The 57,671-nt window shown below is 59.2% G+C and carries 54 protein-coding genes, 1 pseudogene and 1 riboswitch (1 of these 56 running past the window's edge); of the genes and pseudogenes, 38 read left to right on the top strand and 17 right to left on the bottom strand.

Translation table 11 applies throughout. The features are described from left to right. Positions 1 to 192, top strand: partial view of a D-glycero-beta-D-manno-heptose 1,7-bisphosphate 7-phosphatase gene (gene gmhB / locus ACZCED_RS08710; RefSeq protein ID WP_464860632.1) — the end only. 378 nt of this gene lie to the left of the window's left edge; the window shows 192 of its 570 coding nt (coding positions 379–570); the start codon falls outside the window, past its left edge; its stop codon occupies positions 190 to 192. Next, the gene (gene recD2, locus ACZCED_RS08705) at positions 159 to 2,405 is read left to right on the top strand and encodes an SF1B family DNA helicase RecD2 (protein ID WP_464860631.1); all 2,247 of its coding nucleotides are present in this window, start codon (positions 159 to 161) and stop codon (positions 2,403 to 2,405) included. The genes gmhB and recD2 overlap by 34 nt, the downstream gene beginning before the upstream one ends. 93 nt (positions 2,406 to 2,498) lie before the next feature. Here recD2 and ACZCED_RS08700 read toward each other — a convergent pair whose 3' ends face one another. Continuing rightward, positions 2,499 to 2,918, bottom strand: coding sequence for a DUF1178 family protein (locus tag ACZCED_RS08700; RefSeq protein ID WP_462969218.1), 420 nt, complete (start codon positions 2,916 to 2,918; stop codon positions 2,499 to 2,501). 158 nt (positions 2,919 to 3,076) lie between these two features. Here ACZCED_RS08700 and ACZCED_RS08695 point away from each other — a divergent pair, with 158 nt between their 5' ends. From ACZCED_RS08695 to ACZCED_RS08565, 27 genes are all read left to right on the top strand, one after another. Beyond that, on the top strand, positions 3,077 to 3,742 hold the full coding sequence (locus tag ACZCED_RS08695; protein WP_464860630.1) for a TIGR04211 family SH3 domain-containing protein: 666 nt from the start codon (positions 3,077 to 3,079) through the stop codon (positions 3,740 to 3,742). Positions 3,743 to 3,745: 3 nt separating this feature from the next. Next, positions 3,746 to 5,386 carry an L-aspartate oxidase gene (gene nadB, locus ACZCED_RS08690; protein ID WP_462969220.1) on the top strand — a complete coding sequence of 547 codons (1,641 nt, stop codon included), beginning with the start codon at positions 3,746 to 3,748 and terminating at the stop codon, positions 5,384 to 5,386. A gap of 320 nt (positions 5,387 to 5,706) precedes the next feature. Continuing rightward, on the top strand, positions 5,707 to 5,976 hold the full coding sequence (locus tag ACZCED_RS08685) for a hypothetical protein (protein WP_464860629.1): 270 nt from the start codon (positions 5,707 to 5,709) through the stop codon (positions 5,974 to 5,976). A 33-nt stretch (positions 5,977 to 6,009) separates the two neighbouring features. Next, the gene (locus tag ACZCED_RS08680) at positions 6,010 to 6,387 is read left to right on the top strand and encodes a hypothetical protein (RefSeq protein WP_462969222.1); all 378 of its coding nucleotides are present in this window, start codon (positions 6,010 to 6,012) and stop codon (positions 6,385 to 6,387) included. Positions 6,388 to 6,460: 73 nt separating this feature from the next. Then, complete coding sequence (locus tag ACZCED_RS08675; protein WP_462969223.1) at positions 6,461 to 6,835, top strand: hypothetical protein; 375 nt, start codon at positions 6,461 to 6,463, stop codon at positions 6,833 to 6,835. 131 nt (positions 6,836 to 6,966) lie between these two features. Continuing rightward, positions 6,967 to 7,440, top strand: coding sequence for a hypothetical protein (locus tag ACZCED_RS08670; protein ID WP_462969224.1), 474 nt, complete (start codon positions 6,967 to 6,969; stop codon positions 7,438 to 7,440). A 104-nt stretch (positions 7,441 to 7,544) separates the two neighbouring features. Continuing rightward, a complete protein-coding gene (locus tag ACZCED_RS08665) occupies positions 7,545 to 8,195 on the top strand; it encodes a lysoplasmalogenase (protein WP_462969225.1) in 651 nt (216 codons plus the stop codon). Positions 8,196 to 8,269: 74 nt separating this feature from the next. Beyond that, on the top strand, positions 8,270 to 10,405 hold the full coding sequence (locus tag ACZCED_RS08660; RefSeq protein WP_462969226.1) for a M3 family metallopeptidase: 2,136 nt from the start codon (positions 8,270 to 8,272) through the stop codon (positions 10,403 to 10,405). 133 nt (positions 10,406 to 10,538) lie between these two features. Continuing rightward, complete coding sequence (locus ACZCED_RS08655; protein WP_462969227.1) at positions 10,539 to 11,189, top strand: class I SAM-dependent DNA methyltransferase; 651 nt, start codon at positions 10,539 to 10,541, stop codon at positions 11,187 to 11,189. 177 nt (positions 11,190 to 11,366) lie between these two features. Next, positions 11,367 to 12,176 (top strand): 4Fe-4S binding protein, encoded by an 810-nt coding sequence (locus ACZCED_RS08650; RefSeq protein ID WP_462969228.1) that lies wholly within the window; start codon positions 11,367 to 11,369, stop codon positions 12,174 to 12,176. A 73-nt stretch (positions 12,177 to 12,249) separates the two neighbouring features. Next, positions 12,250 to 12,528 (top strand): hypothetical protein, encoded by a 279-nt coding sequence (locus ACZCED_RS08645; protein ID WP_462969229.1) that lies wholly within the window; start codon positions 12,250 to 12,252, stop codon positions 12,526 to 12,528. Then, positions 12,525 to 12,992 carry a DUF4442 domain-containing protein gene (locus tag ACZCED_RS08640; protein ID WP_462969230.1) on the top strand — a complete coding sequence of 156 codons (468 nt, stop codon included), beginning with the start codon at positions 12,525 to 12,527 and terminating at the stop codon, positions 12,990 to 12,992. Before ACZCED_RS08645 ends, ACZCED_RS08640 begins: the two co-directional genes overlap by 4 nt. 96 nt (positions 12,993 to 13,088) lie before the next feature. Then, positions 13,089 to 13,835, top strand: a complete 747-nt coding sequence (locus ACZCED_RS08635; protein ID WP_462969231.1) for an aspartate/glutamate racemase family protein — start codon at positions 13,089 to 13,091, stop codon at positions 13,833 to 13,835. Between the two features lie 59 nt (positions 13,836 to 13,894). Beyond that, the gene (locus ACZCED_RS08630) at positions 13,895 to 15,844 is read left to right on the top strand and encodes an alpha/beta hydrolase (RefSeq protein ID WP_462969232.1); all 1,950 of its coding nucleotides are present in this window, start codon (positions 13,895 to 13,897) and stop codon (positions 15,842 to 15,844) included. Positions 15,845 to 15,946: 102 nt separating this feature from the next. Beyond that, positions 15,947 to 16,423: a hypothetical protein gene (locus ACZCED_RS08625; RefSeq protein WP_462969233.1), complete on the top strand. Its 477-nt coding sequence runs from the start codon at positions 15,947 to 15,949 to the stop codon at positions 16,421 to 16,423. 36 nt (positions 16,424 to 16,459) lie between these two features. Beyond that, positions 16,460 to 16,690, top strand: coding sequence for a hypothetical protein (locus ACZCED_RS08620; RefSeq protein WP_464860628.1), 231 nt, complete (start codon positions 16,460 to 16,462; stop codon positions 16,688 to 16,690). A 13-nt stretch (positions 16,691 to 16,703) separates the two neighbouring features. Next, positions 16,704 to 17,168, top strand: a complete 465-nt coding sequence (locus tag ACZCED_RS08615) for a MaoC/PaaZ C-terminal domain-containing protein (RefSeq protein WP_462969235.1) — start codon at positions 16,704 to 16,706, stop codon at positions 17,166 to 17,168. 279 nt (positions 17,169 to 17,447) lie between these two features. Further along, positions 17,448 to 18,299, top strand: a complete 852-nt coding sequence (locus ACZCED_RS08610; protein WP_462969236.1) for a thymidylate synthase — start codon at positions 17,448 to 17,450, stop codon at positions 18,297 to 18,299. 41 nt (positions 18,300 to 18,340) lie between these two features. Beyond that, the gene (locus ACZCED_RS08605) at positions 18,341 to 19,228 is read left to right on the top strand and encodes a haloalkane dehalogenase (RefSeq protein WP_462969237.1); all 888 of its coding nucleotides are present in this window, start codon (positions 18,341 to 18,343) and stop codon (positions 19,226 to 19,228) included. A gap of 37 nt (positions 19,229 to 19,265) precedes the next feature. Then, complete coding sequence (locus tag ACZCED_RS08600) at positions 19,266 to 19,745, top strand: hypothetical protein (protein ID WP_462969238.1); 480 nt, start codon at positions 19,266 to 19,268, stop codon at positions 19,743 to 19,745. 241 nt (positions 19,746 to 19,986) lie between these two features. Further along, entirely contained in the window at positions 19,987 to 20,646 is a 660-nt protein-coding gene (trmB, locus tag ACZCED_RS08595) for a tRNA (guanosine(46)-N7)-methyltransferase TrmB (protein WP_464860627.1), read from the top strand. 80 nt (positions 20,647 to 20,726) lie between these two features. Next, positions 20,727 to 21,599, top strand: a complete 873-nt coding sequence (locus ACZCED_RS08590; protein ID WP_464860626.1) for an arginase family protein — start codon at positions 20,727 to 20,729, stop codon at positions 21,597 to 21,599. Between the two features lie 97 nt (positions 21,600 to 21,696). Beyond that, complete coding sequence (locus ACZCED_RS08585) at positions 21,697 to 22,248, top strand: cysteine hydrolase family protein (RefSeq protein ID WP_462969241.1); 552 nt, start codon at positions 21,697 to 21,699, stop codon at positions 22,246 to 22,248. Positions 22,249 to 22,281: 33 nt separating this feature from the next. Then, a complete protein-coding gene (locus ACZCED_RS08580) occupies positions 22,282 to 22,680 on the top strand; it encodes a hypothetical protein (RefSeq protein ID WP_462969242.1) in 399 nt (132 codons plus the stop codon). Between the two features lie 76 nt (positions 22,681 to 22,756). Then, a complete protein-coding gene (locus ACZCED_RS08575) occupies positions 22,757 to 23,800 on the top strand; it encodes a ketopantoate reductase family protein (protein WP_462969243.1) in 1,044 nt (347 codons plus the stop codon). A 37-nt stretch (positions 23,801 to 23,837) separates the two neighbouring features. Further along, on the top strand, positions 23,838 to 24,446 hold the full coding sequence (locus ACZCED_RS08570) for a flavodoxin family protein (protein ID WP_464860625.1): 609 nt from the start codon (positions 23,838 to 23,840) through the stop codon (positions 24,444 to 24,446). A gap of 565 nt (positions 24,447 to 25,011) precedes the next feature. Further along, complete coding sequence (locus ACZCED_RS08565; protein WP_462969245.1) at positions 25,012 to 25,428, top strand: hypothetical protein; 417 nt, start codon at positions 25,012 to 25,014, stop codon at positions 25,426 to 25,428. An 11-nt stretch (positions 25,429 to 25,439) separates the two neighbouring features. Here the strand turns inward: ACZCED_RS08565 and ACZCED_RS08560 are convergent, their stop codons facing one another. From ACZCED_RS08560 to ACZCED_RS08485, 16 genes are all read right to left on the bottom strand, one after another. Further along, complete coding sequence (locus ACZCED_RS08560; RefSeq protein ID WP_462969246.1) at positions 25,440 to 26,177, bottom strand: dienelactone hydrolase family protein; 738 nt, start codon at positions 26,175 to 26,177, stop codon at positions 25,440 to 25,442. Between the two features lie 114 nt (positions 26,178 to 26,291). Next, entirely contained in the window at positions 26,292 to 27,851 is a 1,560-nt protein-coding gene (locus tag ACZCED_RS08555; RefSeq protein ID WP_464860624.1) for a glycerol-3-phosphate dehydrogenase/oxidase, read from the bottom strand. A 73-nt stretch (positions 27,852 to 27,924) separates the two neighbouring features. Continuing rightward, positions 27,925 to 29,583, bottom strand: a complete 1,659-nt coding sequence (locus tag ACZCED_RS08550) for an adenosylcobalamin-dependent ribonucleoside-diphosphate reductase (RefSeq protein ID WP_462969248.1) — start codon at positions 29,581 to 29,583, stop codon at positions 27,925 to 27,927. A 119-nt stretch (positions 29,584 to 29,702) separates the two neighbouring features. Beyond that, positions 29,703 to 30,698 (bottom strand): calcium/sodium antiporter, encoded by a 996-nt coding sequence (locus ACZCED_RS08545; RefSeq protein ID WP_464860623.1) that lies wholly within the window; start codon positions 30,696 to 30,698, stop codon positions 29,703 to 29,705. A gap of 142 nt (positions 30,699 to 30,840) precedes the next feature. Continuing rightward, positions 30,841 to 34,095 (bottom strand): efflux RND transporter permease subunit, encoded by a 3,255-nt coding sequence (locus tag ACZCED_RS08540; RefSeq protein ID WP_464860622.1) that lies wholly within the window; start codon positions 34,093 to 34,095, stop codon positions 30,841 to 30,843. Next, positions 34,092 to 35,258, bottom strand: coding sequence for an efflux RND transporter periplasmic adaptor subunit (locus ACZCED_RS08535; protein WP_464860621.1), 1,167 nt, complete (start codon positions 35,256 to 35,258; stop codon positions 34,092 to 34,094). The genes ACZCED_RS08540 and ACZCED_RS08535 overlap by 4 nt, the downstream gene beginning before the upstream one ends. A gap of 180 nt (positions 35,259 to 35,438) precedes the next feature. After that, entirely contained in the window at positions 35,439 to 36,869 is a 1,431-nt protein-coding gene (locus ACZCED_RS08530; protein ID WP_464860656.1) for a diadenylate cyclase, read from the bottom strand. Positions 36,870 to 36,963: 94 nt separating this feature from the next. Then, entirely contained in the window at positions 36,964 to 37,650 is a 687-nt protein-coding gene (locus tag ACZCED_RS08525; RefSeq protein WP_462969252.1) for a DUF2179 domain-containing protein, read from the bottom strand. A gap of 377 nt (positions 37,651 to 38,027) precedes the next feature. Continuing rightward, the gene (locus tag ACZCED_RS08520; protein ID WP_464860620.1) at positions 38,028 to 39,065 is read right to left on the bottom strand and encodes a glycoside hydrolase family 3 N-terminal domain-containing protein; all 1,038 of its coding nucleotides are present in this window, start codon (positions 39,063 to 39,065) and stop codon (positions 38,028 to 38,030) included. Between the two features lie 101 nt (positions 39,066 to 39,166). Beyond that, entirely contained in the window at positions 39,167 to 40,225 is a 1,059-nt protein-coding gene (locus ACZCED_RS08515) for a nucleoside recognition protein (RefSeq protein ID WP_462969254.1), read from the bottom strand. Next, on the bottom strand, positions 40,212 to 40,946 hold the full coding sequence (cobI, locus tag ACZCED_RS08510) for a precorrin-2 C(20)-methyltransferase (protein ID WP_462969255.1): 735 nt from the start codon (positions 40,944 to 40,946) through the stop codon (positions 40,212 to 40,214). The genes ACZCED_RS08515 and cobI overlap by 14 nt, the downstream gene beginning before the upstream one ends. 95 nt (positions 40,947 to 41,041) lie before the next feature. After that, positions 41,042 to 41,659: a precorrin-8X methylmutase gene (locus tag ACZCED_RS08505; protein ID WP_462969256.1), complete on the bottom strand. Its 618-nt coding sequence runs from the start codon at positions 41,657 to 41,659 to the stop codon at positions 41,042 to 41,044. Further along, a complete protein-coding gene (locus tag ACZCED_RS08500) occupies positions 41,646 to 43,040 on the bottom strand; it encodes a cobyrinate a,c-diamide synthase (RefSeq protein ID WP_464860655.1) in 1,395 nt (464 codons plus the stop codon). The genes ACZCED_RS08505 and ACZCED_RS08500 overlap by 14 nt, the downstream gene beginning before the upstream one ends. Positions 43,041 to 43,088: 48 nt before the next feature. Then, positions 43,089 to 43,952, bottom strand: coding sequence for an ABC transporter substrate-binding protein (locus ACZCED_RS08495; protein WP_462969257.1), 864 nt, complete (start codon positions 43,950 to 43,952; stop codon positions 43,089 to 43,091). Between the two features lie 89 nt (positions 43,953 to 44,041). Next, the gene (locus ACZCED_RS08490; RefSeq protein WP_462969258.1) at positions 44,042 to 44,818 is read right to left on the bottom strand and encodes an ABC transporter ATP-binding protein; all 777 of its coding nucleotides are present in this window, start codon (positions 44,816 to 44,818) and stop codon (positions 44,042 to 44,044) included. Between the two features lie 2 nt (positions 44,819 to 44,820). Next, entirely contained in the window at positions 44,821 to 45,885 is a 1,065-nt protein-coding gene (locus tag ACZCED_RS08485) for a FecCD family ABC transporter permease (protein ID WP_462969259.1), read from the bottom strand. Positions 45,886 to 46,104: 219 nt separating this feature from the next. Then, a riboswitch (cobalamin riboswitch) is annotated at positions 46,105 to 46,308 on the bottom strand. 331 nt (positions 46,309 to 46,639) lie between these two features. On the opposite strand from ACZCED_RS08485, the gene ACZCED_RS08480 reads away from it, so the two are divergent. The 9 genes and pseudogenes from ACZCED_RS08480 to ACZCED_RS08440 all read left to right on the top strand — a co-directional run. Continuing rightward, positions 46,640 to 47,977, top strand: coding sequence for an HDOD domain-containing protein (locus ACZCED_RS08480; RefSeq protein ID WP_462969260.1), 1,338 nt, complete (start codon positions 46,640 to 46,642; stop codon positions 47,975 to 47,977). Positions 47,978 to 48,144: 167 nt separating this feature from the next. Continuing rightward, on the top strand, positions 48,145 to 49,587 hold the full coding sequence (selA, locus tag ACZCED_RS08475; RefSeq protein ID WP_464860619.1) for an L-seryl-tRNA(Sec) selenium transferase: 1,443 nt from the start codon (positions 48,145 to 48,147) through the stop codon (positions 49,585 to 49,587). 4 nt (positions 49,588 to 49,591) lie between these two features. Further along, a complete protein-coding gene (locus ACZCED_RS08470; RefSeq protein WP_464860618.1) occupies positions 49,592 to 50,947 on the top strand; it encodes a tetratricopeptide repeat protein in 1,356 nt (451 codons plus the stop codon). A 231-nt stretch (positions 50,948 to 51,178) separates the two neighbouring features. Next, positions 51,179 to 51,412 (top strand): FmdB family zinc ribbon protein, encoded by a 234-nt coding sequence (locus ACZCED_RS08465; RefSeq protein ID WP_462969263.1) that lies wholly within the window; start codon positions 51,179 to 51,181, stop codon positions 51,410 to 51,412. Further along, entirely contained in the window at positions 51,412 to 52,347 is a 936-nt protein-coding gene (gene hemC / locus ACZCED_RS08460) for a hydroxymethylbilane synthase (RefSeq protein WP_462969264.1), read from the top strand. The genes ACZCED_RS08465 and hemC overlap by 1 nt, the downstream gene beginning before the upstream one ends. Then, positions 52,337 to 53,866: a uroporphyrinogen-III C-methyltransferase gene (gene cobA, locus ACZCED_RS08455; RefSeq protein WP_462969265.1), complete on the top strand. Its 1,530-nt coding sequence runs from the start codon at positions 52,337 to 52,339 to the stop codon at positions 53,864 to 53,866. Before hemC ends, cobA begins: the two co-directional genes overlap by 11 nt. A gap of 50 nt (positions 53,867 to 53,916) precedes the next feature. Then, positions 53,917 to 54,936, top strand: coding sequence for a GTP 3',8-cyclase MoaA (gene moaA, locus ACZCED_RS08450; RefSeq protein WP_464860617.1), 1,020 nt, complete (start codon positions 53,917 to 53,919; stop codon positions 54,934 to 54,936). 220 nt (positions 54,937 to 55,156) lie between these two features. Then, positions 55,157 to 57,256, top strand: coding sequence for a hypothetical protein (locus tag ACZCED_RS08445; protein ID WP_464860616.1), 2,100 nt, complete (start codon positions 55,157 to 55,159; stop codon positions 57,254 to 57,256). 12 nt (positions 57,257 to 57,268) lie between these two features. After that, positions 57,269 to 57,671: pseudogene (locus ACZCED_RS08440) on the top strand (hypothetical protein); the annotation flags it as partial.

Here is a 57,671-nt window from a genome sequence, read left to right as displayed (position 1 = left end):
GTGGGCGACAGCGCCAAGGATATCCTGGCGGGCCGGGCCGCGGGCTGCGGCCGGACCGTACTGGTGCAGACCGGCAACGGCAAGGCCGCCCTCCGGTCCCTCGACGAGAACGGCCAGCGCCCCGACCACGTGGCCGCCGACCTGGACCGGGCGGTACGATGGATCCTGGACCCGCCCGGCGCACGCCCATGACCCCCTCAAATGAAATCACCCTTGCCGGCCATATCGAGCGGGTCACCTACTACAACCGGGAAAATCACTTCACCATCGCCCGGCTGCGCACCGATGAAAACCGCCGGGCCATCACCATCAAGGGCACCATGCCCGATCCTCGCGTCGGGGAGTCGATAGAGGTAAAAGGACGCTGGCAGACCCATGCCCGCTATGGCCAGCAGCTCACGTTCACAACCTTTACGGTGCTTCTGCCGGCCACGGTGGACGGCATTCGCAGCTACCTGGAATCGGGTTTCATCAAGGGCGTGGGCCCCCGGCTGATCGACCGGATCATCGGCCATTTCCGGGCCGATACCCTGGCGGTGATCGAATCCGATCCCGACCGGCTCACCGAGGTGGCCGGCATCGGCAAAAAGACCGCCAGGCGTATCGCCGCGGCCTGGCAGTCCCACCATGCCGCCCGGCAGCTGGTGCGCTTTCTGGAGGAAGCCGGCGTGGACACCGCCCACGCCGGCCGTCTGCTGCGCGAGTATGGCTCGGATGTCATCGACATCCTGTGCAACGACCCTTACCGCGTGGCCGAGGACATCCCCCGCATCGGTTTTCGCATTGCCGACGCCATCGTCCGGCACGCCGACACCCCCGTGGATGAAATGGACCGGGCCCGGGCCTGCATGTTTCACCTGTTCGAACAGGCCGTGGACCAGGGGCATGCCTATATCGCCCGCGACCAACTTTTCGACCAGTGCCGGGACACCTTCGATGTGGAGCCGGAAACCGGCACGGCCGCCCTGGACCACCTGGTTCAGGCAGGCGAGCTGGTGGTGGCGGATGAAACCCCTGGTGCGGCGTCGCCCCTGGTCTTTCCCAGGCTGCTCCACCAGGCCGAAACCGTGATCGCCCGCCGCATCGAGGCCATGCAGTCCATCCCGCTGGCCGACACACCGCCGGACAGCCGATTGATCACCGAGGAGGTGCTCAAGCGGCTGTCCATTACGCTCTCCGCGCAGCAGGAGGAGATCCTCTCGCAACTGCTCTCGCACAAGGTATCGGTGATCACCGGCGGTCCCGGCACCGGGAAAACCACGCTGGTCCGCTCGATCACCGCCGTAATGGAGCGGCTGGGACAGCGGGTGATGCTGGCCGCGCCCACGGGCCGGGCCGCCCGGCGCCTTTCCGAAGTGACCGGCCGGCCGGCGGCCACCCTGCACAAGGCCCTGGGGTACAACCTTGCCGACGGCCGTTTCGAACGCAGCGAAGACGATCCCCTGGCAGCCGACGTGGTGATCGTGGACGAAACCTCCATGGTGGACACCCTGCTCATGGCCGATCTGATCCGGGCCGTACCGGTGACCGCCACCCTGATCCTGGTGGGGGACGTATTCCAACTGCCCTCGGTGGGACCGGGCAACGTGCTGTCCGACCTGATCCGCTCCCGGAAAATCATGACCTTCGAACTGACCGAGATTTTCCGCCAGGACGAGCAGAGCGCCATCGTCGTCAATGCCCACCGGGTCCGCAACGGCCAGCCGCCGATCATCGCCGCCCCCGACGACCCCGATGAACGGTCCGAGTTCTATTTCATGCAGCAGGCCGACCCCGAACGGGTGGTCGAAACGGTGGTCAACCTCTGCCGGCGGGAGATCCCCCGCCACCTGCGTCTGGATCCTGTCCGCGACATCCAGGTGCTCACCCCCATGCACCGCGGCCCGGTGGGGACGCTCAACCTGAACCGGGTGCTCCAGGACGCGCTGAACCCTTCCGGCGATCAGGTGGAAGTGGTGGGCCGCCGTTTCAAGGTGGGCGACAAGGTGATGCACCTGCGAAACAACTATCGCAAGGAGGTCTTCAACGGGGATATCGGCATTCTGGACAGCATCGACATGGAGGCTGAGCGCGCCGAGGTGGACTACGACGGCCGCAAGGTGCCCTACGATTTCGTCGAGCTGGACGAACTGAGCCTGGCCTACGCGATCTCCGTTCACAAGTCCCAGGGATCGGAATACCCGGCGGTGGTGATCCCCTTGCTGACCCAGCACTACGTCATGCTCCAGCGCAACCTGCTCTACACCGCGCTGAGCCGCGGCAAACAGCTGGTGGTCATGGTGGGCACCACCAAGGCCCTTGACGTGGCACTGAAAAACGACCGTCCCCGGCAGCGCCGCTCCATGCTGGCCCGGCGCCTGAACCCTGAGCTGGCTGTAGACGGAGGTCTGAAAACGGAGGTCTGAGGGCGGGAAAGACAACCGTGCTTGAATGGCGGATGATAGCGTGTCGAACCCCTCGCTACTGTGGGGAGCGGGCCGGGGTGAGGGGAAACGGGATCAGGATACGTCCGGGTCCGAGGGGAGGGGAAACTTGAAAAAGCGGACGCCCTCGGCTTTGAGGGTCTCTTCCTCCTTGGGCGTGCTGACGCCCCGGATGCTGCGGGGTTCGCTCACGCCATAATGCATCTTCAAGGCCTCTTCGGCGAAATCGGCGCCCACGTTGTCGAAATTGTTCTGCACGTAGTCGACGATTTTCTTGCCCAGGGCCGCCATGTCCGCCGTTTCGCCCGGCTTGAGGGACAGCGCGCCGGACGATCCCTTGATGGCAAACGTGGAGGGCAATTTGAACACGCCGGTGTCCTCGCAGACCGGGCAGGCGATCATCCCCTGCTTTTTCTGCCGGTCGAACGTCTGGCTGTCCTCGAACCAGCCTTCGAACTGGTGGCCGTTGCCGCATTGTAGGTCGTAAGCGATCATGAAGCCTTCACCTGCCTGTTTCTGTTGCACTTTTTGAATTACCACAGGGCTTGCGGTTTGAAAAGAAATTATTGACAGATGCCTGTTTTTCAACTCAGAATAGGTCCGTTTTTTCCCGAGGCTGAAACAACCCCAATTAAATGGAGTGTGATTTGGTTATGAAAAGCCTGAAAGTAGGGTTCTGGATGGTTCTAATTGGCCTGTTGATCCTTCCGGCCGCAAGTGTCGCGGAAACCGTTTACGTGTCCGAAGACTTCGAGATCACCATGCGCACCGGCCCCGGTTCGGACCGCAAAATCATTTCACTGGTCCAGAGCGGCAAAGCGCTCGAGATCCTGGAAAAAGGTGAAGAGTGGTCCATGGTGCGCGACCACAACGGCAAGGAAGGCTGGGTGCTCAACCGCTACCTCACGCCCAACCAGCCCTGCGCCATGGTCCTGGGCCGTGTGAGACAGGACTTTGACGTGCTGACCGCCAAGTACAAGGACCTGAAAGATAATTTCGACGAACTCAACGCGCAGAAAAAAGCCACCGATGCCGACCTTTCCCAGAATCAGAAGGATCGCGACGAACTCAGCGCCGCCTACGAGACCCTCAAGAAGGAAGCCGCCGATTTCCTGAAGCTCAAACAGCAGCACAAGCAGGTGAGTTCCGATCTGGAGGCGGAGAAAACCCTGTCGGCCAAACTGGATGAGGAAAACATGCAGCTGAAGCGCAGCCGCATCATCCAGTGGGTGCTCACCGGCGGCGGAATCATGCTGGTCGGCTTTTTTATCGGCCTCTTCAGTTCGAGCCGGCGCAAGTCCCGCTCCTCCCTGTATTGATGCATGGATATACAGACTGATTTTCTCATCATCGGCAGCGGCATCGCCGGGTTGATGGTCGCCCTCAAGGTGGCCGACAGCGGGACCGTGGCCATCGTCACCAAAAAGCAGGCGGTGGACAGCAACACCAACCTCGCCCAGGGGGGCATCGCCTCCGTCTTCGACCAGCGGGATTCATTCGACCTTCACATCCAGGACACCCTGGATGCCGGCGACGGCCTGTGCAACCCGGACGTGGTCCGCCAGGTCGTGGTCGGCGGCCCCGCGCGCATCCGGGAACTGATGGAAATCGGCGTCCCCTTCAACACCGAAGGCGACGGTCCCGGGGAAAACGGCGGCGCGCCGTTCGATCTGGGCCGGGAGGGCGGGCACTCGCGCAACCGCATCGTCCACGCCCACGACATGACCGGTCGTGAAGTCGAGCAGGTGCTTCTGGAGCGGGCCCGCGGCAACCGCAATATCCGCTTCTACGAAAACCACATGGCCATCGACCTGATCACGTTCTCCACACGCATCAAACGCGGCCTGGTCACCACCACCCACGAGGATTACTGCTGCGGCGCTTATGTACTGGACCGCGAATCGCACCGGGTCCTGACCGTCGGCGCCGGCATCACCCTGCTGGCCACCGGCGGTGCCGGCAAGGTGTATCTGTACACCAGCAACCCGGACATCGCCACCGGCGACGGCATTGCTATGGGCTACCGGGCGGGCGCCACCGTGGCCAACCTGGAATTCGTCCAGTTCCATCCCACCTGCCTGTACCACCCGGCCGCCAAGAATTTTCTCATCTCGGAAGCGGTGCGCGGCGAAGGGGGGCGGCTCATGGATGCCGCCGGCAACTCCTTCATGCAGCGCTACGACCCCCAGAAAGACCTGGCCTGCCGCGACGTGGTGGCCCGCGCCATCGACACGGAGCTCAAGCGCACCGGCCATGACAGCGTATTTCTGGATATCTCCCACCGACCCGCGGCCTTCGTCAGGGGCCGCTTTCCCAACCTGGTCGAGAAATGCCTGGCTTTCGGCATCGACATGACCAAAGAGCCGATCCCCGTCGTGCCGGCCGCCCACTACATGTGCGGCGGCGTGGTCACGGACATGTTCGGCCGCACGGACATCAACCGCCTCTATGCCGTGGGCGAAACCGCCTGCACCGGGCTTCACGGCGCCAACCGGTTGGCCAGCAACTCCCTGCTGGAGGCCCTGATCTACGCCGACGCCGCTGCGCGCCAGGCCGTCACGGACCTTGCCGCCAACCACAAGGTGGCCTTTCCGGTCATCCCGGACTGGGACGACGTGGGCACCACCGACAGCGACGAGCAGATCATGGTCGCCCACAACTGGGACGAAATCCGCCGCCTGATGTGGAACTATGTGGGCATCGTGCGCTCGGACAAGCGCCTGGCCCGCGCCCAGCGCCGCATCGACACCATCCAGAATGAGATCAGCGAGTACTACTGGAATTTCAAGGTCTCACCCGATCTCATCGAACTTCGCAACATCGCCACCGTGGCCGAGCTGATCATCAAATGCGCCGCCCACCGCAAGGAGAGCCGCGGCCTGCACTACAACATCGGCTACCCCGACAGGGACGACCGCCGTTGGAAAAAGGACACGGTGATCCGCCGGCAGATCGTCGGATAAGACCGCCAGACTCCATGTATAGAAAAATCCCATATTATTTCTATATGTTGCTTTTTTTTCCGATGTAAACCCAGAATGCTGATTTCATGGCGGTGCGACCTGACGATGCCTTTACGCGCCGTTGGTTGGGGGCACAAATAGGCCGCCCATCATACGCATAACCGGGTGCTGGTCTGACGAACCTGTCAGACTATCGCTGGAGGCACCCTTTTTCCCACAACCGCCAGTCCGCTTCACCAAGCCGGACTTCTGGTAAAAAAGGTGGGAGGATGCGCGAAACCCGCCATGCAAGGGACGCTCGATCGGGGATATAATCGGATATGACACCAATCAACCTGAGTTCGATACGCAAGAACCTGGCATTGCGGGTCATGCTCGCCGTTCTGCCGGCCCTGGTGATTCTTTTTTATACGGGTGTAGAGCAGCGACGGCAATCCATTGAAAACGCCAGGCGTGATCTGTTGCTGTTGACCCACGCCATGGCCGAAATCCAGCAAGACAATACCCGTGCCACCCGGCAAACCCACTCCACCCTGTCCCTGCTGCCTGAAATTCAGGGATTGTTTCCCGGCCCCTTAGTTTTGCGTTAAGTGCTTGAATAAAAATTTACTTTAGGAATTAAAATGGCGACAATCAAAAAATCGAAAAAAGATGAATCTCAGACAATATTGACTGTTAGTGGTGTACTTACTCGCGAAGAGATTATTCACGCTTTTGAAGATTTCGTCCAGCATGATGTCACTCCTTTCTTATTATGGGATTTTACAGATGCAGATCTTTCCAATATTAGTAAAGAGGATATGGAACAAATAATCACAGTTACAAAAACATACGCTCATCTGCGAAAAAATGGCAAGACAGCTTTGTTAGTACCCACAGACTTATCATTTGGGATATCTCGGATGTACGAAGCTTTTATAGAAATCAGAGAACATCCTTTAACTATCAACGCATTCAGATCCCGTGAAAAAGCGCTTGCTTGGCTTGTAAAGAGTGTATAGGGAGCACTTAACATTTTTACACACGACGCGAAAAGCCGGGCGCGTGAAAATGACGTTAAACAGGAGTACATCCATGGAATACAAGGTGACGTTTATCGATGGTTACTTTGATGTTAAATTGATCGGTAAGTCCAGCGTAGAAGACAGCGCCGCATATTTTGACTTTCTAATAGCACATAAGCGGTGGAGCCCAGGATCATTAGTGCTTTCCGATGAAACGGAGATAGAAATCGGACATTTAACCGTAAATGATCTCGAGCAGATTTCGAAAGTTTGTGGAGAAAGGCGCACAGCAATTGGAGCTGCACGATTTGCAGCGGTTGTACCAAAAGACCTTCTTTATGGGATGAATAGGATGTTTCAGGTTTACGTCGAACCATCTTGGGATGCGAAAATTAATGCTTTTAGAACACGCGACGAAGCACTGACATGGTTATTGTCTATCTAACATCACCATTCACAATGGACTCGCAGGGGCGGGCCGCCTTGGTTTTGGCCAATTTGGGTGTTCACTTTTCTTTTGCGAAGTCTGCAAACCCTGCTCGCCTGTGATGGTGGGCGTTCGTCCGGATAGCGCAGATGATAGATCAAATAGAGCAATGGATCGACCAGACAAACGCTGCATTTGAAGAACAACGAACTTGCTGTGCGTGTTTTACGCAAACATTTGATGGCTTTTATCCTCCTTCCTTTCTCCAACATGCATTTTATGTGGTTGTCGATCGAATTCCAAAGCCGGATTTCCCCGAACTCAGGCAGATGGGAATGGGTAGCCTAATTGATATGGATCTCTCTGGAATCACATATAAAAACATTTACTATCTCCGCCCAGAGGCAAGTAGCATCGTTAGATTGCATTTCCACGAGCTTGTTCACGTTGCACAGTGGAAGGTCTTGGGTGCCAAAAACTTCATTGAACGTTACATTGGTGAATTACTGAGCAATGGATACCATCAGGCACCGTTAGAAATGATGGCATACGCACTTGATAGTCACTATGCGAATGGCGGGGCTAAAACCGATATCCCAAGCTTTGTCGAAAAGAAAATATAAAAACGCTGCTTGTCGGGGCGCGCTACCTGCCGCGCGCGCCACAACGGTCCGTTGTAGTGATCAGAGCGGTCAAGCCTGCCTTTGCTGGGAGTAAAACTAAAAAAATGACCCGAACAAGCAAAATCTTCTATCTTATATTTTTCAGTTTCGCCGTGATCTTCATCGCCACGTTACACATGCGACCCTATCCCTTTGTCTATCTCGTGAAGGCGGTGCCGATCTATAGCCTGGCGGCATTGGCCTTTTTGAACATTGCCGGATTGCGCGGCAAACTGATAGGGTGGGGTCTGATTCTTTCCGGGGTCGGCGATATCGTGTTGGAGCTTGAAGGTGATTCGCTTTTTGCCTTGGGGCTTGGGGCCTTTTTAGTGGCTCATCTGTTCTATATTGCCGCTTTCACGAAAGGCATCCAGTTTATAGGCCGGCGAGGCATGGTTGCCGCGACCATAATGGTTTATGGCTGTTTGATCGGATTTGTCATGATGCCGAACCTTGGTGATATGCTTGTGCCGGTTGTGGCTTATCTGCTGGTCATTGTGGCCATGGGGGCATTGGCTGCCTTAAGCCGCGTCAACCATTGGTTGGTGGTTGCGGGCGCCTGCCTGTTCATTGCCTCCGATTCCCTCATCGCCGTCAACCGTTTTATCGCTCCTGTGCCCAACGCCAGCTTATTGATTATGGGGACCTATTACCCGGCTCAGCTACTAATAACAGCCGGTGCATCGCTGCATGGATTCGGCTCCGAGAGGCGATAGGGTAAGCCCTTAACCTATAAACTCGGGGGTTGTAGAATATCCCTTCTTCCAACTGAATCAGGAAGGAAATTTTCGTGAACCAGGAAACGATGAATCTGACCGACAACCCCCTGCTGGCCGGAAACGGATTTCCGCCTTTTGACCGTGTCGCGCCGGAACACGTGGTCCCGGCCATTCGACAGGTGCTCGATCGCGCCAACGAACAGATCGACCGGCTGGAACGAAACCTGGTGCCAACCTGGGACGGGCTGCTCCTGCCATTGCAACGGCTCGATTTCCCATTCGAATACAGCTGGGGCGTGGTTTCGCACCTGATGGGCGTTAAGAATTCCGAGAAGCTTCGTAAAGCCCATGAGCAGGTGCTGGCCGACGTCGTGCAATTCGGCCTGCGGGTCAGCCAGAGCCCCGCCATCTACGAAGGGCTGCTCACCATTCGCGACAGCGGTTCCTGGCAGGCGCTCGAGGAAGTCCAGCAGCGGATTATCGAGCAAAAGATCCGGACGGCCAAGCACGCCGGCGTCGGTTTGAGCGGTGAGGCCAGGGAGAGATTCAATGCCATTGCCAAAGAACTCTCACAACTGCACACGGACTTTTCCAACCACGTGCTCGATGCCACCAAGGCCTTTGAATTCATCATCACCGATACCGGTGAAACCGAAGGCTGGCCGGCGACCCTCAGGCAGATTGCCGCGCAATCCTGGAACGGGGCCAACAAGGGGGATCCAACGGCCACACCCGACGGCGGCCCCTGGCGCATCACCCTCGATTACCCCAGCTATGTCCCCTTCATGGCACACCACCGTAACCGCACACACCGCGAACAGGTTTACCGCGCCTATATCCTGCGGGCATCCACCGGCGAACTGGACAATTGCGGCCTGATAGGCCGCATCCTCAGGTTGCGCAAAGAAAAAGCGAAATTGCTCGGCTATGAATACTACGCCGCGCTCAGCCTGGATTCGAAAATGGCACCCGACGTGGCCGCCGTTCAGCACATGTTCTCAGAACTGGTGCACGCCGCCCGGCAACCATCCAGGACGGAGCTGGATGAACTGCTGCAACTGGCCCACGCATCCGGCCAGGCGGAACCCCTGGCCCACTGGGATGTAGCGTTTTGGGCTGAACGGCTGCGGGAGCAACGCTTCGAATTCACCGACGAGCAACTGCGCCCGTACTTCCCTCTGCCGCGCGTGATCGACGGCCTGTTTTCATTATGTAACCGGCTGTTCGGCGTCACCTTCGAACCGGCCGACGGGCAGGCGCCGGTCTGGCACGAAGACGTGCGCTTCTACCGTGTCAAAAACGGCGGCGATGAAACCATTGCCTGGTTTTATCTCGACCCCTATTCCCGCCCGGAGGAAAAGCGCGGTGGCGCGTGGATGGACAGCTGCCTGCAACGCTGCCGCATCGATGGAAAAATCCGGCATCCGGTCGTGCATCTGTGCTGCAACGGCACGCCACCGATGAATGGTCGTCCCTCGCTGATGAGCTTCAGCGAGGTGAAGACGCTCTTCCACGAATTCGGTCACGGGCTGCAGGGCATGCTCACCACCGTCGACTTCAGCGACGCGGCCGGCGTCAGTGGCATCGAGTGGGACGCGGTGGAGGTCGCCAGCCAATTCATGGAGAACTGGTGCTACCACAAACCCACCCTCACGGGCATGACCAAGCACCTTGAAACCGGCGAAGCCTTGCCGGATGCGTTGTTCGACAAAATCTGCACCGCCCGTACCTTCCGTGCCGGCTCCATGTTCATGCGGCAACTGGAGTTCGGCATGACCGACATGATGCTGCATACCGACTTCGATCCGGATGGGAAGACAACCGCTTTCGATGTTCACCAACAGATCGCCCGGGACATGAACCCGCTGCCACCGCTGCCCGAATCGCGGTTTCTCTGTGCGTTCACCCATATTTTCGCCGGTGGCTACGCCGCGGGATACTACAGCTATAAATGGGCGGAAGTGCTCAGCGCCGATGCCTTTGCAGCCTTCGAGGAGGCCGGGCTGGAAGATGAGGCCGCCATTGCCGCGTTGGGGCGCCGCTACCGGGACACGATTCTCGCCTGCGGCGGCGGCCGTGACCCGATGAAGGTATTTCAGGATTTCCGTGGCCGCGGGCCTCGCACCGATGCATTGCTGCGACATAGCGGATTGAAGGCTTCTTCTCTCGATAATGCGCCGCGAACCGATAACCCCGAACCGATTTAATTGACCCATGTGTTCTCAGTCTTTGGATGATGATGGGATACGCGTCTGACCTGCGGGCGGTGCGGGACCGCAGGATACGCGTCCGCACAACCAGCCGTCAGGGAGCGATCAAAAACCATCGACCAGATCAAAAATGATGACCGCATACGACAAGGAAGCGGAGGCAACCGGCTGGTACGGCCCCGAAGTTGCCTTCGGCCTGGCTTACGCGCATGTTCAACCGGGTCAGTCCATGCTGGATATCGGTATCGGCACCGGCCTGGGATCGGTTCTGTTCCGCAAAGCAGGGCTGAACGTCCATGGCTTTGACATTTCCCCGACGATGCTTGAGGCGTGCAGAAGCAAGGGATTTACCGCCCTGCAGCAGCATGATCTCTGCAAGCGCCCTTATCCTTACGATTCAGGGAGCATGGACCACGCGGTCTGCACCGGCGTTTTCAATTTCTTCAGCGATCTGTCTCCTGTTTTTCAGGAAACCGGCCGCATTATCCGCGATGGTGGACTGTTTGTATTCGTGGTTGGAGATCGTTTGGAAAACGAAGCGCACGCGATCGAGGTGGAAGTGGAGAACGCCAAATCGGAGCGGACGGTAACGATGTACCGTCACAGCGCCAGACAGATCGCCGCATTGATGGCGCGCTATGGCTTTGAGCCATTGAGGGAACTGGCGTTCACGGTCTATAGGGATCGGGAAAGGACGACAAGCATGCCTGCCCGATCCTACCTGGCGAGGAACAGGTCGGGCAGCGGACCTGCCATTTACCCGCCCGTGCCGGTGCCATAAACGGTTTTCAGATGGGGAGAATCCGTCCCTGTCGCTTTCTGAATCGAAAAACACCCCCCATGGCACGGATTTCGATCCCGACAGCGATGCCGATCCCGAAAGGACCGTTTTCAGACCGCCGAAAGCTTGAGATCGTCACCTTGATTGATAACCGACCATGAGCAAGAGGAGTTAGCAATGAAAGTCGAACAGGTAAAACTCATCTATTTTTCTCCCACCGGCACCACTCGAAAAGTTGTGGAAAGCATTGCCCGGGGCATCTCGGTTGCAGATGTCGAGCATATTGATTTAACGCTTCCGGAAGGCGCCCGACAAGCAATCAAACCCCTTTCAGACGAACTCGCAATCATCGGTGCCCCTGTTTACGGCGGGCGCCTGCCTGTGGATGCCATCGATCGGCTCAACCCGGTAAAGGCGGCCAACACCCCGGCGATCCTCGTCGTTGTATACGGCAACCGGGAGTTTGAAGATGCGTTGCTGGAATTGAAAAACGTGGCCATCGAGCTGGGCTTCAATCCGGTTGCCGGAGCTGCATTCATCGGGGAGCACTCCTTTGCAACCGAGGATGTCCCCATCGCCAATGGACGTCCGGACAGCCGGGATGTTCAGCTGGCAATGGATTGGGGAGCGAAAATTAAGAACAAGATAAACGCGCTGCAGTCGCCTGGCGCCCCGATGGACCTGGAGATCCCCGGCCGGTTTCCCTATGAAGGCGGCGTGCGGTCCATGGTTGTTTCACCGGTGACCCAAGCAGACCCGTGCACCGTTTGTGGCACGTGTGCCAGTGTCTGTCCGACTGCGGCCATTTCCATCAATGGGAGCGTGGCGACCGACATCGAGCTGTGCATTCGCTGTTGCGCGTGTATTAAGAACTGCCCCACCGGCGCAAGGGTTTGGGAAGACGAAACGATGAAGACCATTGCCACCTGGTTGAACGAAAATTGCAGCGCCCGGAAAGAACCCCGGATGTTCGGGATAGACGGGTAGCGTTTCTGGTTCCTGCAGACAGTCTTTTCCGCGTCGGGCCGCCCCTCGCGCGCGGCCGTTGGGCCTATAGACCATGGCGATCTTCCGCAATCGAATCGCAGCCTTTTCGTGGGGCGTTGCCGCCGTATTTTTGTTTTTTCTTGCGGCAATGACCGGCATCCTGTTTCGTGACGGACCGCCTGACGGCTTTTCCCATGCGCTCACCTATGGTATGTTACTTGTTTTTTGGGCAGCCGGGATCGGACTGCTTGCCTATGTTGCCGGCAAACCAGGCGTTTATGTGGCAGTCGAACCGAACAGGGCCGTGTCGATCGTCTGGCGATACCCTTTTAAGAAGGATCCCGATGCATGAAGGTTGATTTCATGAATGTCTCACCCAAGCTGTTTAAGCGGATCATCAATTGGTATCCACCCTATCTTGGCGCGGGTGTAAAAGTCGACCATATCAGTGACGACTGGAAGGAGCTTCACGTCTCCATGGGATTGCGCTGGTACAACCGGAACGCAGTCGGCACCCACTTCGGGGGCAGCCTGTATTCGATGATCGACCCCCATCTGATGCTTCTCTTGATGCGGCTGCTTGGAAAGGAATATTTGGTCTGGGACAAATCAGCAACCATCGACTTCGTCAAGGCCACCAAAAAGAATGTCACGGCCGTCATTAAAATCTCCGATGCAGATCTTGAAGCGATCCGCCGCCATACGGAAAAAGGCGACAAATACTTTTCAAAATTTTTCATAGAGATAAGGGATTCTGGCAATGATTTGGTAGCCGGCGTCGAGAAAGTGATCTATGTGAGAAAAAAGCCGCGATAGACAAAGAAATGTACCGATATACAAATAGCTTTTCAGCGGACGCGATTCACTCTCCGATGGAAAGTGGACGACAGGAAAAGGAGCGCCTGTAATCAAATGGCAGATATCACTTTGGACAACCCATTGATCGGCATGTTGTGCTGGGAGCAAGGCAGCAATCCACGCGGCCTGGCGCAACTCGAAAAACTTCCGGGAAACAGCACCAACCCGGAAACCTTCGCGTTTCCGGTAAGCTATTGCAGGGTCAAGGGCGCCAATATCCACACGATTCTCGAGAAACCGAGCCAGGCGGTCCTGCGATCGATGATCGCAGAAGCCCGCACCATGGAAACACGGGGCATCCGGGCAATCACCACCAGTTGCGGTTTCAACGCCGTTTTTCAGAGGGAACTGGCCGAGGCCGTCAGCGTGCCGGTGTTCACGTCCAGCCTGATTCAGGTCCCCATGGTGCGGAACATGCTGGCAGGACAGCGGACAGTGGGCATTCTCACCGCCAAGAAATCCGCCCTGACGGAAAAACACCTGCGGCGTGTCGGCATCACCGATTTCAATTCGATTCATGTCGAGGGATTGGAAGCATGTACCGAGTGGAACAAGATCTTCTCCTCGCCTGATGAGGAGATCGACATTCCCACCGTGGAAAACGACATTATCCGTCTTGCCCGTTCGATGACGGAAAGGTCCGATATCGGCGCCTTCGTACTGGAGTGCACCGATCTCCCGCCTTTTGCCGACGCTGTCCGCAAAGCGACCGGGCGCCCCGTGTTTGATATCGTCACGCTGACCAATTATGTATACCAGGCTGTGAAGAACCCTGTTCAGTCAGCTTCCGCGGACCCCTGAACGGCGCCGCCGGCCGTGGGACGGCGAAGGGCGTTTTCGATCGATTGGAGATGGATAGGATGGAATTGTTACGACCGTCTGCAAATGAGGTGAAGGCAGGTTTACCCCTGCTCTTCCGGGGGGTGACCCTTGCTCTTTTCATCATCGGGTTTACGGCGACAGGCTGCACGCTGATCAAATTAAAAAAAGACGTGATCAGAAGCCAGGCGTCCACGGTTATCATCGGGCGGATCGAGGCGGATTTCCCGGCAGACGGACCGATTATCGTCGCTGCCTGTTCAAGGGGCAAGGACAGGGAGATCGCCGGATACACGGTCCTGCACGATTCCGGTGAGTATGAACTCATGGTTGAACAAGGTGAGTACGACGTCTTTGCCTATTGTGATAAAAACAGCAACCTGGTTTATGAGGCCGGCGAACCGGCCGGGCAGCATGGCGATCCGAAAGGGGTCCGGGTTCCGGCGGTTGGCGTCGTGTTCGATATCGACGTCGTCATTCCCGAAGGGGGCAAGGATATCGTCATGCCCCGCGGATCGGCAATCGCCTCGGTCAGGCCCGAAACGCTTTACAGCCGGCAGGCCGGCGCCATAACGGATCTGGATGACGCGCGATTCGCCGAAGCATACGGTGCAAAAGGCTTCTGGGAGCCTGGTTCCTTCTTCAGGGAGATGGGGGGAAACATCTTTTTTCTCGAAGCGTATGACCCTGAAAAAACACCCGTTCTTTTTATCCACGGCGCCGCCGGAACCCCCAGGGGCTGGCGCTATTTCGTCGAGCATATCGACCGGACGCGTTTTCAACCCTGGTTTTTTTATTATCCGAGCGGGGGGCGTCTCAGCAGCATGTCATATCTGCTGTTATGGAAATTGATCAACCTCCAGGCCAAATACCATTTCAACAGCCTATACATTACGGCGCACAGCATGGGCGGGCTGGTCGCCAGATCGTTTGTCGTCAACTATGGCCGTCAGTTCCCCTACGTGAAGCTCTTCATTTCACTGGCCACACCGTGGGGCGGCGACAGGATGGCCGAGTACGGCGTCGAGCAATCTCCGGCGGTCATTCCGAGTTGGATAGACATGCAGCCGGAAGGTGACTTCATCACCTCTTTGTACAGGCTGAAAATGCCGGAAGAGATCAGCTTCTATATGTTTTCCGGTCACCGCGGAAGCAGGAACCCGTTCAGATCGAACAATGACGGGACGATCGCCCTGTCCAGTCTCCTGGACTACCGGCCGCAATCCGAAGCCAAGATGAACTATGCATTTAACGAGGATCACGCGAGCATCATCGAGAGCCGGGATGTGCTGGAACAGTACAATACCATTCTCAACGCGTTTGATGAAAAACAAAGCGCGTCGATCGATCGATCCGGCGGGCACCTTACGATTCACTTCGCCTATGATTATGATTTCGCCGACCTGAGGCCCCGTCCCATGCTCATTCTCACTCCCATCGGCAAAGAAAGTGCCGAAACGGTAATTTACCTGAACGAGGATGACAACGGCAGGATTATAGGACCTTTTCCTGCCGGAAATTACCATGCCAGCCTGGTGACAACGGCAACAGCCGGCAAACCCGGCAAAAAATACGTCCCCGTCTCCATCGGGAGCGACGAAACCAGCGAGCTCGAATTCACCTTTGCACCAGACGGGGTGATTCGCGGATGTGTCACCCATTCACAGGAACCGGAAGACAAGTCTGTCGGCATGCCGGATTATAGGTATCGATCGGACGACAGAAAGATTGATTTTGAATCGATTACATTGAAAGGCAACGGGATCGATCGGACACTCCAACCCATGAGGGGTGAATATATCAATGACAACGACTACCTGATCTCGCGTGCCGATTTTTGCTACAATGAATGTTTCGGTTTCTTCGGGTTGCCTGACGGGCAATACCGGCTTACCATAAAAGCCGAAGGCTATGAACTCGCCGTACAAGATTTTTTCGTCACGCCCGGACGGCCGACCTACGTCCGGGGCATTGAATTGACACCGGAATGAAGCAGTTGCCGTCGTGTGGATGGACGGACGGCTCAAGTATGACCTTGACCCGCGACAGCGGGGGGCGCCGCCGCTGAACGGAACCTCACGGAAAGCGACCCAATGGACCTCGAGCGAAGATATTATTTTTTAGGGTTTGCGATTTTCACCTTCTCCTTCTTTCTGCCGGCCCTGAGCGTATTCGACGAACCCGTCCGCGGATATCAAAGCGCCGCGGTGCTTTTTGGATCGCTTTTCAACTTCAAGGGCCTGTCGAACTATCTGTTTCTGATATTCGCGAACCTTGCCAATCTTTTTACCATTCTGGTATTCATCCTGCAGTTTAAGATCGCCTTCAACCGGTTGATCATTTTTCAGATCATTGCCTTTATGTCCGCTTTTTTCTGGGCGGGCTACGGCATCGTTCAGCAAAAAAACCTGAACGATCTTCACATCGGATACTGGAACTGGCTGTTCGGAATATTTTTCATGCTGATAGCCATGTTCGCATCGATTAAAAAACAAAAACGGCTGTCGCTGCCCGACGCACCAGCGCTTGCACGCGATGGCGGAAAGCCGGACGGCTTCGGGCCCGGATGAGAGCCGGCCGCCAATGTTCTTCCAGGTATGATGCGAATGATCAACAAACTAATCGACGCCCTGCACGTCATCGGCTATTCCTGGATCGTCATCGTCGGCATCTACATACTATTGCAGTATGTCAGGGTGCTGCTCACCGATGGCTTGCCATTTGCGCAAAGGGTGTTCAGTTTCTTGAATATATGGAACCTCTTTTTTGCGTTCGTCGCCCTGATGCCGGGCCTGATGTGCATACTGGTTTCTGATTATTTCTTTAAAAAGCGTTAAGGTTCAGGCGGCCATGAATAAGAGATATTTCGAGGATTTGACGGAAGGGGAGCATCTTCGTTGCCAGCCCGTTCGGATGACGCGGGAGGCGATCATCGATTTCGGGACTGAATATGACCCCCAGCGGTTCCATATCGATGAGAAGGCGGCCAGGGAATCCATTTTCGGCGGGCTGGTGGCATCTTCCCTTCATACGCTCTCCGCCTGTACACGGGTTGTCGTTGAGGCGCAGGGTCATGTCGCCATCCTCAGCGGTGTCGGCATGCACGCGGCCAACATGTTCAATCCGGTGCGGCCGGGCGACGTGCTTTCCGTAGATGCCTGGTGGACGGAGCTGCAGCGATCGCGCAGCAGGCCGGACAGGGGGTTTGCATCGATCCGGTGCAAGGTTGCCAATCAGCGCAAGGAGCCGGTTATCGAGTATGGCTATCGCTATTTGATTGCCTGCCGGGAGTCCGGGATACCGCGGTCAGAATGATTTTTCGCCGCATGGAGAACCATGCGCGGGCGGTGCGACGGAAGGCGTTGGGGCCATCATCGCGGCGTGCCCATGATTAAAGACGGGAAAAGTCTTGGCTGTCGGCCAGGCGGCATTATATTTCTGAGGATAACCCGCAACCGATTGCCCGCCTGGCCGGCACGCATGCCCCGCCGCTTGCGGGTCAGGACCGAATAATGTTGAAACCGCAGAGAGGAAAACGACCGTGGGACCATTGACAACGGACGCCGGATTGTCCTCCACCATACGGAGGACGGCATGAAAGCCTACCTAGAGCTTTGCCGGCGGGTCATCGATGAAGGCGTCTGGGTGAAAAACGCCCGGACCGGCAAGCGTTGCCTGACCGTGATCAACGCGGACTTCGAATACGATGTCAGCGACGGCAGCCTGCCGGTGCTGACCACCAAGAAGCTGTTCTGGAAGCCGGCGATTGCCGAGATGCTGGGTTATCTGCGCGGCTACCGCAGCGCGGCCCAGTTCCGTGCGCTCGGGTGCAATACGTGGAATGCCAACGCCAACGACAATGCCGCCTGGCTGGCCAATCACTACCGTGACGGCGAGGATGACATGGGCCGCTGCTATGGGGTTCAAGGCAGGCGCTGGCGCAATCCGGAGGGGCAGGAGATCGATCAGTTGCGCAAGATCGTCGACAACCTGTCCAAAGGGATCGATGACCGGCGGGAAGTAATGACCTTTTACAATCCGGGCGAGCTGGACCGCGCCTGCCTGGCCGCCTGCATGCACACCCACACCTTCAGCCTGCTGGGCGACCGGTTGTACCTGACCAGCTACCAGCGATCCGACGATCTGCCGCTGGGCCATGGATTCAATCAGGTCCAGGTGGGCTGGCTGTTGATGATCATTGCCCAAATCACCGGCAACAGGCCCGCCAGGGCCTTTCACAAAATCGTCAACGCCCACATTTACGAAGACCAGCTGGAGCAGGTGAAAACCGTGCAGCTCCAGCGCGAGCCCTATCCGCTGCCCAGGCTGAAAATCAATCCCGACATCAGGTCGCTGGCGGATCTGGAGACATGGGTGACCCTCGATGATTTCGAACTGGAGGGGTATCGACACCATCCGGCCATCCAGTATGCCTTCACGGTGTAGGAAAAATGGTTGCGGTACCCATCTGAAGCAGGAAATCGACCATGGCTGATCCACAAAAAATCTCGGCGGCGTTTCCGTTCCGATCCAACCGTGTCGAGGTGTTTGGTTCAAAGATGCACTATATCGATGAAGGGTCGGGTGACCCGATCCTGTTCCTGCACGGCAATCCAACCTCTTCCTACCTGTGGCGCAACATCATTCCGTATCTGACCCCTTTGGGCCGCTGCATCGCCCCGGACCTGATCGGCATGGGTCGCTCGGACGCACCCGACCTGGCCTATCGCTTCGCCGACCACGCCAGGTACCTGGAGGGCTTCATCGAGAGGCTGGGTCTGGAAAAGATCACGCTGGTCGTCCACGACTGGGGTTCCGCGCTGGGGTTCCACTACGCGATGAGAAATGAGCACAACATTAAAGGAATCGCCTTTATGGAGGCCATTCTGAGACCGGTGACGTGGGACGATTTTCCGAGCGGCTTCAAAATGGGTTTCAAGATGATGCGCACGCCCGGCCTTGGCTGGCTCATGGTCAGCGTCTTGAATGTCTTGGTTACCCAGGTTCTGCCCAAGGCAATCGTCAGACGATTGTCCGCAAGGGAGAAAAAGGCTTACGCCGCGCCATACCAAACGGTCCGGAGTCGCAGGCCGTTGCGGCAGTGGCCTTGCGAAATCCCCATCATGGGCAAGCCAGCGGATGTTTACGAAGTGGTATCGAACTACAACAGATGGCTTCAGGAATCCGAGATACCCAAGCTGCTCTGCTTCGCATCGCCCGGAGGCCTGATCAATGCCAAAACGGTTGAATGGTGCAAGCAAACGCTCAGCAACCTCGACGCCGTCGACATCGGCCCGGGGATTCATTATTTGCAGGAAGACCATCCGCACCGGATCGGTTCCGCGTTGGCGAGCTGGTACAGCGCGCTTTCGTGATCCGGGGAAAACAGCCGCAATGAGGAAATCATTTCAAATGCTAAACCGTCGCAGGGGCTATAGAAAGTGGCTGGTTCCACTCATATGGCTGGGTGCGGGTTTCCTGTCCTGGTATTCGTCGACATTCCTGTTCTCGTATATCCTGTCCCCCATGCTGATCGAGACCGCCAGGGCAGCCAACGCAAACACCGAATCATCCATTTTGATTTATATGGTCAGCATGTTGTTCGCAAACATGGCGGTAATCGCGCTGTGTTTCGGTTTTGCGATGGGGTTGAGTTATTTCACCGACGCCACCAGGCAACGGCTGTTGCTGTTTGTCGCCGGTGCGATTGCCGTGAACCTGTACGCCCAAATCAAGGGGCTGATCGGCTACACGGGCCTTTATCCTGGATTGCCCCCGGGGGCGCTACCATCAAAAGTGCAGGGGTTCGTCCCGCTGTTGTTGATCCTTCCCCTTTGTTCGCTGGCAGGCAGCAAAATCGGCACCTGGATCAAGATGAAAAGAAAGACCTGACGACCCGTTCGAAGCGCCCGGGGGCACGGCGCCGGATGTCCGGCATGAAACGCCCCCCTGCCCCACCGCATCCCGTCGGGTGTCGAGAGCGCATGGCAACCCCGAGGGAGGCGTGTAAAAGCGGGTTCGACCGGTGGGCGGCACGGCGGGTCGAGCCTTCCCGCCGCCATGGTGAGTTTTGCGAGGCAACCACGACCGATTCATTGACAACGCGCCGGAAAGCGCACTGGCAGGACTGAGCATGCCTAAAAACAAGCTTTTCAAGTACGAACGGGTCAAACATCTGCCCAATGTCACCTTTTCGGAGTTCGGCGAGTCCCCATCGCCTCGCTCTTATCCCTGGTACGACGAACGGTACCAGGGCATGCAACGGATCCTCGAACTGGGCTGCGGCAAAGGCGAACACGCGCTTGCATTCGCCGCCGCCAACCCGCGCAAACTGTGTGTGGGAATCGACTGCAAGAGCCATCGCATGTGTGTCGGCGCAGAAAAGGCGCTTGCCCGGGGCCTTGACAATGTTCACTTCCTGCGGGCGCGGATCGAACGCATCGGTGATTTTTTTCTGCAGCACTCGATCCACGAGATCTGGCTGACCTTTCCCGACCCGCACCCGAAGCAGCGGGCTGTCAAGTCCCGGCTTTCCGCCGCCTTCTTTCTTGACGCCTATGCGAACCTGCTGATCCCCGGCGGCACGGTCTATCTCAAGACGGACAGCGGTCTGCTCTATTATTATACCCGGGAATCGGTCCGGCGATGGGGCGGGCGCGAAATCGTCGAATCGGAGACCGCGCCCCGGACCGGCGGCAGCGTATCTGTCGCCCGTGACGTGGTTTCGGCATACGAGCATGCCGCGCGGGCAAGGGGAGCGGCCATCCAATTCATGGCTTTTAAGCTGACCTGACGATTCACCCGCCGGGTGTCTGCCTTCAGCCATGCCGGGCGGGGCGTATCTTTTTCGGTCATGCCGGGAGGGACTGACCTATGCGTATTGAAATTCTGGGGACCCCGTTCAACGGTCTGGGTAGGCCGCCGCATTGGGAGAACCCGGCGGACGGCCTTCGCCATGCGCAGTTGGTCCGGCGACTGGCATCAACCGGGCATTCGGTCACCGACCGTGGGGACCTGGCCGGATTTCGATTCCAGGGCGTCCGGGACCCGCAGACGGGAATCAGGGATTATCGGTCATGGGTTGCGCTGTCGCAATGCCTGTCGGAGAAAGTCGGCGACATGATCGATCGGGAAGCCTTCGTGCTGCTGCTGGGCGGCGATTGCAGCATGCTGGTGGGCATCCTGGCCGCCTTTGCCAACAAGCAGACCCCGGTGGGTCTCGTTTTCCTGGATGGCCACGCGGATTTCCACAGCCCCGAGACCTCGCCCACGGGCGACCCCGCGGATATGGAGCTGGCCGTATTGACCGGCCGCGGCCCCCATGAGATCACCCATGTGGCCGGCAAATACCCGTTGCTGGAAGAAAAAAATGTCGTGGTCTACGGCATCCGGGCCCGGGACGGGATTGACCGGTCGCCTATCCGGGTCTACGATCGACAACAGATGGCGGAAAGAGGCATCCATGCGGTCGTGACCGAAGGGCTGGACCGATTTACCCGAAACGGCCTGCCCTTATGGCTCCATTTCGATGTGGACGTCATCGATCCGCAACTCATGCCGGTCATGTATCCGGAACCCGAGGGGCTGACCGTTGCAGAAACCTCGACGTTTCTGCAACTGGTGAACGCCGGGGGACGGACCGTTGGAATGAGCATCGCCTGTTATCATCCCGACCTGGACCTGGACGGCAGTGCCGGTGTCCGGCTGGTCAATCTGATTGCCGAGGTACTTATAAGCCGTGCCTGATCCGGAAAGGTCAGCCCGCCCGTGAAACCCGGCAGCCGCCGGCCGGGCGGTGACGTGAAGCGAGGATAGCGTTTATCTATAGCGATGAGGAGGAAACATGGACACATGCCTGATGCTGGTTGACCTTCAAAACGATTACTTTCCCGGCGGCCGCATGGAACTGGTCGGCATCGGTGCCGCCGCAGCCAACGCCCGGCGGCTGCTGGATGAATTTAGGAAAAAAGAAAAGCCGGTCGTCCATGTCCAGCACATCGCCGCCCGTGCGGGGGCGACCTTTTTCCTGCCCGACACTGACGGGGCGCAGATTCATCAACAGGTCGCTCCCCAGGCGGATGAACGCGTCGTCGTCAAGAACTTCCCCAACAGCTTTCGCGGCACCCCGCTCCTGGAGATCCTCAACCAGCGCAACATCGCCGATATCGTCATCTGCGGGGCCATGAGCCACATGTGCATCGATGCGACGGTCCGGGCGGCGTTCGATCTGGGCTTCACCTGCATGGTTGCCGAAGATGCCTGCGCCACAAAAGATTTGACCTTCAAAGACAAAAACATCCAGGCATGGCAGGTCCATGCCGCCTTCATGGCGGCCCTGTCCGGTTCCTACGCGACGGTTCGATCGACCGGGGCCATCCTTGAAAACATGGTGTAACCGGCTGGGAAGCCGTGCTATGGAGGTGAGGTCATGCGACGCGTTACACTGCTCGCCATCGACGCCACGATCAACCTGCTGCTGGGGCTGCTGTTGCTCGCCTTTTCCGACGGGCTGGTCAGGCTACTTGGCGTGCCGCCGGCCGCCCATGGCTTTTACCCGACCATTCTCGGCGGGGTCCTGTTCGGCATCGGCATCGCCCTCGTGATCGAAAGTCGCCATACGACAGGACACGGCGGCGGTTTGGGTCTGGTCGGCGCGGTCGCCATCAACCTGTGCGGCGGCCTGGTGCTTTGCGCCTGGCTGGTCTTCGGCGGTTTGTCCCTGCCGCTGCACGGCCGGGTCTTTTTATGGTTTCTGGTTGTGCTCCTGGTCGGGATCAGCAGCGCGGAACTCGCCATGGCGCTGCTGAGCACCCGGCATGGCACCTGAAATACAGCCGCACGGCGCTAGGCCGGAAGTTGTACACCCATTGTTCCATGGACAACCCTAAGCGATTGAAAATAATATGACAAACCACATCACAACCAGCAAGGTCGCCGTGATCGGCGCCGGTGCCATCGGCGGCGTCACCGCGGCATTGATGAAAAAAGCCGGATGGGACCCGATCCTGGTGTGCCGCCACCAGGAGATCGTTGACCGCGCAACCGGCGGGGGGCTTCACGTCAGTGGCCTGAAAGGGGACCACCGCATTGCGCTCAAGGCGGTCAGGACGGCCGACGACCTGCCCGATGACATCGAAATCGTTTTCCTGGCAACCAAGGCCAATGACTGTGTCGCTGCTGCCAGGACGCTGATGCCCCGCTTAAAAACCGATGCCCTTCTCGTCTCCCTGCAGAACGGCGTCGCCGAAGAGGCCCTGGCCCGGGTGGTCGGCCCCGATCGAATCGTCGGCTGCGTGGTGGGCTGGGGGGCCACCCAGACCGGACCGGGATCGATCGAGGTGACCTCACCGGGGGAGTTCGTCATCGGCAACTGGGATCAAGGCGCCGACGCGGGGCGGCTGATGCCCATCCAGGCGATGCTGGAGGCGGTGCAACCCACCCGGACGACCGCGAACATCATCGGTCATCTGTACGCCAAGCTGATCATCAACGCCTGCATCAACTCCCTGGGGGTAATCGCGGGCGTAACCCTGGGACGGCTGCTGGCAGAAAAACGGATACGGCGGCTGTTCATCGAAATGATGCGTGAAGCCATGGCCGTGGCCGATGCCATGGGCATCCGGGTGGAGCCGGCGGCCGGCGGCCGGTTGAATTTCTACCGCTTCCTTGAAGGCCAGGGGAAAATCAGGCAGTTCAAACGGGACCTGTTCATCCGGATGATCGGCTTCAAATACCGGCGCATCAAATCCTCCAGCCTTCAGTCTTTAGAGCGCGGCCGGCCCACGGAGATCGATTTTCTCAATGGGTATATCTGCGACAAGGCGCGCGTCCACGGTGTGCCTGTGCCGGCCAACGATGCAGTGGTCGCCATGGTGCATCAGATCCAGGACGGCAGCCGCAGCATTGGCGCGGCCAACCTCGATGACCCGGTATTCGATCACCGCTGATTGCCGGCTGACCAACCATAAAGCGAAAGGAGGGTTTATGAAACTGATCGGCATCAATGCAAGCCCCCGAAAAGGAGCCAACACCCAGACCCTGGTGGAAGCCGTTCTGGCAGGTGCCGCCCGCGAGGGCGCACAGACCCGCCTGGTCAACCTGAGAGAGTTGGATGTCAACGGGTGCGTCGGGTGCGAAGGCTGCAAAAAGCATCCGGGACGATGCGTGCAAAAGGACGACCTGACTCCATTGATGCAGGAAATGACGGCCTACGATGCGATCGTCATGGGAACGCCGGTGTATTGGTTTCACGTGACGGCACAATTCAAGATGCTGGTGGACCGGCTCTATTCGTTCCTGGAATTCAAGGAAAACCCGCAGACCGGCCAGCCGGCCATCGATTCAGCATTTCCGGCGGGCAAACGCATGCTGTTCGTGATCTCCCGCGGCGATCCCGAACCACCGGCGCTGTTTCCTCAGTTTTACGATCATCTCAACGAGTGGCTGAACCTGATCCCGCTCTCGCTGGGCGCGCAACACTATGATTTTTTCCATCAATACGGGGCGGACATCGACCGCCAGTCGGCCGGCAATGACCTCGCGCTGCTGGAAAAAGCCAGGGCCGCCGGTGCCGGACTTGTAACAGGGTGTTGAAAAACGTCTTGAGCGCCGGCAGGACAAGGCAAAATATGGCGAAAAAGCGCAGTTGATGGGTGGTGGATGAGCATGGTGAGCCAAGTTTTAACGCTGCATGGCCAGGCGGAATCGTTTTCACCAGCCGGTTAAGATCGACAGATCCGGCGGCAGGCGGTCGGCAATCAAAACCGCAGTGCGGGGTTTCTCTCACAGGGGGCGCAGGGCCGCGACAGCGGGCGCGAACCCCGTCGATTGCCGGAACGGAGCCAAGATACCGGGTATCGGAGATCCCGCGATCGTCGGCGCCGCGGGGAGGATTGGATCAGGCGCCAATGGTGTGAGCAAAATTTTTCCCATGTAATTTTTCCCACACTGACTATAACAAAAAAGAAACAATGTGAACTTTTTGTTACACACCCAAACCACCCGACGGCTGCGGCCGCTTTTTTGTATTTCCTGTTATTGAAGCCGGTTAATCGCCTTACCCCCGCTTTGTATAAAAATGCCGCGTGTGGTTCGGTTTTTGCTTTTTCTCAATCGCATACCGATAAAATCCCCATTCGACAATTGAGAAAGGAATTCCATGCTGCGGTTCGGTGCTGCGCCCGACAAAGCCGGTGAAATGGACCTGGACCATATATTCATCTCACGGCTCAAGCTGTTGATCGTTATGACGCGAGCCTTTCTGGAAGGGTATCCGTTCGGTGCGATGCGCAAGAAGGCCCTGGTCGGCAATGCGCGTTACATCGCCGCCGAAAGCGTTGACCTGGAGCAATTGATCCCCGTGCGCAGCGAACAGCCGTCCAAGGACGGGATGGATTTCGACCATGTTTTCTACCAGCGGGTCAAACTTCTCGCCTCAATGGCCAAAACCATCGGTAAGGATTTTCCCATCGGCGAGCACCGCATCACGGCCCTGAGAGACAACCTGGACATGATCTCCAACACGCTGGGGTTCACCAGCGGGGTCAAGAAGGTGGAATTTCTCAAAGTGGCCTGATGCTCTCCATTCTACCTCAAGGTCTCTTCCAAAAATTCTACAAACCGCTTCCATGACTTCTCATCTGCATCTTTTCTGTACCGGTCGGAGCCAAAAACGGTGAAGGCGTGCGGTGCACCGCCGTATGAGATCATTTCGTGCGGCACGCCTTTTTCCTCCATCGCATTGGCCAGCATGGCAAAATGATCCATGGTGATCGCCGTGTCGGCCGAACCGTGCAATATCAGCAGTTTCCCCTTCGTCTTGCCGTAATCCTGGCCTTCCGGCGTGCTCAATCCGCCGTGGAAAGTGACAAAACCTTTCATGGCAGCCCCTGCCCGGGCAAACTCGAGCACGGCGGCACCGCCGAAGCAGTACCCCATCGCCACGGCGTTGGTCACGCGGGCGCCTCGGGCCCTGGCCGCATCCAGCGCGCCATTCATCAGGCTGCGCATGCGTTCCCGGTCCTTGTAAAGCTCGCCGGTATGCTGGCGCTTGTCTTTGACTTCAGTGGGCCTGACCCCGGCACCGAACAGATCGGCGGCAAAGACCGCGTACCCTTTTTCAGCCAGCATGTCGGCCCGTTTGACTTCATAATCGGTCAGGCCGTCCCAGTCATGGATCAGCAGCACGAAGGGGGCATTGTCCGCCGGAGAGGCAAAATAGCCTTCGAAGGCCTCCCCCTTGACATCATAGGCGACCGTCTGCCCGCCCGCCGCGGCAGTGGCCGCAAACAGGATCGCAAACAGCAGCGCGTATATATATTTCATGGCAACCCTCCATGTTTTCTGGTTTTCGTTTTAATCCTCCGTTCTTATAAATCGGCCACCTGTCTTTCGACCGATGACCGCTGACCGCCGTCCTCCGGCTTCCGTCATCAGTCCTCAGTCCGGCAGATACCCCCTGGCCAGCGTTCTGAATGCGGACGCCTGCTGTTGCCGCCATGTCGATCCCAACCCCCGTTCGTTTGCCATCAGGTCCGCCGCGGCAGAAGCAATCTCCATGCTGGCGGCAGCGTCCAGGATCAGGGAGCGGGTGCGGCGGGCCAGGACATCTTCCAGGGTCAGGGCCATTTCATGGCGAACGGCCCAGACGACCTCCGCCTTCACGTAAGGCAGACGGTCGTGCAGCTTTTCTCCCATCGAGGGGTCTGCGTCGATCATCCGCCGGATGAAAACCGCATCGGAACCATAGGCGCAAAGGGGATCTTCCGGGTCCATGTTCTTCAGCCACCCGTGAATGCGCAGCTTGCGCGTCCGGCACTCGCTTTCCGGCAGCCCGGCGATCAGGGCTGCCTGGTTGACCGTGTCTTCGGCCATCTTGCGGTAAGTGGTCCATTTGCCGCCGGTGATGGTCACCAGGCCCGACTCGGACACCGTCAGGTGATGATCCCGGGAGATGGCGGCGGTCTTTTTGCCCTCGCCCTCCCCGACCAGCGGCCGCAGGCCGGCGAAGACGCACAGGATGTCTTTTCGGGTGGGGTCCTCCACCATGTACTGGGCGGCATGCTTGAGGATGAACGCGATCTCTTCCTCGAGGGGACGGGGCTCGAGGCTGGCCCGATCCACCGGCGTGTCGGTCGTGCCCACCAGCACCCGGTCGTGCCAGGGAACGGCGAACAAGACCCGTCCGTCTTCGGTCTGGGGAACCATGATGGCCGTGTTCCCCTTTAAGAACCGTTTGTCCAGCACCAGATGAACACCCTGGCTGTGGGTGATGATCGGTGCCGCCGCGGGCTGGTCCATGTGCAGGATGTCGTCGGTAAAAATTCCGGTTGCATTGACTACCACCCGGGCGCGGACCTCTCGTTCACCGCCGTCGATGGCGTCCTTGAGCCTTACCCCGTCAATCATCTTCCCCGAATAGGTCAGGCCGGTCACCTGCATGTAGTTGACGGGAACGCCACCGGCATCCTCGATCGACTGGGCCAGGTTGACGGCCAGGCGGGCATCGTCGAACTGGCCGTCGTAGTAGATCACGCCGCCGCGAAGCTGGTCCGGCTCCAGGGTTGGGATGCGTTTGAGGGTTTCCGCTTTGGACAGCCACTTGGAGGGGCCCAGACCCAGCCGGCCGGCCAGAAGGTCATACACCTTCAGTCCCACACCGTAAAAAGGACCGTCCCACCACTCGTAGTTGGGCACGATAAAAGCCTGGTTCCGAACCAGATGCGGAGCGTTCTGCATCAGCAGTCCCCGCTCGTGGAGGGCTTCGAGAACCAGTGAGATATTGCCCTGCTGCAGGTAGCGCACGCCACCATGAACCAGCTTGGTGCTGCGGCTGGAGGTGCCCTTGGCGAAATCGTGCTGCTCCACCAGCAGGGTCTTGTATCCCCTCGACGCCGCATCCAGCGCGCACCCCAGGCCGGTGGCGCCGCCGCCGATCACCAGGACATCCCAGTAACTGTCGTAGCTGTGGATGGTTTCGATGGATTGTTTCCGATTCATGGAATCTCCTCGTTTTTTAGGAAAACCTTATTCAGGTGCCGCGTGAAACGGTTTCATTCCCACCATTCCCCAATCACGAACATTCCTCGTTTTTTAAGGAGCAGGCGGAAAGGACCTGATCCGGGTGGGACCGGTCGCGGTAAACCGTGACACCCTTGAGGTTCATGTCGGCGGCTTCCAGAAAGAGGGTTCGAATCTCGTCTGCGGTGATGGATTCGGGCAGGTTCACCGTTTTGGAAACGGCGTTGTCCGTATATTTCTGGAAAGCGGCCTGGATCTTCAGGTGCCAGTGCGGGGAGACATCCCAGGCGGTCTGAAAGATGCGTTTGTCTATCTCGCGCCCCGCCTGCAGGTATTGCGCATAAATGGGGTGGATGTCCGTATAAATCTGGTCCACGATGCGGCGCTCGACTTCAAAGGCGAAGACGGGCTCGACGCTGCTGCTCACCCCGGCCAGGATGCTGATGGTGCCGGTGGGCGCCACGGTGGTCAGGGTGGCATTGCGCCGCCGCTTCACTCCCCTGGCCGGAAACACGCTCTGTTGAAAAGCGGGAAAATTTCCCCGCCTGGCAGCCAGCTCGGCCGACGCCGCCTCGGCATACTGCTGGATCCGGGACATGATCTCTCCGGCCAGGGCCAACGCCCGCTCGCTCTGGTAGGATACGCCGAGAAGGATCAGCATGTCGGCAAATCCCATGACACCGAGCCCGATCTTGCGGTTCATCCGGCTCCATTCCCCGGTGCGGGCGATGGGGTGCCGGTTCACCTCCACCACATTGTCCAGAAAATGGACTGCCAGGTGCACCAGCGACTCCAGTTTGCCGTAGTCGATGGCGTTGCCACCGATGACCCGGGTCAGGTTGATGGAACCCAGCGTGCAGGATTCAAAGGGCAGAAGCGGCTGCTCACCGCAGGGGTTGGTGGCCTCCAGGGGCCCCATTTTGGGAGTGGGATTGGCCCGGTTGATGCGGTCGATGAACAGGATGCCGGGGTCACCGGTTTCCCAGGCGCTTTTCGCCATCAGGCCGAGCAGGTCGGCCGCCGGCACCCGGGCCACCTCGGCGCCGGTTCGCGGGTGGATCAGCGGGTAGTCGCCGCCCGCCTTCACACAATCGATGAAAGCATCGTCCACAGCCACGGAAAGATTGAAATTGCATAGCTGGCGGCGGTCCCGCTTAGCCTGGATGAATACCTCGATGTCCGGGTGGCTCACATGCAGCACGCCCATGTTGGCACCGGGTCGGATGCGGTTGCGATCGATGAGGTGGGTGGCCGCATCGAACAGCTGGATGAACGATACCGGGCCGCCGGTCACGCCCGATGCGGGGAAAATGGTATCCCCGGCAGGACGCAGGCGGCTGAAGGAGAATCCGGTTCCGCCGCCGGTGTGGTGAATCAGGGCGGCATCCTTGAGGCTCTGGAAGATGGACTCCAGGTGGTCCTCCACCGGCAGCACAAAACAGGCGGCCAGCTGCCCCAGCGGCCGGCCGGCGTTCATCAGGCAGGGGGAATTGGGCAGAAAAGAGAGCGAGGTCATGGCCGACTCGAAGCGATTCGCCGTGTCCCGCACCGAGGCGCCGGCGTCGAAGAGCCGGTCCGCCTCGGCTACCACCCGTGCCACCCGCGAAAACACATCCGCCGGTGTTTCGATGGTTTCTCCCCGGTAGTTGCGGGCAAGATAACGCTTTTTGAAAACTTCCCCGGCCAGCGGGGTGAGATGATCGATGCCCATGAATCCGCCTTTCAGATTAGATTGGTGCGCTCAAGCAGGGGTTGGCTCCGTCTCCGCAGCACTGCGTCCAGTCACATGACAGATAAGATAATCACGATTTAACGCCGTTTCATCTTCGATCAACCGCCTGAACCCGCCGGGAAGCCGGGAGAAATGATGGGCAGCAGCAGGTAGGCGATGTAGATGCAATAAATCAGCAGGGCCAGCACCCCTTCCCACCGGTCCATAATTCGCAGCCGACCGGTAAACATGAAGATGAACAAAAGGATGCTGGCGGCCATCATGACGGCCATGTCCACATTGGACGCCGGGTTGAAGGGCAGCGGCCGGATGACCGCACTGACACCCAATATGAAAAACACATTGAAGATGTTGGAGCCGACCACGTTTCCCACGGCAATCTCGACGTCTCCCCGCCTGGCGGCCATGACCGAGGTGGCCAGTTCGGGCAGAGAGGTCCCCACCGCCACCACCGTCAGCCCCATGACGGCCCGGGGAACGTCGAGCAAGTCCCCCAAGATGACGGTGCTGTCCACGATCCAGCGCCCCCCGAAAAGCAGACCGCAAAAGCCGATGACCATTTTCAGGGTAATTTGAGCCGCCTTCCCGGCCGGTGCCGGGTTGACATCCGGCAGGCCGGCAACCGGCGCGGCAATGGACGCGGTGTACGCGATGAAGATGCCGAAGAAACCCAGCAGCACCAGGCCGTCCGAACGGGTGATCGTCGAACGGGCGGCTCCGTCGATGTAAACGTCGCTGGCCAGGACCCACAGCATCAGCGCTGCCAGCAGGCCGAAAGGGATCTCCTTCCACACGGTCCCCTTGGAAACGGTGAGCGGCCGGATCAACGCCGAAATGCCCAGGATCAAAAGGATATTGGCAATGTTGCTGCCCACCACGTTGCCCAGGGCAAGATCGGTGTTGCCGCTGATCCCGGCCGAGATATTAACGAAGAGCTCGGGGGCCGAGGTGCCGAAGGCCACCACGGTCAGGCCGACGGCCATGGGAGAGACATGCAACCCCCGGGCAAGGCGCGCGGCGCCATCCACAAACAGGTCGGCGCCTTTGATCAGAATGAAAAACCCGGCCAGCATCAACAGCAAAGGAATTAACATGAGAAGCAACCGCCATTTATGCGAGTGATTATGCCCATGCCGGTATTACCGCCCCGGCACGGGGCAACGCCTTTGCGCCGGCAGCCGCAAGGAAACGCAGTTGCCGGCGTGGCGCCGGCTCAGATTATGCCGGTTGCCGATATCAGGCACCGTCGACCGCTTTTCTGGCGCCCCCGCCATGCCCGTGTGCGAATTCCCATCGCTTGTCCAGAAAATAGAGAATCGGCACCGTCATGCGCGAAAAGAGCAGCGAGGCCACCTCGCCGGCCATCAGAGAAATGGCCAGCCCCTGGAAAATGGGGTCGAAGAGAATCACCGAGGCCCCCACCACCACGGCGGCGGCGGTGAGCATCATGGGCCGGAAGCGCACCGCCCCGGCATCGATGACGGCCTGGTCCAGCGGCGCCCCTTCGGAGAGCCGCAGCTCGATGAAATCCACCAGGATAATTGAATTTCTCACCACGATGCCCGCGCCGGCGATAAAACCGATCATGGATGTCGCCGTGAAAAAGGCGCCCATGGCCCAGTGGGCCGGCAGGATGCCGATCAGGGAGAAGGGGATGGCCGCCATGATCACCACCGGCGTGGAAAAGGACTGGAACCAGCCGACCACCAGGACGAAAATCAGCACCAGCACCACGGCAAAGGCCATGCCCAGATCGCGGAACACCTCGTAGGTGATGTGCCACTCACCGTCCCACTTCATGGCAAAGCGCTGGTCGCTCTCGGGCAGGGCCGCCGTATGCTGGGCGATGCGGTACCCCTCGGGAAGGGTGATGGCGTCGATCTTCTTGCGCAGCTCCAGGATGGCATAAACCGGACTCTCCTTGGCGCCGGCCACATCGGCGATCACATAGACCACCGGCATGAGGTTCTTGTGGTAGATGCTGCGGTCCAGCGGGGTGCGCTTGACGGTCACCAGGTCGGATAGGGTCACCATGCGGCCGTCGGCGGCGTTGACGCTGATGGCCTTGAGCAGGTCGAGACCGGCCCGCAGGGCCAGGGGCGGCTGAAGCACGATGGCCACATCCTCCTTTTCCAGTGATTGGTGCAACAGGCCGGCCCTGGAACCGGAAAGGGCGGCCTGCAGGGTCCGGGTGATGTGGGCAACACTGATACCGTGCAGGGCGGCCTTTTCCTGGTCCGCCTCGATCTGGTAGCGGATCTGCGCCTCTTCCATGTACCAGTCCACATCCACCACCCCGTCGGTCTGTTCGAAAATGTCGCGAATCTTCAGGGCCAGCTCACGCTGGCGGTCGTAGTCGGGGCCGTACACTTCGGCCACCAGGGTGGAGAGTACCGGCGGACCGGGAGGTACTTCGGCCACCTTTACCCTGGCCCCGTAACGCTCGGCGATGGCCTGCAGCGGCGGCCGCACCCGCTTGGCGATCTCGTGGCTCTGCTGCTTGCGGTGTCCCTTGCCGGCCAGGTTGACCTGGATGTCGGCCAGGTTCGGCGACCGGCGCAGGTAGTAGTGGCGCACCAGGCCGTTGAAGTTGAATGGCCCGGCGGTGCCGGTGTGGATCTGGTAGTCGACCACCTCGTTGACCGTCGCCAGGTAGTCCCCCATCTCGAAGGCCACGGCTGCCGTGTCCTCGAGGGTGGCGCTGTCGGGCATGTCCAGGATCACCTGGAATTCGCTCTTGTTGTCGAAGGGCAGCATCTTCACCTTGACCAGCCCCACGGCCACCATGGCACAGGCCCCCAGCAGCAGGGCGGCCACACCGATCAGGAATGACCATCGCCACACACGATTGTGCAGCAGATGGTCCATGACGTTGCGGTACAGCCGGGTAGCCCGGTCCTCCGCCTCGTGGGCGTCACCGTGGCCGTGGCCCTTGCGGCCCAGCAGGCGGTATGCCGCCCAGGGAGTGACGATGAAGGCCACGATGAGGGAGAAAACCATGGCCGCCGAGGCCCCCACCGGTATGGGCCGCATGTAGGGTCCCATGAGGCCGCCGACGAATGCCATGGGCAGGATGGCGGCGATGACCGTCAGGGTGGCCAGGATGGTCGGGTTGCCGACCTCGTCTACGGCCTCGATGGCCACCTGGACGCGGGGACGGCCCTCGTTGCCCGGCAGCCGGAAGTGGCGCACGATGTTCTCCACCACCACGATGGCATCGTCCACCAGGATGCCGATGGAGAAAATCAGGGCGAAGAGGGTGATGCGGTTGAGCGTGTAGCCGTAAAGGTAGAAGACCGCCATGGTCAGGGCCAGGGTGACCGGGATCGCGAACGCCACCACACCGGACTCCCGGTGGCCCAGGGTGAACCATATCAGAACGGTGACCGACACGATGGCGATCAGCATGTGCAGCAACAGCTCGTCGCTCTTCTCCTTGGCTGTCTCTCCGTAGTGGCGGGTGACCGTGACGTTGATGTTGTCCGGAATAACCATCCCCTTGAGCGTCTCGACCCGTTCCAGCACCTTGTCGGCGACGCTGATGGCATTGGTGCCCTTGCGCTTGGCAAGCGTCAGGGTGACCGCCGGATAGGGGGCGCGTTTGACGTCGTCTGCGGAAAGGCCCTTTTCGCCGGCCGCCGGACCGCTGCCGAAAAAGACGTAGGATTCCGGAAGCGGCGGACCGTCGGAGATGGTGGCCACGTCGCCCAGATAGACGGGGCGTCCCTGGTGGACCGCCACGACCACGTTCCTGACGTCATCGGGGGTTTTCAGAAAACCGCCGGAATGGACAATGATCTGGCCTTCGGGCGAGGGATAGGCGCCGGCATCGGCAGCCTGGTTGGCGGCGAAGACCAGCTGGGCCACGGCCACCGGGTCCAGACCGTATCCGGCCATGCGCACCGGGTCCAGCTGCACCTCCACCCGCCGGCTCTCACCGCCGATAAGCGTGGTGATGGAGACGTTGGGCTCACGCTTGACCTGGTCCTCCACCTCGGCGGCCACCCGCCGCAGCAGGTAGGGCTCGACCTCCTCGCTCCAGAATGTCAGGGCCAGGATGGGCACGTCGTCGATGTATCGCGGCTTGATCAACGGCGGGGTGATGCAGCACGGAATCCGGTCCATGTTGGCCATGAGCTTGGACTGGAGCCGCACGATCGACTCCTCTTCGTTCTGCCCCACGTAAAAACGAACCACCGCCATGGCCATGCCCGGCATGCTGGTGGAGTAGATGTACTCCACGCCGGGGATCTCCCACAGCAGCTTCTCCATGGGACGGGTCACCCGCTGCTCCACCTCCGCTGCATCGGAACCGGGCATCTGAACGAAAATATCGATCATGGGCACGATGATCTGAGGTTCTTCCTCCCTGGGAAGAGCCACAACGGCGGCCATTCCCAGAAGCACCGAGGCGATGATAATCAGCGGGGTTAATTTGGAGTTGATGAAATAATTGGCTATTTTACCGGCAGGACCGTATGCGTTTTTCATTTTTCAGGCTCCACGGCAGACCCGTTGGTCAGTTCAGGAGATGGTGCGCTCACCAGCCGGGTGCCGTCCTTGATTCCCGAGATCACCTCCACCTGATCGCCGTATGCGCGGCCGGTGCGGATCAGCCGGAACCGGGCGGTGCGCTTCTCATCCACAATGAACACCCCGGTCAACTGCCCCCGCCGGACCACCGCCGATTCAGGAATCCGCAGGGTCTGCTGTTCGCCGATGGAGAGGGACACGCGGGCGAACATGCCCGATCGCAGGGATTCGGTGTCCGGGACCCCCACCTGCACCACGAACGTCCGGCTGCCCTGATCGGCCGAGGGCACGATCACATCGACCGTCCCGCCAAGGGGTCGGTCTCCGGCAGCCGGAATGCGGACGTCCACCGTCTGGCCGATCCGGACGGACTGGATGTATGCTTCGGGAACCACCAGGTCCACCCGGTAACCGCCCTCCCGTTCCAGGGACAGCAACGGGGTCCCCGGCGCGGCCAGTGCGCCCGTATCGGCCAGCTTGGCCGTCACCTTGCCGTCGAAGGGAGCCAGGATCCGGGCATCCTTGCGGGCCACCGTGGCCGCATCGACCGCCGCCTGGGCCTGGTTGATGCGGAACTGCGCCGCTTCCACCATCGCCCGGGCCTGGGACAGGGCGGCCTCGGCCTGCTTATGCTGGGCTTCTACACTTTCAAAGGCCTCCTGGGTAATGGCCCCGCCTTCCAGCATGGTCCGGTTGCGGCGATAGGACAACAGCGCCCGCTGGGCACCGGCTTCGGCCGCCGCCTGGGCCGACACGGCCCCGGTTTCGGCTTTTCGCGCTTCCGCCAGGGCCGCCCGGGCCTGGTCCAACTGGGCGGCGACCTGGCGCTCGTCCAGTTGGACCAGTATGTCACCTGATTTCACCAGGTCCCCCTCTTTGACCGTGAACGCTTGAATGGTGCCCATCAACTTGCTCGATACCGTGGCCGATACCCGGGCCTTCACCGTACCGACGGCATCGTACATCACCGGCTGAACGGCATGGGCCACCTCGATGACGGGAACCGCAACGGCGGTGCTTGCCTGCGGTGCCGTGTTGCCCGGTTCGATCTTTTCCGAACAGCTGAACAACGCCATGGCGGCTGTCAAAAGGGTGGCTGCCATCAGATTAAGGGTTCGCATGGTTGGTTTCCTTTTGCTGTAAAATTGAGTGCCGTCGGCAAGGCGACATTCACGTGCGAATGGGCCGGACAGTGAATGAAATAGAACCAGAAATGTCCGGAAGGTTTCGATTGACCCGCCGATTCTATCCTTTCTGGATGGTTTCCGCAGACGCCGGCGTAGTCGTGATCGACCGGGCTGTTACTTTTTCGACCTGACCTCGATGGTCACCTCCACGTCCGGCCAGCGTTTGTCGACCGGCTGGACGGCCGGCGGTGCGATGATCTTGCAGAACAGCGTCGTGGTCTCCCTGAAATTCTCGAGGTAGATGGGCGTGGTGGTGATGCTCGACACCTGGTCCTTTCCGCCGGTGGCGGGCAGCAGCGCCGTTAACTTGTCCGGTTTGACGGTCACGGTCAGGATTTCCAGCTTGCCGGGAAGCCGCCCCACCAGTTGCGGTTTGATGGCGATCTCCCGCTTGACGATTTCAGCCAGCGTCAACTCCAGGCTCGAGGGAACCACATCCAGCAGAGTCACACTCTTGGGCAGCCGAAGGTTCTCATCGGTGATATAAAAGGACTGCTTCCCCGGCACCGCATTCGACAGGTCGATTTTCACACTGAGCTGGGCCGGGCTCAACCCGTCGAGGCTGGTCCGCGGCCCGGCCAGGTGAATCCGGATCTCGTTGTCCTTGTCGCCCACGAGCACCAGGTCGGGGGCGGTCAGGGTGTATTCCACGGGGACCGTGAACACTTTTTCCAGCACCTCCCCCTGGGACACGGTCAGCGACAGCCAGAACAGACCGGCGACGATAAAACTGGGCAGCAGCTGCAATGCGGCGGCCCACCACCGCCGTCCCGTGGGGATTTCAATGGCCGGAGCGGCCGTTTCGCGCCAATGGGTCAACACCGCCGCTTCGACCGCCGCCGGGTTGTCCACCGGTGTGATCTCGCCGTCGCGGAAAATCGACACCTTGCCCCGCTCTTCCGAAACGACCGCTGTCAGGGCGTCGGTCCGTTCCGCCAACCCCATGGCCGCGTGATGGCGGGTGCCGAAATCCTCCGCCAGCCGCTGGCTTTCGGAAACGGGCAGGCGCACGCCGAATCGGGTAAAAAGGCCGTTGTGGACGATCAGTGCCCCGTCATGGCCGGGCGAGTTGGGGTCGAAGATGCTCATGATCAGGGGGAGGCTGGGTTTGGCGTCCAGCCTGAAACCGCCGGAAAGCCATTCTCCGACCGACTCCCTACCCGGAAAAACGACGATGGCTCCGCGCTTCTGCTCGGCCAGCATGAACAGGGATTGGGACACCAAGCCGGCCAGGCCATCCTCTTTTTGCTGGACATCCTGCCGGGTGACCGAGGCGGCCCGCTCGAAAATCTTGCGCAGTTCCGGCTGAAAGATCACGATCAGGGCGATCAGGGCTACATGGCTCAGGTTGGAATAGATCCACTCGATGCCCTTCAGGTCGAGGAAGTTGGCCACGAAGAATACGGCGGTGGCCAAAAGTACGCCGGTGAAGATGGCCCAGGTGCCCAGGCGAAGGAGGGTTCGGTACAAAAAGAACAGCCCCGCCGCGATCAGCAGGATGTCAACGGCCGATCGCCAGGTGAGCAGCTCTTTTAAGATGACCACAGAGTTCAATCAGACCCCTTTGGCGGTCTGTCTGCCCGATGTATCGTTCCAGCAGGGCGGATCGCCACTTGTTTAATTGTCATCGGCAACCGGGCTACTTGCGCTTATCGGTGGCCCGCCACCCGCCAAGCGCAGTGGGTACCGGCTTGAGCACTCTGCTCATGTCCCGGGCCTGCTCGATGACGTAGAACAATCTCGGATCAAGACGCTGCACCTCGGGAAGGATCCATTTCAGGTCCCGGCGACGGCAGGCAATGTACAATTCGTTGACCGGCCCGCGCATGCCTTCGCCGTGGAAAATGGTAACCGGTTGCCCCTTTTCTCTCAGGTGGGCCGCGATTTCAGGACCTGCGGTGCGGGTGATAATTCTCAGGATCATCGTCCCGAAGGCCAGCTTGCGCTCCACCATGATCCCCACCACATTGCCGGTGGCGTAGCCGAAAGCATAAAAAACGACCAGCAGGGGCTGATCCTTGATCTGGTTGATCACGGCACTGACGACGGTGACCCAGATGGAGATTTCGAAAATCGCCAGGGTAAAGGCAATAACCGTTCTCCCCTGGACCGTGACGATGGTGCGGATGGTGCCGATGGAGACATCGCAGATCCTGGCCACAAAAATGACGACGCCCGTCAGGAGAATATGCGGATCGAACATGATTGATTGAATTTTCCCCTTAACCCGTATGCCTGCGACGGGCGGGCAGATGGTGAACTGGCGGCAGTTGGTTTTTTCGTCGAAACCGGTAACCCCACGTTTCCCCGGCTCGATCGAACCCAAACGCTGTCGCCATCATATCCGTCGGCGCATGCGGGTTGAAAAACCTCCCGGGCGCAGGTTCGTCCGGAAAACCGTCAATGAGAAATTGTCGTTTACGGGTAATCGGTGCGCATGCCAACCCGGCCGGTAACACTGTAGAACCAAGTGCAGTGGTTTTTCAATACCCACTTTAACCATGCCATCACAACGATGGCAAGAACAACCCTAAAAACAAACGGGAACGCATCGACGCCGCACGGCGCCATGGAGGGAAAATGATGGTTCACCGCCGGCTGAAACCGGATGTACCGTGCCGGCAGGGGATCCACACCTGTGCTATTCAGTGATGAGCGGGCGAATGGGACCCTCCCCGCGGCAGGCCGCGGGGAATGCGCTCGCTATCGCGGTTCCGCCGGCTTCCCATACCGCTCCGCCCAGCTCCCCTTGAGGTAGCTGCGTTTGAGGCCCAGGATCCTGTCCACCGAGTGCTCGCCCATCTGCCTGAGACGGGTGTCGTCAACCAGCGAGCGGCGAATTTTCTCACAGGCCCTCTCGATATCGGGGCCTTTGTGGCAGATAAGGGCGATGTCCACATCGGCCACCAGGATCTGGCCCACGGCGGTGGCGATATCGTGGTTGGGTTTGATGGCCCCCATGTCCAGGTCATCGGTCATGACGACGCCGTCGTAGGCCATCTTCCCACGCAGCAGGTCCACCGCAATGGCCGGGCTCAGGCTGGCCGGCCAGACCGGATCGATACCGGTGTAGCGGATGTGCGAGAGCATGATACCGGCCACCTTGCCCTGGATGGCATTTTGGAAGGGGATCAGGTCGAAGTCGCTCAATGTCTGGGTGTCGATCTCCAGGTCGGGCAGGGCCAGATGGCTGTCCAGCACGGTTCGGCCGATGCCGGGGAAATGTTTGGCCACCGCCATGATTCCACGCCGTTGAAGATGATCGATCACCGTCATGCCCATGCTGGAGACCCAGGCCGGGTCGCTGCCGAAGGCGCGGCCGGCCATGATGCTGTTCACCCCGTCCGGAGCGACGTCCAGCACCGGCGCCATGTTCATATTGACGCCCAGACGCCTCAGTTCCATGGCCGTTACCCTGGCAAAATGGACGGCGTCGTCGGCATGCTTCATGGCCGGGTTTCCCGCAAACTGGGTAAACGGCGGTTTGAGCCGGGCCACCTGGCCGCCTTCCTGATCGATGGCGACGAAGAGCGGCGGCAGGCCGAGCCGCCGGGCGCAGGCCTGGCAGTCGGAGCACAGCTGCCGGATCTGCTCCGGTGTCCCCAGGTTGCGTGAGAAGAGGATCACCCCCCCCACCTGCAGGGTACCGATGAGAAATTCCAGGTCGTCGTTAAAATCCGTTCCGTCGAAGCCCACCATCAGTCGCTGGCCGGCCATAAATTCATTTTCGTATGGATACATGGTTCTCTCTTTACGGTCGTTTTCTTGGACCAGGGGCTTCTCTATTGAGCCACATCGGGGTCGAGGGGTCAAGGATTCGAGCATGGAATCCGTGGCCGCCTTCAAACAAACAGATAATAAACCGCACCGACGACGACCAGGCTGACCACGCGCAGTCCCTGGCCGAGAAGCAGCAGCTGGAGACCCATGGCCGGTGAGAAGATGCCCATGTACCGGGGCAGCTGGTGGCGCAGCGCCCGGATGGGAAAGGCCACGATGTTTCCGGCCAGCAGGGCGATCACGGTCTGCTTGACGGTCAGGACACCGGCCTCCATCATGGCGCCGGCAGCGGCAAAACCGGACGTGAATTCGGCGGCGAAGCTCAAGATGACGACCGACAGGGATTCCATCGGCAGCACGCTGGTGACCACGAAACGGGCCAGCCACCCCCTGGCCGCATCAAACCCGCCCATGGCGTTGACCATGAAAACCAGGGTGTAAATCGGCACCACATATACGGCGATGCGGGCGATCCGCCCGGGCAGACGTTTTTTAATCGTCTCGACCACATCCTTTTTTGCCCGTCCCGTTTCCAGGGGTTTCTGCACCCGGTAGGCCGTGTCTTGCCCACCCCCTTCTGACTGGCAGAACCAACGGCCATAGAGCATCACCATCCATGTTCGAGCCACCAGGGCCACAAAGGTCAGAAAAAAGTACAGCGCCCCGGCCCGGCCGGTAAGCGGGATCACGATGAAAAAAGTGGTCGGCAGATGCAGGAAATAGGCCGGAAACTGGTTCATGAGGTTGCTGAGGAACAATTGCCGGCGGGTAATTTTCTCTTCCTTGAAGAACTCCCAGAGCATGGCGTTGGCGGCCACGCCGGAAATGAAGGATGTCGTGAAAGCCGCCGAACAGCGATCCCCCAGGTGACTGAAACGGAACAGGGGGGCGGCCACCACGGCCAGCCGCCGGGTCCAGCCGGTGGCCTCGATGGCCTGCCCCACCACCAGTCCGATCGTAATGAAAACCAGCAGGCGCGCCAGGGGCCAGAACAAGTGCACGGCCAGGCGTTCGACGGTATGCGTCTCCAGCTTCAGCCAGCCCCAGCCGACCACCACGATGGAGAAGGCCACGGAAACCATCAGGGCTTTAACGGGAAGCCGGGACTCAGTGTGCCTCATGGCTGTTGGTTTTCTTGGCAAGGATCAGGGTCCAGTATCCCGGTTTGCGCTGTTTTAAGGTCTGAATGTCTTCGATCACCTCTTCGTTTGCCAGGCAGCAGTTGGCCACCGCCACGCTGTTTTCGAGCATGTGCTTCTCTTCCAGGGCATCCGTGATATCCCCGGCGTTGCGATAGGCCTTCATGAAAACCACGTTGTCCACAATTTCCGAGAGTTGGCGCAGGCGGTGCCCCCCCTCCACGCCGGACAACACCAGCAGCGACTCCTCACCCTCCACCAGGGGACGGTTCACCCGGGCGGCGGCGGCCTGATAGGCGGTAATGCCGGGGACGGTGACGACCGGTGCGCCGGGCGCCAGGGCCAGCACGTACTTGAGCACATATCCATAGGTGGCGTAGGTCAGCGAGTCTCCCAGGGTAAGGAAAGCCACATCATGGCCTTTTTCCAGTTCGCTGATGATAGTGCGCGCATGGGCCTGCCAGCAGGCCTCTTTTTCGGCCTGATCCTTGGTCATGGGAAAGGGCAGCAGCCGCACGTCGCTGTTTTCGGGGATGTGCGGTGCGGCAATCGTGACCGCCTGGCTGTGGGCGTTTTTCGTGGAGGATGCCGCAAAGACCACGTCGACCCGATTGATGATCTTGACCGACTTCAAGGGGATCAGATCTGGATCTCCGGGCCCCACGCCGATGCCGTAAAGCGTTCCGTAATGCATAGTGTTCATGGTGTCGCCTGTTAGTAATTAGGTTGTTGGCCGAAGGTGTTCAACAACGTTAATCGTTTGCTGTCTCCGGTGGCCCCGTCGAAAACAAATCGGGATCAACGATCTTCTCCGGCCTTGACGATCAATGCGTTGACCACGGCTGCCGCCACGTTCGACCCGCCTTTGCGGCCCACGTTGGTGACATGGGGGACATCGCATTGCAGCAAAAGGGCCTTGGATTCGGCGGCGTTGACGAACCCCACCGGCAACCCCACCACCAGGGCCGGCTGAACGGCACCCTGTTCCATGAGTTCGATCAGTCGCAGCAGGGCTGTGGGGGCGTTGCCCACCACGTAAATGCCACCGGCAAGCTCCGCTGCAGCCACGTCCACGGCCGCCTTGGCCCGTGTGATGCCTTTGCGCGCGGCGGTTTCGGCCACCCGTTCATCGGACATGTAGCATTTGACCGTACCGCCGAACCGGACCAGATCACGCTGGCGGATACCCGCACGGGCCATGTTGGTGTCGGTAATGATGGCGCATCCGCTGCGGATGGCCGCTACGCCGGCCGCAACGGCCTGCGGGTGAAAACGGATCATCTGCTGCCACTCAAAATCGGCGCTGGTATGAATCACCCGGCGCACCACCGGCCACTGATCCGCTGAAAAGCCATGGGCGCCGGCCTCGCTGTCGATCATTTGAAAACTCAACTGCTCGATCTCATTGGGTTTCATGAACGGTTCCTTTATTTTTATTTTTTACGGCAGCCCATCGCCTGCAAGCGTTCACGAAATGCCTGGCAGCCGACGGGCAGCTTCCGAAATGCAGGTGGATATAACTGCCCAGGGTCTGGTTGGCCATAAAACCCTCGGCCGCTTTTTCCATGCCGGCACGATCGGTCATCCGGTAGATCCCGGTCAGGTCTTTCGTTTCACTGCTGATGGTGGAATAGTGGAATTCATGCCCGCGCATGACCTGACCGGCCGGTCCCAGCAGCGTGGGCATCGACTGGGTGACCTCCCGGTATCCCAACGCCTTGAGCCGGGCCAGCATGCGCGTGGCCAAGGGCAGGCAGCCGGTCATCGAGAAGGCATTGCCATCGATATCGCCCATCTCCCGGCACAGGTACATGAATCCGCCGCATTCACCGTAAATCGGCATATTCATCCGACTCACCTGCCGGATCTCCTGGAGCAGCAGCCGGTTGCCGGCCAGCACACCGGCATGCAGTTCCGGATATCCCCCTCCAAAATAAAGACCGTCCAGTCCTTCCGGCAGCCGGTTGTCCGTCAGGGGGGAGAAAAAAACCAGCTGGGCACCGGCTGCCTCCAACAGCTCCAGATTCTCCGGGTAGTAGAAGCAAAAGGCGGCGTCCCGGGCCACGCCGATACGCACGCCGGCCACTTGCGTCTCGATTCCGGGAGGCGACGCATTCTCCTGAAGATCAAGATCCGGCAGCCCCTGAAGCAAGGCATCGAGATCCAGCTGCTTTTCAATCAGGGCCGCCAGGAGTCCGCGGTCAGCTTCAGACAGGTCATGGTCCTCCCGGGTCACCAGCCCCAGGTGCCGCTCGGGAATGGCAATGGCTTCATCACGCATCAGGCCGCCCAGCACCGGCATGCGCACGTGGCCGTCCATGGCCGCTTTCAGGTAGTCCAGATGGCGGTCGCTGCCCAGGTGATTGAAGCACACACCGGCAAAGGAGAGCGCATCATCAAAGCCTTCGAATCCCTGCACCAGGGCGGCTGCACTGCGGGCCATGGAGCGTGCCCCCACCACCAGCACCACCGGCAGGCCCAGCCACTTGGCCATCTGGGCGGTGGAGCCCGCCTCACTGCGTCCGTCATAACCGTCGTACAGGCCCATCACCCCCTCCACGACGGCGATGTCGGCACCGACGGTGTGCCTGGCGAACGTTTTCAGGTTATACGCCTGCGAAAGCATCCACCCGTCCAGGTTGCGGCTGGCCCGACCGGTGACCCGGCTGTGATGGCCGGGATCGATGAAATCCGGCCCCACCTTGAACGGCGCAACTTTATACCCCCGGGCAGTGAGCGCGGCCATCAGACCCAGCGTGATGGTGGTTTTACCGGCCCCGCTGTGGGTGCCGGCGATGACGATGCCTTTGATATCATCCTCCTGAAAGATTGCTTGCTTATGGTGTCAGTCACTCATGCCGGCCATTGCCAGGATGGTCCGGCCCGCCGCACAGTATACGTCAGGATAGAGCAGGCAGCCGATCCGGTATATTCCTTTGAGCAGCCCCAAGGTCGGACGCGAGACGACGGTCTCGTCCACCAGGTAAACCTGTCCCGCCTTGACGGCCTTGATGGCGCCGAATCCCGGTTCAGCCATGATCGCCTCCACGGAGACCTGGTTCATGGCGCCCTGTTGGGAAAGGAAAACATCGATTTCGGCGGCATGGGAGAGCAGCCGCTCCTTTCCGTATACCGCGATATTGTTTTTTTCGCGCACCGGGGCATCGCCGGCCACATTGATGCCGCCCGCCGTTTCCAGGGCAAAAATGGCCATGGCCTGGGGCGTGAACGTTTTCATTTTTCGGTGGATGGCCTCGAAGTAAACCCGCTGAGGCTGGTCCACCTGCGCGGACAGCCGACGGAAGTCCGCCACCGCCGCCTGAAAGGCGCGATGCATGCCATCGGCTTGCGCGTCCCTTCCCGTTAACCGGCCCAACAGCCGCCAGTATGCCGCCAGATGGTCCACGGTGGAAGGCTGCACCGACACCACCTGGATTCCACTCTGTTTCAACCGCTGCACCAACCGGGGATACCCGCGGTCGATCATGGGCCGGATCAGGACCAGGTCCGGACGGGCGGCCAAAAACCGCTCCGGGTCGTCGTGATAGGAAAATATCTGCTTTCCTGCAGCTCCGGTCAGATCGGCCGACTGGCCATCGATGCCGATGAGCCGGTCGGCCGCACCCATCGCCAGTAAATTCTCTGTATGGGCGCCATAAAGAGAGATGATGCGTTCATAGGGGGCATGGTCCCGCACGGTTTCATCCATCGGAAAATCATCGGCAAGACCGGAGCTGCCCCAAAACAGCCATGCGATCAGAAGGCTGTAGATGGTCTGTTTTGTTATCAATCCCTCAATCAGCATCTTTTGTATCGGACCTGAAGCCGTCCGGTAAAATCGTCCAGCGCAACCCGGGCCTGAACGTCGAACACCCGTTCCAGGTTTTGCGGAGTGAACACCTCAGCCGTGGGGCCGGCAGCAACCACCCGGCCCCCTTTGACCATAATGATTTCCTGGCTGTATGCCGATGCCAGATTCAGGTCCTGAAACACGGCGATCACCGTCCGCCGCTCATTCTGAACCAGCCCGGACACTCGGTCGAGCAGCGTCAGGGTATGGCGGACGTCCAGATTGGCCGTGGCCTCGTCCAGCACCAGCACCGGGGTGTCCTGGGCCAGCGCCCGTGCAAAGATCACCCGCTGTCGCTCGCCCCCGCTCAACGACGTGATGGGCCGATCCTTGAATGCCATCACATCGCAGTCGGCCATGGTCCGGGCCACCCGGTCCAGGTCTTCGGCGGATGGTGCGCCGAATCGGGGCGTATGGGGGTACCGCCCCATGAAAACCACTTCTTCGACCGTAAAGGGAAAATTGACTGCGTAGTCCTGGGGCACCAGCGCAATCTGTCTGGCCAGTTCCCGCCTGCCGTATTCGCCCAAAGGCCTGCCCGCGTAGTGGATGTGGCCTTGATGGGGCGTGATGTGCCGGCAGATCAGGTCGAGCAGCGTGGTCTTGCCGCAGCCGTTGGGACCGACGATGCCGATAAAACGGCCGGCAGGCAGTTCCAGGTCCAGACCCTCGAACAGGGCCTTGCCCGGGTGGGCGAAACCGATGCCGCAAAGTGCAAAGCCCACGCTTAGAATCCCCTCCCGCCGGTCTGGCGTTTTCGAAACAGGTAGCAGAAAAAGGGACCGCCGATCAGCGCCGTGAGCACCCCGATGGGGATTTCATGGGGCAAAACGGCCCGGGTCACCGTATCGGCGCACAAGAGCAGGAACGCTCCGCTGAAAAGGGACAGGGGCAGCAGGCGACGGTTGTCCGGCCCGACCAGGGCACGCATCATGTGGGGCACCAGCAGCCCGACGAATCCGATAATGCCCGAAACGGACACGCAGGCTGACGCCACCATCGAGGCCGTAACCAGAAGGATCCAGGGAACCCGGTGGGCATCCACGCCCAACGATGCGGCAGCCCGCCGGCCCAGGCACAGCAGGTTCAGATCGCGGGCGTAGAAGACGAAGACCAACAGCCCGACCAGAAGAAAGGTGCCGGAAAGGCCCACATCGATCCAGGTTTTCGACGCGAAGCTGCCCATGAGCCAGAAAATGATCACCGACACCTGCTCATCGGCCACGAACTTCAGGAAACTGATGCCGGCGGAAAGAATGGCCGCGACAATGATTCCCGAAAGGATCAGGTTGTTGGCATTGGCGCCGCCGGCCGACGAGGAGAGGTAGACCACCAGCATCAACGTGGCGGTGGCACCGATGAATGCGCACACGGGCACACTGTAGATTCCCGCCACGGTCAGGTTCAGCAAAAGCGCCAGGGCGGCACCGAAGGCGGCGCCGGCAGAGACCCCCAAGGTGTATGGATCGGCCAGGGGGTTGAGCAGGATACCCTGGAAAACCACGCCGCACAGGGCCAGCCCGCCGCCCACGGCTGCGGCGGTGAGGATGCGCGGCAGGCGAACCTCCATGACGACGACCCTCGTCAACTCGTCCACGTCGGCGATCAGGCCCGCGTTTCCTGTCAGGCTGCCGCCCACCACCCGCAGCACATCCACCCAGGCAATCTTCATATATCCCATGCCGGCCGACAGGCTGATGGCCACTGCCAGGGCCAGGGCCAGCAGGCCGGCCATGAGAAGGCTGTGATTCTGCAGTCGGTGGTGAGACGTGGTGGACGAGGCATCAGGCATGGTCGTTTTAGCTTTCTACCGGTTGTTTCTCCCTGCACCCGGTTTCCAGGCCGCAACGGGAGGCTCGTTTATCTTCAATGACGGGTCTGCCGGCAACGGGCGGTCAGATCGACTTCCAAAACAAAAACCCTTCAAACCTGTCCACCGGTTCGAAGGGTTGCACCCATTTTACTTGGCCCTCAACGTATGAATGGCCGAGAACGCTTTTCCAAGAAGGCTCTCCGGCACAAAGGCAAGGCAGGTCTTCTGGCTTCCCCAGACCCGTTGGGCGCCTTCCCACACCGGTTTCCCGGAACAGTGGCATATGGCCCGACGGATTCCTTCCATCCAGATGAAAGAAACGAGGGTTACAGCGGCGGGACCGCTCCCGGTTTTCACGGGATTCCCTATTAAGCGAAACGCACCTTGCGTCTCCGCTTGTAGGTCAAATCCCCTGGCCTGTCAATGCATAAGGACCGCGCTGAAAAATAATTGCGCAGGCTCGGGCCGGGTATGGATGCGCTGAACAGGCCATGGCACCCGCCCATTCCCATATCCGCTGTTTACGGTGTCGGCCGATCCTTTCGCACCGTGTTGGCGCGCCATATTGACCGGATATTCCTTGGATGGAAAAAGGTGATCCTGTGGTTGAAAACAACATGATAATGATGGTATGTCTTACGGTTAGAAATTGATCCCTCCCCGCGGCAACCCGCGGGGAACACGCACGGTTTAGCGGTTCAAACAAAGGGAAGGCATCCCTACGATGGGGGTCTTGAAAAAATATCATGTGGCCTCCGGATCTTTCGAGGTCGGTCATGCGCAGCCCCGTCTGCTTCAGGCATTCTTAGGCACCTGCGTAGGGGTGGCCGTATTCGATGCCAGCGCCGGTGTCGGGGGGCTGAACCACCTGCTGCTGCCCGAGCCGGTCGGCTCCTGGAGCATGGACCAGCCGGAAAAATATGCCACCACCAGCATGCCATTGTTTTTGAAGCAATTGCTGGACATGGGGGCCACCCGTGAAAACATGCAGGCGGTGATTGCCGGCGGTGCCCTGGTGGGCCCATTGACCCCCCAGGACATGAACCTCGACATCGGCGGGAGAACCGCGGAAAAAACCGTGGCGGCACTGGAGACCGAAGGCATTACCGTGGCTCGATCGGAAACCGGTGGGTTTTTCACCTGCGGTATCGAACTCGACATGCAGCGCTGGAAATGCCGCATTCGGCCTGCCGGATTCGACGCGCCGGATATCAAGGCCGGCGAACCGTCACCGGCCCTGTCGGACGTCCGGCAGGCCATCGAAACCATCCGGCCGATCCCCCAGGTGGCCCTGAAAGTGCTGCGCATCATCGAGGACGGCACTTACGATATCGACAAGGTCTCCGGAGAGGTTAAAAAAGACCAGGTCATCAGCGCCAGAACCATTCAGTTGTGCAATTCAGCCTTGTTCACCAAACGCCATGACGTGGTCTCCCTAGACCATGCACTGGTCTTTCTCGGCCAGGAACTGTTCATCAAACTGGTTATCTCCGCGGCCGTGCAAAGCTATTACAGCCAGAGCGGTAATGGCTACAGCCTGTGCAAGGGCGGCCTTTACCACCACGCTGTCGGAACCGCCATGATCGCCGAGAAAATTGCCGGCATGACCGGAAAAGCCTTGCCCGGCGTCGCTTACACGGCCGGGCTGCTGCACGATATCGGCAAGGTGGTGCTGGACCAGTATATCACCGGCGCCTATCCGATGCTCTACCGTGAATTTCAGGACCGCCAGTCCGAAATCATCGATGTGGAGACCCGGGTCCTGGGCATGGACCACACGCGGGTGGGCGAAATACTGGCAAAAAATTGGTCCCTGCCCGCCTCCCTCGCCAATGCCATCCGATTTCACCATCGGCCCGAGGAGAACCCCAACAACGATCCCCTGACCACCATCGTCTACCTGGGGGATCTGCTCATGTCCCGATTTCACAGCGGTCTCGAACTTGAGCGCATGGGTACGGATCGCATCGCCGACCACCTGTCACAACTCGGTTTGTCCACCGGGCAGTTATGCGATCTCGTGGACCTGATTCCGGAAAAAGTCTTTGAACCGGCCATGGAAACGACGTAGGCCAATAATCCCAAGGACATTGAAACGCTCATGCCCAATGGCAAGACAATGCAACATTCGATGGGAAAGCGCCTTTTACGGCCCATCGCCATATGATGCAACCCGGTGCTCGGACGGGTTGGCCCAACGCCATCCTCCTTACCGCAGCCAACCGACCCGAAACCTGTATGAAAGTCACGTCCATGGATGAAAACCGACAGGCCCTTTTGAAACTGCTCCCCGGAGTGGACCGCATCCTGGAGTGTGGAGCAGACCAAGGGCGCTTTGAACAGATTCCCAAATCGGTGTTGATTCCGTCCATCCGAGCTGCCATCGATGCCCTGCGGGAACGGATTATCGAATCGGATGCCCCACCGGACAGCAGTTGTTTCTCCCCCAACGCCTTGGTTGCGGAAGTTAAAAAGCGGGCCGCACGAACCATGGCCCTGAAGCTGAGGCGCACTGTCAACGCCACCGGGGTCGTGGTGCACACCAATTTAGGCCGCTCCCTGCTTTCCCCGGAGGTGATGGAGAATCTCACAACCATCTCCAGCCGCTATTCCAATTTGGAGTTTGATCTCAAGGCAGGGCGACGCGGGTCACGCTACAGTGCCGTGGAAGGCATCCTGTGTGAACTGAGCGGGGCCCCGGCGGCCATGGTCGTGAACAACAATGCCGCGGCCACCCTGCTCTGCCTGGACACCCTGGCCACGGGCCAGGAGGTGATTGTGTCCCGCGGCGAACTGGTGGAAATCGGCGGATCCTACCGGATCCCGGATGTGATGGCCAAAAGCGGCGCAATATTAAAAGAGGTGGGAACCACCAACCGAACCCACACCCGGGACTATGAAAATGCCATCGGTGAACGCACCGGCCTGCTGCTCAAGGTCCACACCAGCAACTACAGTATCGTGGGCTTCACCGCCGCGGTTTCCCTGCCCGATCTGGTGTCGATCGGCAGGCGGCACGGCCTTCCTGTCATGGAAGATTTGGGCAGCGGCACCCTGGTGGATTTTTCCAAATACGGCCTGATCAAGGAACCCACTGTCCAGGAATCCCTGGCCGCCGGGGTGGATGTGGTCACCTTCAGCGGCGACAAGCTGCTGGGCGGCCCCCAGGCCGGTATCATTTTAGGCGGCAAGCGGCACATCGACCGCATCAAAGCCAATTCGTTGACCCGGGCCCTGCGTATTGACAAAATGACCCTGGCGGCCCTTGAAGCCACCTTGCAGCTCTACCGCGACGAGCCTCAGGCAGTACACCAGATTCCCACCTTGAGAATGCTCACGCTGCCGCTGACCGCCATCCAGGGAAGGGCCGCAGAATTGAAATCCCGCCTCGAACGGGTGCCCGGCGGACGACTGAAAGTGGAATTGTTGGATATTTCCTCAAAGGCCGGAGGGGGTTCATTGCCGATGCTGGACCTGCCCAGCCGTTGCCTGGGCGTTTCTGCAGACGGAATGTCCGTCAATGCCGTGGAGCGGTGGATGCGCAAGAACAATCCGCCCATTATCGGCAGGATCGAAAACGACCGGTTCATCGTGGACCCCCGGACCCTGCAGGAAGAAGAGCTGGATATCATTGAAAAGGCCTTTGCAGACATGCTGGCCGTCGGTACCCATGGAAGGTGAATGGATGGCAGGACACGCATCTAATCTGTTTAAGAGTCGCAGCACGACACAAGAGTTCCTCTTCTCCCGCTCCGAGGAGCGTCTTGACGACGACCATGCACGAAAATTGATGAGGGGCGGGGAAGGCGACGCAGCCCTCTCCCCCACCCCCCGTTTTTCCGACATGCAGGACCGAAAGGGGCTGGTGCGTGCCATTGAGGCCCACATGGCATCCGTTTCCGCGCTATGTGCGCTCGCCGTCAAGATCGAACGGCCAGCCGGAGCAAAAGCGGACCCTGCCGAAAAAACCGGCCTTCCCGAAGATGCGCTGACCGCCATTGCCACGCTCTGCCGGACGCGCAAAGGCATCTGGGCGCGGATCGGCATCGAGCGATTTGTCTGCGTTTTTCCTCATCTTACCGCTGCCGACGGACATGCACTGGCCCGACAGTTGTTGAGCGCTTTCCCCGAAACGGAAAATCCGCCGTTTACCATTGGGGTGGCCGCCTACCCGACCATCAACGATGTCCGCACGAAAATGGTGGACAATGCTGAAAAGGCACTCGACCATGCCTGCTTTTTCGGCCCCGGCACGATCACCGGCTTCGATGCGGTGAGCCTGAACATCAGCGGGGACCGTTACTACCAGGCAGGCGATATCGCCGGCGCCATCGATGAGTACAAAAAAGGATTGCTGCTCGATCCTGCGGACGCGAACCTGCATAACAGCCTGGGGGTGTGCCACGGGGTCCTGAAGGATTTCGACAACGCCCTGAGCGCCTTTGAAAATGCGATCTGGTTATCCCCGCAAGAGGTAATGGCCATCTATAACAAGGGCTATATCCTCCTGCTCAAAGGAGACCGGGAGGCGGCACTGGAATGCTTCCTGAAGGCCGATGCCTGCGAGCCGAATGTTTTCGAAGTGGTTTTTCACATCGGCCAGACACTCGTTGAGATGGGGGCCGCCGAAAAAGCCAGGCCGTACCTGGAAGCCGCCACCCTTGCCAACAACCGATCCGGCACCGCCTTTAAAAGTCTCGGGGCCTGTCTGGACAATCTGGGGCTGACCAAGGAAGCCATCCAGGCCTACAAGAGCGCGGTAAAGATAAACCCCGGCGATGCGGAATCGCTGTCGCTTCTGGGCCGGCTCTACACCGAGCGGGGAGAAAGCCTGGATGTGGCTTCGGTGCTGTGCGAGCAAAGTGTTCGACTATCGCCGGAAAACGGTCTTTTCAGGCACCGCCTGGGCCATGTCTTCCTGAATCAGGGAAAGTTGAACCACGCACTGGCCGAGTTTGAACTGGCCGCAGCCATGGGCCATGACAGCCAGCCGCAGATCGAAGAGACCCAGGATCGCATGACGGCATCCAGGGCATCTTGAAAGGATCCGGGAAACGCGGCTCGTTGAAGTGCCCGATGGTTTGACCAAGCTTGATGGACTCGTAAAAAATCGCATGTTGACGAATCCGTCAAACTTGACCGATAGAGGTTGTTATGATCACTTTCGTGCTTAATTTAACGGGTCCGTCGAGTCGATCGACCCGCAACGGCAAGCATGGTCGTTTGAACCATGACCCGATGAATACCATCATGAACAAGGAGTGACTGTTCCATGCCCATCTATGAGTACCACTGCAAGGGATGCGGTCAGGATTTCGAGTACCTGGTGCTGGGAGGCAGCGAGCCGGATCAGTGCCCGACCTGCAAGGCCGATACGGTCTGTCGACTCATGTCCGCCTGCGGGTTTGTCAGCAAAGGCAGCGGCGGCCAGACCGTGAGCACGTCCGCCTCATCATCGTCATGCACCGGTTGCAGCGCATCCAGTTGTGCCGGATGTGGCCACTGATGGCCAGCGGCACCATCACCATCGGCACCCGGGGCAGCCAGTTGGCCCTGTGGCAGGCCAACTGGGTAAAGGATGCCGTCAACCGCCACTATCCGGATCTCACCGTCGATCTGGCGATCATCAAAACCAAGGGAGACAAGATCCTTGACGTTCCGCTGGCCAAGGTGGGCGGAAAAGGATTGTTCGTCAAGGAGATTGAAGAGGCGCTGCTGGATGGGCGCATCGACCTGGCGGTGCACAGCATGAAGGACATGCCCGCCGATATCCCCGACGGACTTTGCATCGGCGCAATTCCCAAGCGGGAAGAACCGCGCGACGTCCTGATCACCCGAAGCGGTCTGCCGTTGGACCGGCTGAAGCAGGGGGCACGGGTAGGAACCAGCAGCCTTCGCCGGTCCGCCCAGCTGCTTCGGTTTCGACCAGACATCCGCATTGTTCCCTTGCGGGGTAATTTGGACACCCGCTTGAAAAAGCTGGACAGCGCGTCCTTGGATGCGATCGTGTTGGCGGCAGCCGGTGTTCGCCGACTGGGACTGGCCGATCGTATTACCCAGGTCCTGGATGAATCGATCATGCTGCCCGCCGTGGGTCAGGGAGCCTTGTGCGTCGAGATCAGGAACAATGACGCGCGCATCGGCCCCGTGGTTGCCGCCCTGGACGACTTGCCCACCCGCCGGGTGGTGATGGGCGAAAGAATGTTTTTAAACCGGCTTGAGGGCGGCTGCCAGGTACCCATTGCCGGTCACGGACATATCGACGAAAATGGATACACCCTCACCGGCCTGGTCTGCGATGTGGACGGATCCCATCAAGTCAAACAGTCACGAACCGGCCCCGAATTCCAAAGTGAGCAGATCGGCCTGCAACTGGCCGAAGCGCTGCTGGACATGGGCGCCGGAGAAATCTTGGAAAGACTGAACGCGAATGCACAGTAACAGCCAAACCGGCAAAGTGTTTCTAGTGGGGGCCGGCCCCGGAGATCCCGGCCTGATCACCGTCAAGGGGGCCGATTGCCTTGCCAGGGCGGATGTCGTGGTCTACGACTATCTGGCCTCGCCGACCCTGCTGGCGCATGCCAACCCGGATGCGGAGATGATCTACGTAGGCAAAAAGGGCGGCGACCACACCCTGCCCCAGGATGGCATCAACGCACTGATCGTGGAGAAGGCCAAGCAGGGCAACGTGGTGGCCCGGCTCAAAGGGGGCGACCCCTTTATTTTCGGCCGCGGCGGCGAAGAGGCGGAAGTTCTCATCGACGCCGGCATCCCGTTCGAGGTCGTCCCGGGCGTGACTGCCGCCATCGGTGCATCGGCGTATGCAGGCATTCCGCTGACGCACCGGGACTATACATCGGACGTGGCCTTCGTCACCGGCCACGAAGACCCCACCAAGGCCGAATCCAGTGTCGACTGGCATGCACTGGCAACCGGCATCGGCACGCTGGTTTTCTTCATGGGGGTCAAAAACCTGCCGACCATCGCCGCCAACCTGGTGGCCCACGGCCGAGCGGCGGACACCCCGGTGGCGGTCATCCGCTGGGGAACCACCCCCAAACAGAAAACCGTGACCGCAACCTTGGATACGATCGTCGAGGAGGCCCGAATCGCCGGCATTACGGCGCCGGCCATCATCATCGTCGGCGCCGTGGTCAACCTGCGAAAAACCATGCAGTGGTTTGAAAACCGCCCCTTGATGGGCCGCCGGATCGTCGTCACCCGGGCCCGGGAGCAAGCCAGCGACCTGGTTCATCGGCTGACGGAATATGGTGCGGAATGCATCCAGTGCCCCACCATTCAGGTGGTGCCGCCGCCGGACTGGGCCGGAATGGACAGGGCTATCGCCATGCTGGACCAGTATAGCTGGATCGTCTTCACCAGCGTCAATGGGGTGGATTATTTCTTCCGGCGCCTTTTTGAAAACGGGTTGGACGTTCGGGCGCTGGGACACATTAAAACCGCCGCCATCGGCCCTGCCACGGCGGACCGGCTCAGGGCCAGAGGATTGAACAGCGACATCATCCCGCAAAGCTACCGTGCCGAATCCGTGGTGGAGGCGTTTCGCACCATGCCGGTCAAGGACAGCAAGGTCTTACTGCCACGCGCCATGGAGGCACGCAGCGTGCTCCCCGAGGAGTTGACCCGCATGGGGGCAAAGGTCGACGAGGTAACGGCCTATGAGACCCGGCAGGCGGAAAACAGCGCCGCGGACCTGATCGCCCGACTGACTGAAGGGACCATCGATATGGTCACCTTCACCAGTTCGTCCACGGTGAAGAACTTTCACCGCTTGCTGCCTGCCGACCGTGTTGATCGACTGATGCAGGGAGTCAGCGTAGCCAGCATCGGCCCTATTACTTCGCAGACGGCCCGGGACCTGGGCCTTCGGGTTAGCATCGAGGCCGAGACGTACACGATTCCCGGCCTGATCCAGGCAATAGTGAACCACCGGGCGTAACTACCGGCAAGACCTTCGCTGGGAAACGGCAGATCGTGTCGGAAATGGCAATGGAAAATTACATGGATAGCGGGCTGACGGGTGCCGGAGCGTTGGTGGATCGGGAAAAGCGCCATCTGAACTACCTGCGCATTTCCATCACCGACCGCTGCAACCTCAGGTGCCTTTACTGTGTGCCCGAGGGCCGCATTCCCAAACTCGGGCACGACGAGATCCTCAGCTACGAAGAGATCCTGCGCCTGGTGAAAATCGGCATACAGCTCGGTATCCGCAAGGTGCGCATCACCGGCGGCGAACCCCTGGTCCGGAAAGGGGCGGTCGAGTTGCTGGGCCGGCTGGCCCGCATCAGGGAACTGAAGGATGTGTCCCTGACCACCAACGGAGTCCTGCTTGCCCCCAATGCCCAGCGCATATTCGATGCCGGTATTCGCCGCATCAATATCAGCCTGGATTCGCTGGACCCCAAAAAATATGCCCAGATCACCGGTTATGATCGGTTCGAACAGGTGTGGGCGGGCATTCAGCGGGCCCGGGAAATCGGCTTTTCCCCCATCAAGATCAATGTCGTGGCCATGCGGGGGATCAACGATGATGAAATTGCGGCTTTCGGCAGACTGTCTCTGGATCACCCCTTCCACGTCCGGTTTATCGAATACATGCCCATTGGCAACAGTCGAGCCCGTTCGCAAGATCAGATTCTGACTCCGGAAATTCAGGAACGGATTACCGCCATCGGGGAGTTGATCCCGGTGGGAAACGGCCAGCATGACGGTCCGGCCAGGCGCTATCGCCTGGCGGGGGCCCGGGGGGAAGTCGGATTCATCAGCGCATTGAGCCACCATTTCTGCAACCGCTGCAACCGCCTCCGCCTGACGGCAGACGGCAAGCTTCGCGCCTGCCTGCTGTCCGATCGCCACGAATCCCTCAAGGGGCTGTTGAGAAACGGTGGATCGGATGAGCAACTGGCAGAAATTTTCCGGATCGCCGTGCGTCGTAAAGCGGCCGAGCACCAACTTTGCCCCGACGGCGCAACGCGTGTTAAAGACCAGATGCAGGGTATCGGCGGCTGACCGGCCACAACCCCTTGAGGGTCTCCCCACTCTTTACCACCCCCTCCTCCGACCGATGGCTTACCCATATAACCCCTTGCATCGAAAGGGAATTTATGATAGTCGTTTCTATGGATGATTGCAGAAACGCAGGATCTGCCCATCCAGGCACCTTGGTTCTGAACAGTAATTCATCGGTTTCTTTTGCACTGATCTGGCACGTAAGCACTGAGGCAAAACCATGGAACGGGCAAATCTTTTCCCGGATGCTGCGCAGGCTGACACACTTGTCAGCACTCAAGAGAAACTGCTCATCTCCCCTCCCCCTCCCCCTGCAGTGGAAGCCGCGTGCCCGGCCAAGCAGATCAGCCAGCATCAACTGATTAACAAGCTCAACTACCTCAATTTTCGCGACAAACCCCTTTACGTCAATTTTCGCCACAAGCAGTACCATCGCGCCCTGTCCATCAAGGCCAAACCTCAACCATGCCAGGACGACCGATTGACCTGCCTGTGGCAGCAGGATGCCGGCAGCATCGTCGACCAGCCGGATGGTTTTGGGTTTCAAAACATTCTCATACCCGACGGCAATCGCTTTCTGGTCGCCGAACCGCAAGTGCTGGAAATCAGCAGACGAGCCATCCGTCTGATTTTACCGGAGTCCTGCCGTGCCGAAGACGCCAGAAGCGCCAGGCGTCATTCGTGCCGGAACATCAACGCTTATGTGACCCAGAACGGGGCCCTGTTTTACGGATCGATGGTCGATTTCTCGGCGTTTTCCTTCCGGGTTCAGGTTCAGACGACCCCCCCGCAGACCTTTGACTGGGTCGATACCGACCTGGCCGTCAATGTTATCCTTTTCGACGGCAATAAAACGCTGTACTCAGGGGAATGCCGAATCATCAAACAAACCCACGGCCATAAGGACCGTTATTGGGTACTGGAAACCCTTAAACGAAACATCCGACGATTTCGGCCCAAGGAATTCAGAAGTGACCGACACCACATGGTTCCACTTCCCACGATAATTTTTTCTCATCCCCTCTCCAAACAAATCATCAGCCTCGATGTGTTGAACTTGTCGGGGTCGGGTCTTGCCGTGGAGGAGGAATACGGTCATGCCGTACTTTTCCCGGGGCTTATTATCCCGGAGATGGGAATCCGATTCGGCGATGGTTCCTATGCCACATGCACGGCCCAAATCATTTACAGTCAGGTCAATGACGGCGATTCCGCAAGAGGGATATTGAAATGCGGGATTGCACTTCTGGATGTGCCCATCGACGACCATATCAAGCTCTTGACGTTGCTTCATCAGGTCAAGGACAAAAACGCCCACGTGTGCAATCGTGTCAACCTGGACGACCTGTGGAAGTTTTTCTTCGAAACCGGTTTCATATACCCGGGAAAATATGAGTTCATTGAAAAGTACAAGGCGCAGATCAAACAAACCTATATCAAGCTGTACTCCGGGGACTCCAAGATAGCACGGCATTTCATCTACCAGAAAAGCGGGCGTATTCTCGGCCATGTCGCCATGCTGCGATTCTACCAGCGAACATGGCTGATCCATCACCATGCAGCCATCCGATCCGCCTCCAACAAATCGGGCCTTTTGGTGCTGAATCAAATTGGCCTTTTTGCAAACGATTCGCACCGCCTGCATTCGTTAAAGATGCAGTACCTCGGCTGTTTCTACCAGCCGACAAACAAATTCCCCACCCGCGTCTTCGGGGGGGCCAAGCAAAGTATCAACGACAAAGATGGCTGTTCAACAGACGCATTCGCCTATTTTCACCAGAAGGCGTTGTCCCCGGCAGAAAAGGAAATCCCTGCCGGATGGAAGCTCCGATCCGTCTCTACGGAAGACCTGCTTGATTTGCAGAGCGTTTATGATGAAAACGGCGGCGGGCTGATGCTCCGGGCGATGGGGTTGGATGTGGATGCAGACGATTTTAATGACCTGATCGACGACTACCGTGATGTCGGACTCATACGAGATCGTCACCTGTTTGCGCTTGAGAAAAATGGCGAATTGAAAGCGGTGATCCTGGTGAATTTGTCCGACATCGGGTTGAACATGTCCGACCTTACCAACTGTATCTCGATTTTCATTCTTAACCGCACCGGGTTATTCGCAGATGTCATCCAGGCCATCTCTGCTCAGTTGGTCAAGCAGTTCGACCAGCCGTATCTTCCGGTGCTTTTATATCCATCGGCAGACGCAGAAGCGCTTCAGATCAAGCTTGAAAAAGAATACATTTTCTGGGCGCTTAACACGAACTATGGAGACGGGTATTTCAGGTATATTAAACGGCTGCTTAAATTCATCAACCACTAGTTCGGACCTTAAATGAAACCTATCAGCGAAAATGAACCTTTGTATAACAGCAGAGGGATTGGTGTCTGGCTGAAACTGCTCGAACACAAGTATGATTTTGTTGATGTGAGGCAAGTGCTGTCATTTGCCGACATGAAGCCGTACGAAGTGGCGGACCCTGGCCACTGGTTCACCCAGCGCCAAATTGACCGTTTCTATGAAAAGGTTGTTCAACTGAGCGGAAATCCGAACATCGCGGTCGAAGCTGGCCGATATGCAGCTTCGACAGAAGCTTTAGGTGCATTCAAGCAGAATGTTCTGGGCATGATTCACCCGGCCAGAGCCTACGCGATGATCGGCAAGGCTGCCGAAAATTACGCCCGCTCTTCCAAATATGAATCTCGGCCATTGGCCGCCAACAAGGTCGAAATCACAG

It is taken from the genome of Desulfosarcina sp. (genome assembly GCF_055467485.1).
The sequence above is the reverse complement of the archived record's forward strand: the minus strand, read 5'-3'. Positions and strand labels throughout refer to the sequence as shown.

Excerpts from the sequence above, each read along its gene's own strand:
- recD2 (WP_464860631.1), top strand. The coding sequence starts at position 159 with ATGGATCCTGGACCCGCCCGGCGCACGCCCATGACCCCCTCAAATGAA.
- ACZCED_RS08700 (WP_462969218.1), bottom strand. The coding sequence starts at position 2,918 with ATGATCGCTTACGACCTACAATGCGGCAACGGCCACCAGTTCGAAGGC.
- ACZCED_RS08695 (WP_464860630.1), top strand. The coding sequence starts at position 3,077 with ATGAAAAGCCTGAAAGTAGGGTTCTGGATGGTTCTAATTGGCCTGTTG.
- nadB (WP_462969220.1), top strand. The coding sequence starts at position 3,746 with ATGGATATACAGACTGATTTTCTCATCATCGGCAGCGGCATCGCCGGG.
- ACZCED_RS08685 (WP_464860629.1), top strand. The coding sequence starts at position 5,707 with ATGACACCAATCAACCTGAGTTCGATACGCAAGAACCTGGCATTGCGG.
- ACZCED_RS08680 (WP_462969222.1), top strand. The coding sequence starts at position 6,010 with ATGGCGACAATCAAAAAATCGAAAAAAGATGAATCTCAGACAATATTG.
- ACZCED_RS08675 (WP_462969223.1), top strand. The coding sequence starts at position 6,461 with ATGGAATACAAGGTGACGTTTATCGATGGTTACTTTGATGTTAAATTG.
- ACZCED_RS08670 (WP_462969224.1), top strand. The coding sequence starts at position 6,967 with ATGATAGATCAAATAGAGCAATGGATCGACCAGACAAACGCTGCATTT.
- ACZCED_RS08665 (WP_462969225.1), top strand. The coding sequence starts at position 7,545 with ATGACCCGAACAAGCAAAATCTTCTATCTTATATTTTTCAGTTTCGCC.
- ACZCED_RS08655 (WP_462969227.1), top strand. The coding sequence starts at position 10,539 with ATGATGACCGCATACGACAAGGAAGCGGAGGCAACCGGCTGGTACGGC.
- ACZCED_RS08650 (WP_462969228.1), top strand. The coding sequence starts at position 11,367 with ATGAAAGTCGAACAGGTAAAACTCATCTATTTTTCTCCCACCGGCACC.
- ACZCED_RS08645 (WP_462969229.1), top strand. The coding sequence starts at position 12,250 with ATGGCGATCTTCCGCAATCGAATCGCAGCCTTTTCGTGGGGCGTTGCC.
- ACZCED_RS08640 (WP_462969230.1), top strand. The coding sequence starts at position 12,525 with ATGAAGGTTGATTTCATGAATGTCTCACCCAAGCTGTTTAAGCGGATC.
- ACZCED_RS08635 (WP_462969231.1), top strand. The coding sequence starts at position 13,089 with ATGGCAGATATCACTTTGGACAACCCATTGATCGGCATGTTGTGCTGG.
- ACZCED_RS08630 (WP_462969232.1), top strand. The coding sequence starts at position 13,895 with ATGGAATTGTTACGACCGTCTGCAAATGAGGTGAAGGCAGGTTTACCC.
- ACZCED_RS08625 (WP_462969233.1), top strand. The coding sequence starts at position 15,947 with ATGGACCTCGAGCGAAGATATTATTTTTTAGGGTTTGCGATTTTCACC.
- ACZCED_RS08620 (WP_464860628.1), top strand. The coding sequence starts at position 16,460 with ATGATCAACAAACTAATCGACGCCCTGCACGTCATCGGCTATTCCTGG.
- ACZCED_RS08615 (WP_462969235.1), top strand. The coding sequence starts at position 16,704 with ATGAATAAGAGATATTTCGAGGATTTGACGGAAGGGGAGCATCTTCGT.
- ACZCED_RS08610 (WP_462969236.1), top strand. The coding sequence starts at position 17,448 with ATGAAAGCCTACCTAGAGCTTTGCCGGCGGGTCATCGATGAAGGCGTC.
- ACZCED_RS08605 (WP_462969237.1), top strand. The coding sequence starts at position 18,341 with ATGGCTGATCCACAAAAAATCTCGGCGGCGTTTCCGTTCCGATCCAAC.
- ACZCED_RS08600 (WP_462969238.1), top strand. The coding sequence starts at position 19,266 with ATGCTAAACCGTCGCAGGGGCTATAGAAAGTGGCTGGTTCCACTCATA.
- trmB (WP_464860627.1), top strand. The coding sequence starts at position 19,987 with ATGCCTAAAAACAAGCTTTTCAAGTACGAACGGGTCAAACATCTGCCC.
- ACZCED_RS08590 (WP_464860626.1), top strand. The coding sequence starts at position 20,727 with ATGCGTATTGAAATTCTGGGGACCCCGTTCAACGGTCTGGGTAGGCCG.
- ACZCED_RS08585 (WP_462969241.1), top strand. The coding sequence starts at position 21,697 with ATGGACACATGCCTGATGCTGGTTGACCTTCAAAACGATTACTTTCCC.
- ACZCED_RS08580 (WP_462969242.1), top strand. The coding sequence starts at position 22,282 with ATGCGACGCGTTACACTGCTCGCCATCGACGCCACGATCAACCTGCTG.
- ACZCED_RS08575 (WP_462969243.1), top strand. The coding sequence starts at position 22,757 with ATGACAAACCACATCACAACCAGCAAGGTCGCCGTGATCGGCGCCGGT.
- ACZCED_RS08570 (WP_464860625.1), top strand. The coding sequence starts at position 23,838 with ATGAAACTGATCGGCATCAATGCAAGCCCCCGAAAAGGAGCCAACACC.
- ACZCED_RS08565 (WP_462969245.1), top strand. The coding sequence starts at position 25,012 with ATGCTGCGGTTCGGTGCTGCGCCCGACAAAGCCGGTGAAATGGACCTG.
- ACZCED_RS08560 (WP_462969246.1), bottom strand. The coding sequence starts at position 26,177 with ATGAAATATATATACGCGCTGCTGTTTGCGATCCTGTTTGCGGCCACT.
- ACZCED_RS08555 (WP_464860624.1), bottom strand. The coding sequence starts at position 27,851 with ATGAATCGGAAACAATCCATCGAAACCATCCACAGCTACGACAGTTAC.
- ACZCED_RS08550 (WP_462969248.1), bottom strand. The coding sequence starts at position 29,583 with ATGGGCATCGATCATCTCACCCCGCTGGCCGGGGAAGTTTTCAAAAAG.
- ACZCED_RS08545 (WP_464860623.1), bottom strand. The coding sequence starts at position 30,698 with ATGTTAATTCCTTTGCTGTTGATGCTGGCCGGGTTTTTCATTCTGATC.
- ACZCED_RS08540 (WP_464860622.1), bottom strand. The coding sequence starts at position 34,095 with ATGAAAAACGCATACGGTCCTGCCGGTAAAATAGCCAATTATTTCATC.
- ACZCED_RS08535 (WP_464860621.1), bottom strand. The coding sequence starts at position 35,258 with ATGCGAACCCTTAATCTGATGGCAGCCACCCTTTTGACAGCCGCCATG.
- ACZCED_RS08520 (WP_464860620.1), bottom strand. The coding sequence starts at position 39,065 with ATGTATCCATACGAAAATGAATTTATGGCCGGCCAGCGACTGATGGTG.
- ACZCED_RS08515 (WP_462969254.1), bottom strand. The coding sequence starts at position 40,225 with ATGAGGCACACTGAGTCCCGGCTTCCCGTTAAAGCCCTGATGGTTTCC.
- cobI (WP_462969255.1), bottom strand. The coding sequence starts at position 40,946 with ATGAACACTATGCATTACGGAACGCTTTACGGCATCGGCGTGGGGCCC.
- ACZCED_RS08505 (WP_462969256.1), bottom strand. The coding sequence starts at position 41,659 with ATGAAACCCAATGAGATCGAGCAGTTGAGTTTTCAAATGATCGACAGC.
- ACZCED_RS08495 (WP_462969257.1), bottom strand. The coding sequence starts at position 43,952 with ATGGATGAAACCGTGCGGGACCATGCCCCCTATGAACGCATCATCTCT.
- ACZCED_RS08485 (WP_462969259.1), bottom strand. The coding sequence starts at position 45,885 with ATGCCTGATGCCTCGTCCACCACGTCTCACCACCGACTGCAGAATCAC.
- selA (WP_464860619.1), top strand. The coding sequence starts at position 48,145 with ATGAAAGTCACGTCCATGGATGAAAACCGACAGGCCCTTTTGAAACTG.
- ACZCED_RS08470 (WP_464860618.1), top strand. The coding sequence starts at position 49,592 with ATGGCAGGACACGCATCTAATCTGTTTAAGAGTCGCAGCACGACACAA.
- ACZCED_RS08465 (WP_462969263.1), top strand. The coding sequence starts at position 51,179 with ATGCCCATCTATGAGTACCACTGCAAGGGATGCGGTCAGGATTTCGAG.
- hemC (WP_462969264.1), top strand. The coding sequence starts at position 51,412 with ATGGCCAGCGGCACCATCACCATCGGCACCCGGGGCAGCCAGTTGGCC.
- cobA (WP_462969265.1), top strand. The coding sequence starts at position 52,337 with ATGCACAGTAACAGCCAAACCGGCAAAGTGTTTCTAGTGGGGGCCGGC.
- moaA (WP_464860617.1), top strand. The coding sequence starts at position 53,917 with ATGGAAAATTACATGGATAGCGGGCTGACGGGTGCCGGAGCGTTGGTG.
- ACZCED_RS08445 (WP_464860616.1), top strand. The coding sequence starts at position 55,157 with ATGGAACGGGCAAATCTTTTCCCGGATGCTGCGCAGGCTGACACACTT.